This window comes from Paralimibaculum aggregatum, from assembly GCF_030270585.1.
Lineage (GTDB): Bacteria > Pseudomonadota > Alphaproteobacteria > Rhodobacterales > Rhodobacteraceae > Thermohalobaculum > Thermohalobaculum aggregatum.
Genome location: NZ_BSYI01000023.1, coordinates 1 through 56,159, shown reverse-complemented (window position 1 = coordinate 56,159; position 56,159 = coordinate 1). Strand labels below are relative to the sequence as shown.

Genomic DNA, 56,159 nt, shown 5'->3' with positions numbered 1-56,159 from the left:
AGCTGGCATGCTGAGGACATTCCAGATGGAAAACCGAATGTCGCTGGCGGTGCCGCTCATCGAGGACGCCTGGCCGCCGCCGATGTTCGGATTGTCGTAGTCAAACAGCTAGGCATTGGTCAGCGCCTCGTCGACCAGGGGCGACTGCGTGCGCACTGTCAGCCCGTCGGTGCTGCTGTCGATATCCGCACCGAACGCGCTGTCGGCGGCACGCCCGCGGGCCCGGCGGCAATGGCGGTTTTCAGCACGACCCGGCTCCCACTTTTCATGCTGAATGGCAATTTTTGAGGGTTTCTTATGTCAACCAGAATTGCCGCCCCCGGGATCAGCCCGGCCCGCGTGGCCAGAGCCGGAGCGCAACGCGGCCCATGGGCGTCTCGGGCGCATAGCGGGCCACCAGGAAGGCCATCGGCAGCCCGGTCAGCGTGACCAGGCAGAGCACCGAGGGCACGTCGAGCCCGAGCGCGAGGAACACCGCCACCGCCACCGCCGAGACCACCATGAAGGAGGCGTCCACCACGTTGGAGCAGGCGATGAACTGCGCCCGCCGGGCATCCGGGCTCTCGGCCTGCAGCACGGTGTTGAGCGGGGTGACATACATCCCCGCGAAGGCCGCGAGCAGCACGAAATCGGCCAGGATGCGCCAGCCCTGCGCGTCGGCGAAGAACTCCGCCCGCGAGAGCAGCGCCGCCCCCTCGGCCGGCGCCGCGGGGGTGGCGATGTAGAGCTCCAGCGCCATCGCCGCGAGGCCGAGCGCCCCGACCGGCGGCAGGCTGACGCCGACCCGGCCCCGGGTCAGCGCCTCGGTCGCCACGGCGCCGATCGCCACGCCCACCGAGAAGCCGGCGAGCAGCACCGTCAGCACGCCCTCGTCGACGCCCAGCGCCTCCTTGGCATAGGCCGGCAGCAGCGAGAGGAAGGTGGCGCCGAGGAACCAGAACCAGGAGATCGCGAGGATCGCCCGGAATGCCGGCGGATGCCCGCGGCAGAGCTTCACCAGGTGCCAGATCGCGCGGGGAAACACCCAGTCGATCGGCCGGCGCTCGGTCTCCGTCGGAGGCGCCGCCGGCGCGAAGAGGCTCGCCGCGAACCCCGCCACCGCCACCGCGATGACCACCGCCGAGACGATCTGCACGCCGTATTCGGTAAGGATCAGCTCGTTGCCGATGATCGTGCCGAAGATGATCGCGAGGAAGGTCGAGCCCTGCACCAGCCCGTTGCCGCCGACGAGCTCGGAGCGGTGGAGATATTGCGGCAGCACGGAATACTTGATCGGCGCGAACATCGCCGACTGCGCGCCCATCAGGAACAGCACGAAGTAGAGGAAGATCACGTTCTGGGTGTGATAGCCGATCACGGCGAGGCCCATCACCACGATCTCCCAGCCCTTCACCCAGCGCATCATCACCGCCTTGTCGAGCCGGTCGGCGATCTGGCCCGCGGTCGGCGTGACCACGGCGAAGGGCAGGATGAAGAGCCCCGAGGCGATCACCCCGAGCAGCGCGATCGGCATCTCGAGCTGGTCCGCCAGCCGGTAGGTGATCAACGCCACGAAGGCCTTCTGGTAGACCTGATCGTTGAAGGCCCCGAAGAACTGCACGAGGAAGAGCGGCAGGAAGCGCCGCCGCCCGAGCAGGGCAAACTGGTTCGGCGCCGAGCCGTCCGGGGACTGGGGTGGAGCGTCGCGCATCTGGTCTCCCGCGCTGTTTCGGGGGCCTTGCGACCCGGGCGCCGCCGGCCTCTCCGGCGGGCGGCAATGGCCTGCCCGGCCGGTTTCCCGTGCCGGGAGCGGCGCGTCTCAGCCGCCGGCGACCACCCGCTTCAGCAGCGCTTCGGTGACGTATCCGTCCGGCGTGAGCCCGGCCGCCGCCTGGAAGGCGCGCACCGCCTTCTGCGTGTTGGGGCCGATCCTGCCATCGACGCCCTGGGTGTCGAAGCCCTGGGCGGTGAGGCTGCGCTGCAGCAGCATCTTCTCGTCGCGGGTCAGCGGGCGGTCGCCGCGCGGCCAGTCGAGCCCGGCCACCCCCATGCCCTCGCCGGAGATCTCCTGCGCCAGCAGCGAGATGCCGAGCGCATAGGCGGTGGCGTTGTTGTAGCGCTTGATGACGCGGAAGTTCGGATAGGCGAGCCAGGCCGGCCCGGCCGCGCCGGCGGGCAGCAGCACCGCGACCTCCGCCGCCGCGGGCAGGGCGCTGCCGTCGGCAGCACGGATGCCCATCGCCTGCCACTCGGCCACCGGGCGGCGGACCGACTGGTCGGCCAGCCCGTAGTCGAACCCGGCCGGCAGCGTGATCCGGCGCACGGCCGGCTGGCCCAGCGTCCAGCCGAAGGATTTCAGGTAGTTCGCGGTGGAGCCCAGCGCGTCGCGCGGGTCCGCCCCCCAGATGTCGCGCCGCCCGTCGCCGGTGACATCGACGCCATAGCGCAGGTAGTTGCTCGGCAGCAGCTGGGTATGCCCCATCGCCCCGGCCCAGGAGCCGATCAGCCCGGCCGGAGCGATCTCCCGTGCCTCGAGGATGCGCAGCGCCGCCAGGAGCTCGATCTCGAAGAAGGCCCGGCGCCGCCCGTCATAGGCCAGCGTGGCGAGCCCGCGCATCACCGGCGTGCTGCCCTTGACCGCGCCATAGGCGCTCTCGAGCCCCCAGATCGCCACCACCGCTGCGCGATCGACGCCGTATTCCGCCTCGATCTCAGCCAGCGCCGCCGCCTGCTCGGCGGCCTTGCCGCGGCCGTTGGCGATGCGCGTCGGCGAGACCGCGCTGTCGAGATATTTCCAGATCCGCCGGGTGAACTCCGGCTGGTGCCGGTCGAGCCGCACGATGTCCGGGTCGATCTCCACCCCGGCGAAGGCGGCATCGAAGGTGGCGGCGGAGATGCCCTCGCCGAGCGCGCGCGCGCGGAAGCCGTCGCGCCAGGCCTCGAAGCCCGCGGGCGAGACCGGCGGCATCGGCACGGCCTCCCCGGCGCTGCCGGCCTCCGCGGTCATCGCGGCGACCTTCGCATCGGGGCGCGCCGGCGGGATCGGCGAGGTCTCCTGCGCGCCGGCGCAGCCCCCCGCCATCGCGACGAGCGCGACCGTCGCCGCCCCGCGCCATCCTGAATGCCGTTCTCTGCCCGCTCGTCGCATCTGCTGCTGCCCCGCTGCCGATCCGGCCTTGGCCGATCTGTCGTCTTGCCTCCCGATACACTAGTCCGGAGGGGCCTCCCCGTCGAGCCGGGCGATGCGGGTGACCGCCCCCGCGGGCGCCGCGGCGATGCGCCGGCGAGCGGCGGCAAGGGGCTCCGCGGCCACCGCCATGTGATGGATGTTGGCATGCAGCAGCCGGGTGCCGTTGAGCATGATGCCGACATGGCCCTTCCAGAAGACGAGGTCCCCGCGCGCCGGCTTCGCGCCGCGCGGCAGATCCGTGCCGAGCACCGCCGCCTGCTGGTCGCTGTCGCGCGGGCAGTCGCGTCCCGCCGCCTGCAGCGCGAGCTGCACGAGGCCGGAACAGTCGATCCCGAGCGCCGAGCGCCCGCCCCAGAGATAGGGCACGCCGACAAGCCGCTCCGCCTCGGCCACCCAGTCCGACGCCGGGGCCGCGAGCGGCGCCACATGGCTGAGCGGCACGAAGCCCCCCGAGGCCAGCGCCGCGAAATCCGCCTGGTTGCCGCGCACCGCCTCGGCCACCGCGAGCCGTGCGCCGAAGGAGAGCGCGCCGCCGGGGCGGCTCTTGAAGTCCGGCGCCGGATAGACATGGGTCGAGACCGCGGTCACCCGGTGGCTCGGCGCCGCCGCGCCCATCAGCTCCGGATCGTCGATGCAGTTGAGCGGCACATAGCCGACATAGCCGTCGAGCGCACCCTGCACCCAGGCCCAGTGCCCGTCCTCCTCGGCCACCAGCACGCGCTCGCCGAACAGCAGCTGCGTGGTCATCCCGGCGCCGCCATCCGGCGTCGCGGTGACCGGGGCGACCGGCATGCAGACCACCTTCTCGCGCAGCGCCACGTAGCGCTCGGCGGAAACCCGGCCCTCGAGCTCGGCCGCCGCCAGATCGGGCCGCGCCAGCGTCACCCGCGGATCGAGCCCGGCGTTCGCGGCGCCCTCCGCCCGGCTCATCGCCCGTACCGGCTCTCGAGCATGGCGAGACAGGCCCGCGCCGCCTGGCAGTCGCCGCCCTTGGGCCGCCCCGGGCGGTCGGCGTTCGACCAGCCATAGACGTCGAAATGCGCCCAGCTGCTTTCGCCGACGAAGCGCTTCAGGAACAGCGCCGCGGTGATCGCACCGGCCATGCCGCCGCTGGGGGCGTTGTCGAGATCGGCCACCTTCGGCTCGATCAGCCGCTCGTAGCCGGGCCAGAGCGGCAGCCGCCAGATCGGGTCGGTGCTCGCCGCCGCGCCATGCGCGAGATCCGCCGCCAGCGCCTCGTCGTCGGTGAACATCGCCGGCAGCTCGGGGCCGAGCGCCACCCGCGCCGCGCCGGTGAGGGTCGCCATGTCGAGGATCACCTCCGGGGCCTCCTCCGCCGCCAGCGTCAGCGCATCGGCCAGCACCAGCCGCCCCTCGGCATCGGTGTTGTTGACCTCGACGGTCAGCCCGCTGCGCGCCCGCAGCACGTCGCCCGGCCGCATCGCATTGCCCGAGACCGCGTTCTCCACCGCCGGGATCAGCACCCTGAGCCGCACCGGCAGGGCGAGGCCCATCACCATGTGCGCGAGGCCCAGCACCGTGGCGGCGCCGCCCATGTCCTTCTTCATCAGATGCATGCCGGCGGCGGATTTCAGGTCCAGCCCGCCGGTGTCGAAGCAGACGCCCTTGCCGACCAGCGTGACCCGCGGCGCGTCCTCCGGCCCCCAGGCAAGCTCGATCAGCCGCGGCGCCCGCGCCGAGGCGCGCCCGACCGTGTGGATCAGCGGCAGGTTCTCCTCGAGCAGCGCATCGCCGGTGATCGCCGAAACCGTGGCGCCGTGGCGCTCGCCGATCTTGCGCGCCGCGGTCTCGAGCGCCTCCGGCCCCATGTCGTTGGCCGGCGTGTTGATCAGGTCGCGGGTCACGTAGACCCCCTCGGCGACGATGCCGAGGCGCACGCCGTCGACCCCCTCCGGCGCCAGCAGATGCGCCTCATTCGCGGAGTCGGAGCGCTTGTAGCGGTCGAAGCGGTAGCGCGCGAGCAGCCAGCCGAGCGCCGCGGCATCCGCCTCGCGCGGGCCGAGCGCGGTCTCCAGCCGGTAGGTGCCGGCGGGCGCCGCCGCCGCGAAGCCGCCGAGCGGGAAGATCTCCCGGCGCCGCGCCGCCGCGTCGCCCCAGCCGACGAGGATCCGCTCGAAGACCCCGCCCGCGCCCGGCAGGCCGAGCCATTGCCCGAGCCGCCCGGTAAAGCCGTTGGTCCGCGCCCAGGCGGCGTGATCCGACGGCAGATCGCCGAGCGCGGCCTCGAGCCCGCCCTGCTCCACCAGGGTGAGCGGCACCGCCTCCCCGTTCTCCGCCTCGCCGACCGTCGTCTCCGTCTCGCCTGCCATGTTCGACCTCCGGCTGTTCCCAGCGCGCCAGCCTAGTCGCCGCGGCGGCCGGCGCAAGGGCGGGCGCCGCGAAACCGGCCATGCCCCGGCCATTATCCGCGGGGCGGGTCAGCATATGCCCTGTGCGGCCCGTCGCCCACAGTCGCGCGAAACCGTAACGTCGGGGAAGAATTGCGGGTGTACAACCGGTGGTAGACAGTCAAAAATGCGATCACGTTTCGCGTGTTCGCGGCACGACTGGCCAGTATGGTTGCTCTCCGATACTATCTAGACACGGGTGGAGGCAATGTTGGATCACAGCCAGAGGGGCCTTGGGATGATCGGCGCGCTCGCCGGCGGCGGGAGCGGCGCGTCCGCCGCAGCGGGGCCGCGGATCGGGCGCGAGGCCGCGGAGCACCGCGACGCGCTGCTGCAGCTCGCCGCGGACCTGCAGGCCGCGCTGCCCTCCGGGGCGGCCGCGCCGCTGGCCGCGGCGATCCGGGCGCTCGAGGCCCGCACCTATACCATCGCGGTCTGCGGGCGCACCGAGGCGCGGCTCGCACGCACCGCGCAGGCGCTCAGCCGGTCGCCGGGGCTCCTGCCCGACCTGCCGCCGGCAAAATCCGCCACCGTGATCGCGCTTCGCCACGGCGCCCCCGATGCGCCGCCGCATGCCGCGAGCATCCGGCATTTCTCCGCCGACGACTGGGCCGAGATGGCCGCCGCCGCGCCGCCCGCGCCGGCCGGCCCGGGGGATCGCGCCGGCCGCGCGTTTCGCCTGGCACGGCAGGTCGAGGAGATGCGCACGCGGGCCTATATGCGGCTCGGCCCGCAGTTCCGCACGGAGCTCGGCCGGGACCGGCAGCTCGCGGCGCCCGACGCGGCGGTGCTGGCCCGCCATCTCGGCTCGGACGGGCCCGGCGCCGCGAAGATCCCCGAGCGCGCCCGCTATGCCGACATCACCCGCGAGGTGGCGTTTCACTGCCCGCCCGGCCCCTTCGCGCTGCCGGTCGTCGTCGCGGTGACGCCGGGCGAGGACGAGAGCTTTCTCGTGCGCGGCCTGCGAAGCGCCGCCTGCCGCGACGCGGCGGATCTCTGCCTGCTGGTGATCCCGGCGGATGCGCCGCTCGGGCGTGCCGACCGCGACCTGCTCGATGCGATGCTGGCCGCGGAAGGGCGGCGGCTGGTCGTGTTTCTCGACCGCGGCGGCGCCGAGCCGGCGCCGGGGGCCGCGTGCCGCGTCGACCCGCAGATCCTCGCCGCGGCGGTGGCGCGGCGCTGTCGCGAGCGCTGCCCGGAGCTGGCGGTGCCGGTGGTCCTCGGCTCCGCCGACACGGCGCTGCAGGCGCTGGCGCTGGATGCGCCGCTTGCAGGCTCGGGGCTGCCGGCGCTCTCCGCGGCGATCGGCGAGCGGCTGTTCTGGTGCGCGGCACTCGATGTCCATGCCAGGGCGGCAGCGGAATTCGAGGCGATCGCCGGGGCCGCCGTCGCCGAGCTGGCGCGCGACATCCGGATCATCCGGGGCGCCGCCGAAGACGCCGGGGATGCCGGTCCGGAGGCGGTTCCGGGCGTGGCCCGTTTCGATGCTGCCGAGCGGGCGCTCGCGGCGGCGCGGGAGGCCGGGGCCGCCCGCATCGAGGCTGCGATGTCGGCGCTCTGGGCGCGGCTGCGCACCGAGACCGCGGCCTGCCTGCGCAAGCAGGCGGAGGCGCTGGTGACGGGCGCGGCGGAAGGCGCCGCCCCCGGTCTGCCCGCGCGGCTCGGCACGGCGCTCACCGCGCTTGCCGGTGGCCTGAGGGACGATCTCGCGGCACTGCTGGCCGGGATCCGTGCCGAGATGGCCGCGGCACTGTCCCGGGCCGGCGTGCGCCGGCCGCTCGCGGAGGTGCCCGAGGGGCTCGGGCCGCTCGATCTGGCGGAGGCGCTGGCCGCGCTCGAGGAGGTGCCTGCCGACACTGCCCGGCCGCAGCCCGCCGGGCCGCGGGCCGAGGAGGAGATGCGCCGGCTGATGGGCCCGGTGCTGCCCGCGCTCGAGACGGCGGTGGAGGCCACCACCCTCGCCCTCGGCAGCGCCGCACGACAGGCGCTCGAGGCGTTCGACATGGCCGGGCGGACGCGCCTCGCGCGGCACCGGGCGGCGCTGTCCCGCGCCGGGGCGCTCGCCGAGCTCGAGGCGGCACGTGCCGCGGGCGCCGAGGTGGCGGCGCGGATCGCCGCCTATCGCGCCGCCTCGCAGGCCGCCGGGCCGGTCCCCGCAATGGCGTCGCGAGCCAGATCGCCGGCGGGCTGAGGGCGGAAGAGAGCCCCCTCCGGCCGGCCGGCGCGCTCAGCCGCCCAGCGTCTCCATCAGCCGGCGCAGCAGCACCATGCGCGGCACCAGCGAGGAGACGAAGAGGTGCTCGTCCGGCGTATGCGCCGCGGCGCCGTCAACCCCGAGCCCATCCAGCGTCGGCACCCGGCCGGCGACGAAGCTGCCATCGCTGCCACCCCCGGTATGCAGATCCTCGAGCACCCAGCCGGCCTCCGCCGCCAGCCCCTTCGCATGCTCGAACAGCGCCGCGATCTCCGGCGTCTTGCGATAGGCCGGGCGGTTGGGGCCGCCGGTGAGGTTGAGCGTCACGTCCGGGTCCTCCGGCGCGAGCGCGCGCAGCCGGGCATCCATCTCGGTCAGCAGCTCGTTCGAATCGGCCCGCAGATCGACCCCTGCGGTGCAATGCTCGGGCACCGTGTTGTCGGAGGTGCCGCCATGGATCTGCCCGACATTCAGTGTCACGCCGCGGTCGTAGTCGGTCATCGCCTCGATCGCCAGCACCTGCCGCGCCATCTCGCGGATCGCGCTGCGCCCGGTGGCATGGTTGGTGCCGGAATGGGCCGGCCGGCCGCGGGTGGTCAGCCGATAGCGCCCGAGGCCGCGCCGCCCGGTCACGATCTTGCCGCCGCTGCGCGCCGGCTCGGTGACCAGCACATAGGCCGCCCGGTCGGCCGCCGCCTCGATCAGCGCGCGCGAGGTGGCGCTGCCGGTCTCCTCGTCGGAGGTCAGCAGGAAGCGCAGCGGCAGCGGCGTCGCCGCCCCCGCCTCCACCAGCGCCCGCGCCGCGCGGTAGGCGATGTAGACCCCGCCCTTCATGTCGGCGATGCCGGGGCCATAGGCCCGGTCGCCCTCCACGCGGAACGGCATGCTGGCGAGCGAGCCCACCGCATGCACCGTATCGAGATGGCAGAGCACCAGCAGCCCGGGGGTCTCCGCCGGGCCGGACCAGGGCAGCGCCACCGAGAGATGGTCCCCCTGCCCGTCGCGCCCGGGAATCCGCTCGATCTCCGCCCCGAGCGCCGCGAACTGGCCGGCGACCATGTCCATCAGCCGGTTGATCCCGGCGACGTACCCCGTCGGCGTCTCGATCTCCACCCAGTCCCGCAGCCCCGCGAGGATCTCCCGCTCGTCCGGCATCTGCATGATCGCCCCCTGTCCGCCTCTTGCCCGCGCGGCCCCGGCCGCTAGGCTGGCCAGCGAAGCAGATCGGCGGCCGGGGGTCCAGAGGGGGCAGTACGCATGGGAGACGATCCGAGGGGCTCCGCGGCCTGGGGCTGCGACCCCTGCCGCTATCTCGACGGCCGGCCGGCGGAGGCGGGCCGGGCGGCGCCGGTCTCACGCTATCTGGAGATGCGCGACGGGGTGCGGCTGGCGCTCGACATCCACCTGCCCGACCCGGCCCCCGGCCCGGTGCCGGCGGTGGTGATCTTCACGCCCTATTACCGCCGCTTCCGCCTCGCCCCCGGCAGCAGCGCCGAGCCGAGCCCCAACATCGCCGCCTATCGCGACATCTTCGTGCCGCGCGGCTATGCGCTGGTGGCGGTGGATGTGCGCGGCACCGGCGCCTCCTTCGGCAGCCGCGACAGCTTCCGCTCCCCCGCCGAGCGCGCCGATTATGCCGAGGTGGTGGACTGGATCGCGCGCCAGCCCTGGTGCGACGGGCGGCTGGGGGCCACCGGCATCTCCTATCTCGGCGCGGCGGCGGATTTCGCGGCGGCCTCCGGGCACCCGGCGCTGAAGGCGATCGCCCCGATCAGCGCGGTCTGGGACAGCTTTCGCGACCATTTCTACCCCGGCGGGCTGCGGCTCACCGACCTGATCGACGGCTATGCGGCGATCTGCGACGCGCTCGACCGCGACCGGCGCGCGGCGCTCCGGCGCTATGCCTATTTCGCCGATCCGTCGCTCGAGGGCCCGGCGCCGGTGGACGAGGACCCGGACGGCGCGCTGCTCGCCGCGGCGATCGCGGCCCATGACGCCAACGCGCAGATGCAGGACTTCCTGCGCGAGTTCCAGTTCCGCGACGACGGGCTGGCGCATGATCCCGGCTTCACGCCGGACAGCTTCAGCCCCCATGCCGCCGCGCCGGAGATGCGGGCGGATCTCGCGGTGCTCTCGATCTCCGGCTGGATGGACGGCGCCTATGCTGGCGGCGCGATCTCGCGGTTCCTGAGCACGCCCTGCGCCGAGAAGCGGCTGCTGATCGGCCCCTGGGACCACGGCGCACGGGTCAATGCCAGCCCGTTCCGCGCGCAGGAGACGCCCGAGTTCCCGGTGCTGGGCGAGGTGCTCCGCTTCTTCGACACCCATGTCGCGGGGCGGGAGACCGGGCTCGCGGCGGAGGCGCCGGTGCATCTCCACGTGATGGGGGCGGAGCGCTGGGAGGCGGCCGCGGCCTGGCCGCCCCATCGCCAGACGCGGGTGCTGCACCTCGCCGAGGGCGCGCTGGAGGAGACCCCGGGGCCGGCGGGCACGCTCTCCCACCGGGTCGATCCGGCGCAGACCACCGGCCTCGGCACCCGCTGGGGCCGGCTGCAGATCCGCGACGTGCGCACCTTCTACCCGGACTGGGAGGACCGCCGCGACACCGATCTCGCCTTCCGCTCCGCGCCGCTGGCCGAGGCGGCGACGCTGCTCGGCCATGCGGTGCTCGATCTCGTGCTGGCCTCGGAGGCGCCGGATGCCAGCCTCTTCGCCTATCTCGAGGACATCGCCCCGGACGGACGCCGGCGCTATGTCACCGAGGGGATGCTGCGCGCGCTCCACGGCGGCGAGGACGACAGCCCCACCTACAGGGCCACCTGGCCGCTGCCGAGCTTCCGCCGCGCCGATGCGGCGCCGCTGCCGGCCGGCCGGCAGGTCCGCCGGCGCATCGCCTTCCTGCCGACAGGGTGGGAATTCCGGCAGGGCCACCGCATCGGGCTCCGCATCGCCGGGACCGACCGGGACAACTTCACGATCTGGCCCTATGGCGGATCGGGCGGCTTCGAGCTCGCCACCGGGGCGGCGGGCTGCACGCTCTCGCTGCCGCTGCTCTGAGCCAGCCGCCGCTCGCGCCGGGCGGTGTAGAAGGCCGAGCCGAAGATGATCCCGGCGCCGATCCAGGTCCAGATGTCGATCAGCTCGCCGAACAGCAGCCAGCCGAACAGCACCGCGAAGGGCAGCCGGGCGAAGTCGATTCCCATCACCACCGAGGCATCGGCGGCGCGCAGCGCCCGCGCCAGGGTGATGTGCCCGAGCATCCCGAACAGCCCCATGCAGGCCATCACCAGCCAGAGCTCCGCGGTGAGCGGCTGCCAGACCCAGAGCCCCGGCAGCAGCATCACCACGGTCTGCATCAGCAGGGTGATGAGCACCACCGTGTCGGGATGGTCGCGATCGGCGAGCTGCTTGATCATCAGGCTCGCCGCCGCCATCGCCAGCGCCGAGAACACCGCGATCAGCGCCCCCGGCGAGGCCTCCGCGATCCCCGGCCGCAGGATCACCAGCGCGCCCAGGAACCCGACGACGATCGCCCCCCAGCGCCGCCAGCCCACGGTCTCGCCCAGGAACAGCGCCGCGCCCATCGTCGCCAGCAGGGGCATCAGGAAGGCGATCGCCGTGGCCTCGCCGATCGGCGCCAGCGAGATCGCGGCGAACCAGCTCGTCATCGCCACCAGCCCCATCGCCACCCGCAGCGTGTAGAGCCGGAGATGCGGCGTGCGCAGCATCCCGCGCCCGCGATGCGCCAGGATCGGCGCCATCGCCAGCACCGCGAAGGCGAGCCGCAGGAACACGATCTGCAGCAGCGGCACCCCCGCAAGCGCGGCATGACGGCCGAGCGCCGCGACGCCGGAGAGCAGCGCGCAGGAGATCAGCATCCAGAGGATGCCGTGGAGATCGGAGCGCGTCGCGCCGGTGGTTGCGGGGGCGCGCGGCAATGCGCGCGGATCGAGTGGATCGGGCATGGCCGCCATCCTAACGGTTGCGGTCCGAGATGCGAGCCCTCCGAGCGGCGCCGCGAAAATCGGGCACGCTCGACGCTTGCCCACAGCTTTCACGGGTGCCAGAGTGATCGCGCAAGGCCGGCGGAGAGACCGGCCGCACCGCAACGCATTGACAGGGTTCAACCGTTCCAACAGGAGGTATCGTGACCATGAGAGCCAGTGGATATGCCGCGCTCGGCGCCGCAACCGCGCTAGCCTGCGCGCTTGCCGGCCCGGCGCAGGCCGGCAAGGCCAACGACACGCTCGTCTGGTCGACCGACCGCGAGGTGGCCGTCGTCGACCCCTATTACAACAACACCCGCGAACTGGTGATCATGGGCCATCTCGGCTGGGATGCGCTCCTGTTCCGCAACCTCGAGACCGGCGAATACGAGCCGCTGCTGGCGACCGAGTGGGAATGGGTCGACAACATGACCATGGACATCACGTTGCGCGAGGGCGTGAGCTTCCATGACGGCACCAGCTTCGGGCCGGAGGACGTGGCCTACACGGTCAACCACGTCGTCGCCGAGGACAGCGGCGTGCTGACCATCAAGAACGTCAACTGGATGAAGAGCGCGGAGGTCACCGGCGACAACACGGTGCGCATCCATCTGAACGCGCCCTTCCCGGCGGCGCTGGCCTACATGGCGGGCGCGGTCTTCATCGTGCCGGAGGGCCACTACGACAGCGCCCCGGTCGGCGCCGACGGCAAGAAGGACTATGCCGCGGTCGCCCCGGTCGGCACCGGCCCCTACAAGGCGGTCGACGTGAAGGCCGGCGAATACGTGCACTGGGAGGCCAACCCGGACTATTTCGCGGGCGGGCCGAAGGGCAGCCCGGCGATCTCCAAGATCCATTTCCGCACGCTGAAGGAACCCAACACCCAGATCGCCGAGCTGCTCACCGGCGGCATCGACTGGATCTGGGACGTGCCGAAGGACCAGGCCGAGCGGCTCGAGGAGACCGGCCAGATCACGGTGGCCAACGCCAAGACCATGCGGATCTCCTACATGGCCTTCGACGTGGAGGGCACCTCCGGAACCGATGTCTTCACGAACCCCAAGGTGCGCCAGGCCGTGGCCCATGCGATCAACCGCGAGTCGATCACGCGCAACCTCGTCGGCCCGGCCTCGGTGGTGATCCATGCCGCCTGCCATCCGGACCAGTTCGGCTGCACCGACGACGTGCCGCAGTGGGAGTATGACCCGGAGAAGGCCAAGGCGCTGCTCGCCGAGGCGGGCTACCCGGACGGCTTCGAGTTCGACATCTATGCCTATCGCCAGCGCGAGTTCACCGAGGCGGTGATCGGCGATCTGGCGCGCGTCGGCATCAAGGCCAAGCTCACCTTCCTGCAGTATCGCGCGCTGCGCGACCTCGTCTGGGAGGGCAAGGCGCCGATCAACCACATGACCTGGGGCTCCAACTCGATCCCCGACATCTCGGCCAGCACCAGCCACTTCTTCTCCGGCGGGCGCGACGACCCGGCCAAGGACGAGGAGGTCATCGCGCTCCTGAAGGAGGGTGACACCACCACCGACCCGGCGGTCCGCAAGGAGGTCTACAAGAAGGCGCTCTCGAAGATCTCGGGCGAGCTCTACTGGCTGCCGATGTTCACCTATGCGAAATACTACGCCTTCTCGCAGGACCTGAACTTCGAGCCGACCTCCGACGAGATCCCGCGCTTCTACGCGGCCTCCTGGAAGTAAGACCGGCGTCCGAGCCAGTCCGCTCCCGGCGTCTGCGGGCGCCGGTGGCGGACTGGCCAGGATCAGCCAGGGCGGAGGGCCCCAGCCATGCTCGCCTATCTGCTGAGACGGCTCGGTGTCGCGGTACTTGTTGCACTCACCGTCTCGCTCATCACCTTCTCGATGATCTATCTCTCGGGCGATCCGGCGGTGGCGCTGGCCGGCGAATCCGCCACCGAGGAGGACATCGAGTCGATCCGGCGCTACTACGGCTATGACCGGCCGATCCTCGTGCAGTATCTCGACTGGCTCGGCCGCGCGCTGACCGGCGATTTCGGCCAGTCGCACTATCTGAAGGCGCCGGTCGCCGAAGTGATCTTCGAGCGGCTGCCGACGACGATGCTGCTCGGCGCCTGCGCGCTGACCTTCGCGCTGGTGCTGTCGATCCCGCTCGGCGTGCTGGCGGCGATCCGGCCCAACAGCCTGATCGACCGGCTGGCGCTGACCATCGCGGTGATCGGGCAGGCGATGCCCTCCTTCTGGTTCGCGCTGACCATGGTGCTCTGGTTCGGCATCACCTGGCGGCTGCTGCCGATCACCGGATCCGACAGCTGGGCGAATTTCGTGATGCCCTCGATCGCGCTCGGCTATTACGTGACGCCGGCGGTGATGCGGCTGACCCGGGCCGGCATGCTCGACGTGCTGGCGACCGACTATATCCGCACCGCCCGCGCCAAGGGCCTGCGCCCGCATACCGTGCTGTTCAAGCACGCGCTCAGGAACGCGATCATCCCGGTGGTCAGCCTCGCCGCGGTGCAGTTCGGCTTCATGCTCGGCGGCTCCATCGTGATCGAGACGATCTTCGCCATCAACGGGCTCGGCTATCTCGCCTGGGAGAGCATCCAGCGCGCCGATCTGCCGATGATGCAGGCCATCGTGCTGGTGCTTTCGGTGTTCTACATCCTGCTCACCTTCCTGGCCGACATGCTGAACGCCTGGCTCGACCCCCGTCTGAGGACCGCCTGACATGGCCGTGACCGACCCCGTGACCGGCGCGGCCGAGGCCGTGCTCGCCCCCTCCCCTGCCGCCCGGATGCGCGGCCGCGCCTTCGGCCATGCCGGCTTCGTGCTCGGCGCGGTGATCCTGATCGGGATCTTCGCCATGGCGCTGCTGGCGCCGATGGTCGCGCCGCACGACCCGTTCGACCAGGTGCTCGACCGCAAGCTGATCCCGCCGGTGTGGTTCGACAGCGCCAAGGCGACCTGGGAACATCCGCTCGGCACCGACCAGCTCGGGCGGGACTATCTCTCCCGGCTGCTCTACGGCGCGCGGATCTCGCTGCTGATCGGCTTCGCGGCGATGCTGATCTCCATGGTGATCGGCACCGCCATCGGCGTCGCCGGGGGCTATTTCGGCGGCCGGGTCGACATGGTGTGCAACTTCATCATCACCACCCGGCTCTCGCTGCCGGTGGTGCTGGTGGCGATCGCGGTGGTGAGCCTCGTCGGCTCCTCGCTCAGCGTGGTGATCTGGGTGCTCGGGCTCCTGATCTGGGACCGTTTCGCGGTGGTGATGCGGGCGGCGACGATGCAGCTCCGCGGGCGCGATTTCGTCACCGCGGCAGAGGCCATCGGCTGCTCGCGGGCGCGGATCATCCTCTCGGAGATCATGCCCAACGTGATGAACAGCCTGATCGTCGTCGCCACCGTCGAGATGGCCCATGCGATCCTGCTCGAGGCGGCGCTCTCCTTCCTCGGGCTCGGCGTGCAGCCGCCCGAGCCATCCTGGGGGCTGATGATCTCCGAGGCCAAGGGGCTGATGTTCTTCGACGGCTGGCTGATCGCCATCCCCGGCGCCGCGCTCTTCCTGCTGGTGCTCTCGATCAACCTGCTGGGCGACGGGCTGCGCGACGTCACCGCGCCCGAGAACCGGAGCTGAGCCATGGCAGAGCAGGTACTCGAGGTCGAGGGGCTGAGCGTCGATATCCCAGTCACGGGGGGGATGCTGCACCCGGTACAGGAGGTCTCTCTCACCGTCGCCCGCGGCGAGACGCTGGCCATCGTCGGCGAGTCGGGCTGCGGCAAGTCGCTGACCTCGCTCTCGCTGATGGGGCTGCTGCCCTCGCGGGCGGAGCGGCGGGCGCGGCGGCTCTCGCTGCTCGGCGAGGAGCTGGCGGGCAAGTCGGAGCGGGCGATGTCGGATATCCGCGGCAACCGGATGTCGATGATCTTCCAGGAGCCGATGACCTCGCTGAACCCGGCCTACACCATCGGCGACCAGCTCGCCGAGCCGCTCGAGCGGCACACCCGGCTCTCGCGCCGCGAGGTGCGCGAGCGCGCGGTGGAGATGCTGGAGCGGGTCGGCATCACCGCGGCGGCGAGCCGGCTCGGGCAGTATCCGCACCAGCTCTCGGGCGGGCTGCGCCAGCGGGTGATGATCGCCATGGCGCTGATCTGCAACCCCGATCTGCTGATCGCCGACGAGCCGACCACCGCGCTCGACGTCACCATCCAGGCGCAGATCCTGCACCTGATGGCCGAGCTGCAGCGCGAGTTCCACGCCGGCATGATCCTGATCACCCACGATCTCGGCGTGGTGGCCCGCGTCGCCGACCGGGTGGCGGTGATGTATGCCGGGCAGATCGTCGAGACCGGCACCGCGGCACAGATCTACGGCGCGCCGAGCCATCCCTACACGCGCGGGCTGCTGAGCTGCATCCCGATCCCCGGCCGCAGCCGCCCGGGCGAGCATCTGGGCGCGATCCCCGGCGTCGTGCCCTCGCTGATCGGGCGCATGGAGGGCTGCCATTTCGCCGATCGCTGCGCGCTGGTCGAGCCGCGCTGCCGCAAGGGCGACATCGCGCTGCGCGACGGCAGCGGCAGCGGGCACCGCTATCGCTGCGTGCTCGATCCCGAGACCCCCGCAACCCAAGAGGCGCCGGCATGAGCGAGACCGTGCTCGAGGCCCGCGGCGTGCGGCGAAGCTTCTCCGTCTCCGGCGGTTTCATGAAGCCCCGGCGCGCGCTGCATGCGGTGCGCGGGGTGGATTTCACCATCCGCCGCGGCGAGGTGGTCGGCCTGGTGGGCGAGAGCGGCTGCGGCAAGAGCACGCTGGCCAAGCTCCTCCTCGGGCTGATGCCGCCGAGCGAGGGCGAGATCCTGCTCGAGGGCGCGCCGATCTCGGGGCAGGACCGGCTGGAGACCGCACGCCGCATCCAGCCGATCTTCCAGGACCCCTATTCCTCGCTCAACCCGCGCAAGTCGATCGGCACCATCATCGGCCTGCCGCTCCGGGTGCAGACCGATCTCGGCGGCGCCGAGATCGCCAGGCGCGTGACCGAGACGATGGATCTCGTCGGCCTGCCCGCGCGGGTGGTCGACAGCTATCCCAACCAGCTCTCCGGCGGGCAGCGCCAGCGTGTCGCCATCGCCCGCGCGCTGATCAACCGGCCCTCGATCATCATCTGCGACGAGCCGACCTCGGCGCTCGACGTCTCGGTGCAGTCGCAGATCCTCAACCTCTTGCAGGACCTGCAGCGCGAATTCGGCCTGACCTACCTGCTGATTTCGCACGATCTCTCGGTGGTCGAGCACATGGCGAGCCGCGTCGCGGTGATGTATCTCGGCCGCATCGTCGAGGAGCGGCCCACCGCCGGGCTGTTCGCCGAGGCCCGCCACCCCTATGCGCGGGCGCTGCTCGATTCGGTGCTGACGCCGGACCCCTCCCTCGGCATCCCGGACACCCATCTCGGCGCCGCCTTCCCCAACCCGCTGGAGATCCCCGCCGGCTGCAGCTTCCACCCGCGCTGCCCGAAGGCGATGCCGCGCTGCTGCACCGTGGCGCCGGACCCGCTTCGCATCGGCGACGGCATGGTCGAATGCCTGCTGCACGCGCCTGACCAACATGACGAGCCCGAGGAGGAGACCACCCGATGAGCGCCCGTTCCGATGCCCTGGCCAGGGCAACGGCCTATGTCGACAATGGCGAGTTCGAGGCGGAGCTCGCCCGCCTCGTCGCGATCCCCTCCGAGAGCCAGGTGCCCGAGGGCCTGCCCCATTGCCGGCGCTATCTCTGCCAGGAGATCGTGCCGATGCTGGCCGATCTCGGCTTCGCCTGCGACATGCTGGAGAACCCCTTCGAGGGCTGCGGCCCGGTGCTGCTGGCCACCCGCCACGAGGGCGCGGAGCTGCCCACCGTGCTCGGCTATGGCCATGGCGACGTGATCCGCGGGCTCGACGACAAGTGGACCAAGGGCGCCGGCCCCTGGCAGCTCGCCCGCGACGGCGACCGGCTCTATGGCCGCGGCACCGCCGACAACAAGGGCCAGCACCTGATCGACATCCGCGCCATGGCGACCGTGCTCGAGGTCCGCGGGCATCTCGGCTTCAACGCCAAGATGCTGATCGAGATGGGCGAAGAGAACGGCTCGCGCGGCCTGCGCGAGGTGATCGCGGCGCACAAGGCGGATTTCGCGGCGGATGTCTTCATCGGCTCCGACGGGCCAAGGGTGCGCCCGGACCGGCCGACGATCTCCCTCGGCAACCGCGGCGCGGTGAATTTCGACCTGGTCTGCGACCTGCGCGAGGGCGGGCACCATTCCGGCAACTGGGGCGGCGCGCTGGCCGATCCGGCGACGATCCTGGCCCATGCCATCGCCACCATCGTCTCGCCGCGCGGCGAGATCCGGGTGCCGGAATGGCGGCCGGAGCCGATCCGCCCGCTGGTGCGCGAGTTGCTCGACGGTGTCGAGCTCGACGGCGGCGCCGGCGGGCCCGAGGTGGAGCCGGACTGGGGCGAGCCCGATCTCACCCCGGCCGAGCGGGTCTATGCCTGGAACTCGTTCGCGGTGCTCGCGATGCTCTCGGGCATCCCGGAGAGCCCGGTCAACGCCATCGCCCCCTGGGCGCGGGCGCATTGCCAGCTCCGCTTCATCAAGGGCACCGACGCCGGGGACGTGCTGCCGGCACTGCGCCGCCATCTCGAGCGGGAGGGCTTTCACGGCGCGGTGCGCGTCTCCGAGCCGCCGGCGGGCAATGCGGCGGGCTTTGCCGCGAGTCGGACCGAACCGGATGCGCCCTGGGCCGCCTGGGTGCGCGAGGCGATCCAGCGCCAGTCCGGCCAGGCGCCGGCGGTGCTGCCGCAGATGGGCGGCTCGATCTGCAACGACCTCTTCACCGACCTCCTGGGCCAGCCGGCGATCTGGGTGCCGCATTCCTATGCCGGCTGCTCGCAGCACGCGCCCGACGAGCATGTGCTGCTGCCGGTCTGCCGCGAGGCGATGGAGCTGATGACCGCGCTTTACTGGGATCTCGGCGAGAGCGGGGGCCCGGCATGACCGCGCCCTGCGACCTCTCCGCGGTGGCGGCGCGGCGCCTGATCGGGGCTCGCGCTCTCTCGCCGGTCGAGCTGATGCAGAGCTGCCTCGACCGCATCGCCGCGGTGGACCCGGCGCTGAACGCCATCGTCACGCTCGACCCCGACGCCGCGCTGGCCGATGCGCGCGCGGCCGAGGCCGCGGTGATGCGGGGCGATGCGCTGGGGCCGCTGCACGGGCTGCCGCTCGCCGCCAAGGACAACCGCGCGACCAGGGGGATGCGCACCACCCATGGCTCGCTGATCTTCAAGGATGCCGTGCCGGAGGAAGACGAACCCGGCATGGCGCGGCTGCGCGCGGCCGGCGCGGTGATCTTCGCCAAGACCAACCTGCCGGAATTCGGCGCCGGGGCGAACTCCACCAACCGGCTCTTCGGCCCCACCGGCAACCCCTTCGACCCGGCGCGCACCTGCGCCGGCTCCTCGGGTGGCTCGGCGGTGGCGCTGGCCACCGGCATGGCGCCGCTCGCCACCGGCTCGGACTATGGCGGCAGCGTGCGCACCCCGGCGGCGTTCTGCGGCATCGCCGGCTTCCGCCCCTCGCTCGGCGTCGCCCCCCTGCCCGGCGCCGCGGCGGTGCTCAGCCCCTTCGGCGTCAACGGCGCCATGGGCCGCGACATGGCGGACACCCATCTGCTCACCGCCGCCATGGCGGTGCATGACCCGCGCGACCCGTTCTCGCACCCCGGCGTCGCGGCGGTGGCGGACCCGATCCGGCCGGCCGATCTTTCGAGCCTGCGCGTCGCCGCCTCGGTGGATCTCGGCTGCGCCCCGATCGCGCAGGAGATCGCCGCGGTCTTCGAGGAGCGCCTCGCCGGCTTCGGCGGGCTCTTCGGCCGGCTCGAACGCGCGCATCCGGACATGGGCGAGGTGCACGACGTCTTCGAAGTCACCCGCGGGGTCGCCTTCGTCGCCGCCCATCGCGACCATCTCGACAACCGCCGCGAGCTGCTCGACCGCAACGTGATCGACAACTGCGAGCGGGGGCTGGAATACTCCCTCGGCGATGTCGCCCGGGCGCAGGCCGAGCAGGCCCGGATCTATCGCCGCTGGCACGCCTTCTTCGAGAAGCACGACGTGCTGATCGCCCCGGCGGCCAGCGTCTCGCCGTTCCCGCATTCCGAACTCTTCGTCTCCGAGATCGACGGCATGCCGATGCCCACCTACATGCGCTGGCTGGCGATCACCTATGCCCCGACCATGGCCTTCGCCACCGCCGCGGTGCTGCCCTGCGGGCTGGACGCGCAGGGCATGCCCTTCGGCATCCAGGTGCTCGGGCCGATGGGGGCCGACCGCAAGGTGCTCGCCGCCGCCATGGCACTGGAGCAGGCGCTCGCCGGCATCGAGGGCTGCGCCCGGCCGCTGCCCGATCTCGCCCGGCTCGCGGAGGCCGCCCGATGACCCCCGCAAGGGCGATGATCGCCGCCCCCCAGCCCGAGGCCGCCGAGGCCGGCGCCGACATTCTCCGCGATGGCGGCAACGCCGTGGATGCCGCGGTGGCCTGCGCCCTCGTGCAGACCGTGGTCGACCCGATCATGTGCGGGCTCGCCGGCTTCGGCTCGATGCAGATCCGCATGGAGGGCGGACCGCATCTGATGCTCGACTTCCACGGCCGCGCGCCGCAGGCAGTGCGGCCGGAGATGTGGCAGCACCTGATCCGCGGCGAGAGCGAGGACGGCTTCGGCTTCCTGCTCGAAGGCTCGGTGAACGAGATCGGCTACCAGTCGATCACCACGCCGATGACGCTGAAGGCGCTGTCGGAGGCGCTCGCCCGCTTCGGCACGAGGCCGCTCGAGGCGCTGCTCGCGCCGGCGATCGCCTATGCGCGGGAGGGCTTCGCCGTGCGCCCGCATGTCCGCGCCTTCTGGGACGAGGTGCCGAGCGGCGGGCGCGTGGCGCATCGCGAGTTCGTCACCCGCTATCCCGCCACGGCGAAGATCTACGCCCCCGGCGGCGAGGTGCCGCGGATCGGCGAGCGGCTGCGCAATCCGGACATGGCCCGCACGCTGGAGCGCATCGCCGAGCACGGGCCGGAGGATTTCTACACCGGCGCCATCGCGGCGGAGATCGCGGCCGACATGGAGCGCAACGGCGGGCTGCTCTCGGCGGCGGATCTCGCCGAGGTCGCCCCCACCGAGACCGAACCGCTCTGGTCGAGCTATCGCGGGCACCGGCTCTCCACCAACCGGCCACCCGGCGGCGGGCTGATGCTGGTGCTGATGCTCAACATCCTGGAAAACTTCGACCTGTCCGCGATGGGGCACAACTCGGCCGAGTACATCGCGACGGTCTCCGAGGCGATGAAGATCGCCACCGTGGAGAAGGACACCCGCATCGGCGACCCGCGCTTCTTCGACGTGCCGGTCGAGGAGCTGGCCTCCAAGGCGTTCGCCGCGGAGATGGCCGCGCGCATCCGCCGGGGCGAGAAGACCCATGTGCCGCGGCTCAACCTGGGGGGCGAGGAGTCGAAGGACACCACGCATATCTCGGTGGTGGACAGCGCCGGCAACGCGGTCGCACTCACCCATTCCATCGGCATGCCCTCGGGCGTCGTCACCGACGGGCTCGGCTTCATGTACAACGGCTGCATGGGGGTCTTCGACCCGCGCCCGGGCCGTGCCGGCTCGCTGGCGCCGGGCAAGTCGCGCTTCACCGCGATGTGCCCGACCATGCTCGTCGACAAGGCCGGGCCCTCATTCGTGATCGGCGCGCCGGGGGGCACCTTCATCACCATGGGGGTGCTGCAGGGGATCCTGAATGCGGTGGATTTCGACATGTCGGCGCTCGAGGCGGTGTCGGCGCCGCGCTTCTGCACCACCTCCGACACGATCGACCTGACCAACCGCGTGCTGCGCCGCACCGAGCGGGAGCTGCAGGCGATGGGCTACCCGACCCGGCGCTCGGCGATGTCCTATGGCTTCGCCGGGGTGCACGCGCTGCGCCGTACCGCGGCCGGCTGGGACGGCGGCGCCGATCCCGGCCGCGACGGAGTGGCGATCCCCGGCTGATCGCCCGGCGGGGACGCCCGGACCGGCCGTGGGTGGCTCCGATAGCGCCGCCTCCGGCCGCGCCTGATCGGCAGCGTTCGGAGGGTGAGCCTGGCGGTTCACGGCTAAGTTCCGGGGGAGCAGGTCGTCGGTGCGGGTGAGGACATCGTACAGCTAGGCCGCGAGGCCGTTGCGCTTGGCGGTCCCGTCGAGGGAGAGGGTGCCGGCACCCCGTTCGCCGGCCATGTCCGAGCCAGCGAAGAACCGGATCTTGCGGCCAAGGGTGACCGGCCGGATTGCCCGCTCGGCGCCATTGCCGACGATCTCGACGCCTCCTCCGCGGGGTATCGTTCGAGCACCGACCACCATGTGGGCGCGCAGCGAATTGCCTCAACGGTGGCCATCTTTCCCTGCAGCCTGGCCAGCTCGCCCCCGGGCCTGCCCGGAGTGCAGACGGGGCGGCCCCGCCCCCGCCTGGCGCGCCCTTCGTCGATCCGCGCGGGCTGTCCGCGGATACGCCTTTCGAGGTCGTGGAGAGCTCCAATGCGCTGGAGCGCCGCCTCCGCAATCGGAAACGGCCCGCTTGCCAATGGATCGGAGAACATGCGCCCAGCAGCCGGCTTCGGCATTTCGCGGCGCCACGCCCCGCGTAGTCGCGCGGCTGAGGTCGTTGAAGCCGTCATGGCCGTCGGCATGGTGCACGCCGCGGAATCCGGTGCGATATCCGCGCGGGTGCCCGCCCTTCCATTCAGAACTGCAGAGGTTGCGAGCGGCGGGGGGCGCGGCGTAACCCCGGGCCAGGCGGCATGCACATGGCTCCTCGACCGCCCCGTGTCCCTTTGCCCTGGTCCCGGCCCGACACGGGCAGCAGTCCTTCGTCTCCAATCAGTCGGCCAGAGGCGAGTACATGGGACCGCAAAGCCTCGATCAGCGATCCACCTACGCGGCCAGGCGGCCCGTCTAGGCGGATCTCCATTCTCCGGGTCTCCCAAAGCGCATACCCTGATCGAAGCGTTGTCTTCTGAGCCAATATGAGATGCATGTCGCGCGCTCGGACGGGGAACTCCATCATGACAGGCGCCAAGCAATCCCCTTCCAGAACATCGCGAGCTGCGCCGGCGTGTGCCGCACCGTGGCAGCTGCCGGCGACGGCCACGGGAAGCGGCCGAGGTCGAGGATTCTGGATTTGAGGCAGAGGCCGCGCAGCTCTAGCCGGCAGCCACACCGACCCCTGTGCGTAGCCACCGACTCGGGCAGGGGGCTGCTTCAGCGCCTCTTGCCCATCGCGAGCCCGCCGATCCCTGTGCGTATTTCGGTTGGGCCGCGGGCGAGAAAGACCCGCACGCCGGGCCGAGCTCGATCACACCTCCTCCAGTGTGCATACTAGGCGCTGCAGGATGTCCGGATCGATGTCTGGGGCGATGCGGATCGTCCAGCCATAGGCACGCGCCACATCGACGAGCTTCGGTCGCCCCGGCGGCCATCCCCGCCGGAGCGGCTCGGGCTGCGCATGCTCGACGGTGAGGAAAGCGGGCTGATCCGCATCCGCCGAGGCGACACGACCGGCTCGGCCAGCTCCTTGCACCCGTGCTGGAGCTGCTGCGGGCAGCAGTCGTGCTGCGCAGCTAGGGCCATGCTGCCCCCCGCGCCGGCTACTCCGACAGATTGCTCGACATCTCTCCGGCCGGCGGCGCCCGCCGCCCCTCCTGCCCGTGACAATCCCGGCCCGACCGATGGCGCAATCGATCCGGATGCAGATGCACTGCGACAGGCGAGACCTGGACCGGAACCAGAAGGGCACGAAGCCAGCTCACCGGCCGCTGGCGCTGATCGCGCCTCGCCGGGAGGGCTCCCCACCGAGCGTTCGTCGCAGCGCCGTGCGGGCCGCTGCCGCGTGCTGCCTTCCGGCTCAGCCCACGAGGGGCGTCACCGGTGCGTCACCGGTCAGCACCTCGGCGCCGGTCTCCCCGATCAGCACGCAGTCGGAGATGAAGAAGTCCGCGAGCCCGGTGCCCTCTCCCATGCCGGTGAACCAGGAATGCGCATGCACCGCCATGCCCGCCTCGAGCACCAGCTCCGAGCCCGGCGCCAGCCCGGTGACGCCGGCGCCGCCGGTCCAGCTCGGCGGGAAGCCGAGCCCCACCAGATAGCCGCAATGATGCCGGTGATAGCGATCGAGCCCGGCCGCCGCCGCCACCGCGTGCCAGGCGGCATAGACCGCGCCGGCCGTCGCGCCGGGACGCAGCGCCGCCACGATCGCCGCCATCCCCTCCGCCGCCAGCGCCGCCGAGCGGTCCAGCCCCGGCGGGCCCTCGCCGAGATAGACCAGCCGGCCCATCGGCGCCTGGTAGCGCGCGACCGACCCCGCCACCTCGAGGAACACCGCATCGCCGCGCCGGAAGCGCTCGCCACGCCAGGTGGTGTGCTCCTCGCCGAGCCGCGCCGATGGCCGGATGAAGGGGCCGAAGCCCGGATACTCGCTGCCCGCCAGGATCATCGCGCGGTGGCATTCGGCGGCGGCCTCGCGGTCGGAGCCGCCGACCCGCAGCGCCGCGATGGCCGCCGCGGTGCCGGCAGCGGCCGCCCGCGCCGCGGCACGGGTATGGGCCTGCTCGGCCGGCGACTGCACCCGGCGCAGCCGCTCGATCATGCCCGATGCATCCGCCCAGGCCGCCCGCGGCAGACGCGCCCGCAGGCTGTCGGCGATGCGCGGCGTGAGGAAGAGACTGGCGAGCTCGATCCCGAGCCGCGCCTCCGCCAGCCCCAGTTCGGTCAGCCCCTCGGCGGCGTGCAGCGCCGGATCCTCGCCGTCGGCATGGCCGCGGAAGCCGGCATTCAGCACCTGCGCGGCGACGGTGATCCGCTCCATGGCGCGGGCCACCAGCAGCATCTCGCCCTCGCGCGGGACCAGCAGCATGTGGCAGGCGAAGAAGCCCCAGTGGTCGAGCCCGGTGAGCCAGCAGATGTTCTCCGGCACCGCCACCACCAGGGCGTCGAGCCCCGCCGCCGCCATCGCGGCACGCAGGCGGGCGAGCCTGTCGGCATAGTCCTCGGGCGGGAAGGCGGGAACGGGCGGCGCGTCGGGCATCGGGGCCTCCGGGACAGGATCCCCGAGTGAACGCCCTGCCGCACCTCGGGTCAACGCCCACGCGCGGCGGCACGGCCCCGCGGAACGCCCCCGCCCTTCGCTCCCTCAGCCGTCGGCCGCCTCGCCCGGACGCGGTGCGCCGGCGGCCAGCTCCGGCGCCGCCCCCACGAGGCCCGCCGCGCGCAGCTCCGCGAGCCCCGGCAGGTCCTTCGCGCTCTCCAGCCCGAAATGGTCGAGAAACGCGCGCGTGGTGACGAAGGTGGCCGGCCGCCCCGGGCTCTCGCGCCGCGGGCCGAGCTTGATCCAGTCAAGCTCCAGCAGCAGGTCGAGCGTGCCGCGCGAGACCGCGACGCCGCGGATCTCCTCGATCTCGGCCCGCGTCACCGGCTGGTGATAGGCGATGATCGCCAGCGTCTCCACCGCGGCGCGGGAGAGCTTGCGCGTCTCCACCGCCTCGCGCGCCATCAGGAAGCCGAGATCGGGGGCCGTGCGGAAGGCCCAGGCATCGCCGATGCGCATCAGCTGCACCCCGCGCGGGGCATAGTGCTCGGCGAGCCGCGCCAGCGCCGCCGGCACGTCGGAACCATGCGGCAGGCGCTCGGCGATCTCCTTCACCGTCAGCGGATCGGCGCTGGCGAAGAGCACCGCCTCGACCATGCGGGCCTGCTCGGCCTCGGGCGGCGCGGCGAAGAGCGCATCCATCGGCCGCGCCGGGTCGGCCTCGGTCTGGGCGGGCTGCGGCGCCGGGCGCGGCGCCCCGGCTGCGTCGTCCTCGATCACGAGCCGCCCTCCCCGGCCGGCTCCGGCCGCCGCGCGCGCAGCAGGATCGGCGCGAAGCTTCGCTCCTGGTGGATCTCGGCCGCGCCCTCGCGCACCAGCTCCAGCGCCGCGACGAAGCTCGAGGCGATCGCCGAGCGGCGTCGCTCCGGGCTGGCGCTCCAGGTGCCCGGCAGCCAGGCCGAGAGCTCGCGCCAGTCCGGCGTGCTGCCGAGCCCGCGCCGGAGCCGCGCCAGCGCCGCGTCGATCGCCACCACATCCGGCCGGGCCAGCGCCAGCGGGCGGTAATCGTCCCGCGCCTTGACCCGGGAATAGGCGCGCAGCAGGTCGGCCAGCCCGGCCTGCCAGAGGATCTTCTTGCGCAGCGAGAGCACCTCGGTCTGGCCGCGCACGAAGCGATCCTGCCCCAGCAGGTCGCGCGCCATCAGCTGCGCCGCCGCCTTGCGCATGGCATCGAGCCGCTCGAGCCGGGCCGCGAGCCGCGCGGCCAGCTCCTCGCCCGAGGGCTCCTCGCCGCCCGGCTCCGGCGGCAGCAGCAGGCGTGATTTCAGATAGGCGAGCCAGGCCGCCATCACGAGATAGTCGGCCGCGAGCTCGATCCGGCGCAGCCGCGCGCCCTCGACGAAGGCGAGATACTGCTCCGCCAGCCGCAGCACCGAGATCCGCCGCAGATCGACCTTCTGCACCCGCGCCAGCGCCAGCAGCATGTCGAGCGGGCCCTCGAAGCCCTCGACATCGACCACCATGGCATCCGGGCCGGGGGCGGTCTCGGCCGGCGCCTCGGGCGCCGCCTCGGCCGCGGCGTTCCGTTCGTCGAAGGGGGTCATGCCGCGGCCCCCCGGATCGCCTCGCCGAGCGCGGCATGGCGGGCCTCGGCGGCGGCGATGTCGAAGGGTTCGGGCGCGCGCCGCGCCGCCTCCGCCGCCTGCACCCGCGCCAGCGCTTCGCCGGAGAGCCGCGGCACCGCCGCCGCGACCGCCCGCATCTCGTCCATCTCGCCGCTGCAGTGGAGCACCAGGTCGCAGCCCGCGGCCAGCGCCGCCGCAGCCCGCTCGCCCATCGCCCCGGAAAGCGCCGCCATGCCGATATCGTCGGACATCAGCGCGCCGGCGAAGCCGATCTCCTCGCGGATCAGCCGGATGCAGGCGGGCGAGAGGGTCGCCGGCAGCGCCGGGTCGATGGCGGTGTAGACCACATGCGCCGTCATCGCGAGCGGCAGCCCGGCAAGCGCGCGGAAGGGGGCGAAATCCGCCTCCAGCGCGGCGCGGGGCGCCGCCACCACCGGCAGCTCGGCATGGCTGTCGGCCCGCGCCCGGCCGTGGCCGGGGATATGCTTGATCACCGGCAGCACGCCGCCGGCCAGCAGCGCCTCCGCCACGATCAGCCCGCGCGCCGCGATCTCCTCCGGGCTGTCGGCCAGCACGCGGGAGCTGACGATCTCGTGCGCCCCCGGCGCGGCGAGATCCAGCATCGGCGCGCAGTTGCCGTCGATCCCGAGGGCCGCGAGCTCCGCCGCGATCAGCCGCATGCGCAGCCCGAGCCGCTCGCGCCCGGCCGGGCCGGGGCCCTCCGCCGCCGGCGGGCCCCAGGCGCGCCAGTGCGGCGGGCGCAGCCGCGCGACGCGCCCGCCCTCCTGATCGATGAAGACCGGGACATGGCGCCCGCAGGCGGCACGCGCCTCCGCCAGCAGCGCGCGCACCTGGTCCGGCGCCGCGACATTCCGGGCGAAGAGGATCAGCCCCCAGGGCTGCGCCGCCGCGAGGAAGGCGCGTTCGGCATCGGTCAGCCGGAGGCCCGAGAGCCCGTAGATCGCCGCCGAAGCGGCCCCCTGCGCGCCCATCTCAGCGGTTTTCCGCGGGGATGCAGGCCTGGTCGCGCGCGCGGAGCGCCTCGCAGATGCTCGCCGCCTCGGTCAGGCTGGCGAAGGGCCCGACGCGGAGGCGATACCATGTCCGCCCGCCGGAGCGGGTGGTCTGCACCGCCAGCGCGCGGTTGTTCAGCAGGTCGGTGTTGGCGGAGGCGATGCGGCGCCAGTCGCTCTTCACCTCGTCCTCGCTCTTATAGGCGCCGAGCTGGATCTGGAACGGCGAGCGTGCCGCCTCGTCGCGCAGCGAGGCGACATCCTCGATCGCCTGGCGCTGCGCCGCCGCCACCCGCTCGGGCAGGTTGTTCGGACGCGGGCGGGCCATCGGGCTCACCGTGGGGGCCGGGGCGCCGGTATCCTCGAGCGCCGGCTCGGGCGCAGGCTCGGGCACCGCGCGGGCCGAGGGCGCCGGCTCCGGGATCGGCACGGCACGGCTGCGCAGCGCGCTCTCGGTCTCGTCGGAGCGGCGGGCGATCTCCGCACCGGCGCTGCCCGGGCGCGGCGCCGGGGCCTCGGTGCCGTCCGGCGCGATCAGCGGCACGGCCGGCGCCGGGGCGGGCGCCGGCGCGAAGCCGAGCGCATCGCTGGCGCTGGCGGAACTCGGGGTCGGCACGCCGAGGATGTCCTCGAGGTCGCGCAGCGAGATGTCCTCCTCGGTCAGCGGCCCGGGCGTCGGCGCGAAGCCGGTGGTGGCATCGCTGCCGGTGTCCTCGCCGGTATCCGCCTCGGCAAGGTCGAAGCTGTCGATGTCGCGATGGCGCACCTTACTGCCCTCGGCCTCCGGCACGCTCTTGATCGGGCCGGCCGCCGCCGCCACCACCGGAATCTCCGCGGTCTCGCGCGTGCCGAGATCGTAGAGCCAGTAGCCCAGCCCGCCCAGCACCGCGACCGCGAGTCCCGCACCTATCCACATGGACGCCATGCGACGCGGCCGCGACGGCACCATCTCGGCTTCCGTCGCGAACCCCGCGCCTGCGAACTCATCGTTCTCGTCGCGCATCGGGCCACCACCTGTGTTGACCCCTTATCTTGGGGCTCGTCCTGCTCGAACCCCGTCATCTGCGCATTCGCGCTTATGTCAGCTCGGTCATCGGGGTCACGCCTAGGATACCAAGACCGGCAGAAATCACAACGGCCACGGCGCGTGCCAGCGCCAGCCGGGCGCGGGTCAGCTCGGGCGCGTCCTCGCGCAGCATGCGCAGCTCCGGCCGGTCCTGCCCGCGGTTCCAGTGGGCATGGAATTCGGACGCGAGGTCATAGAGATAGAACGCCACCCGGTGCGGCTCATGGGCCAGCGCCGCGGCCTCGACCATGCGCGGAAACTCGCCGAGCTTGCGCGCCAGGGCGAGCTCGGAGGGGTCCTCCAGCAGCGCGAGATCGGGCGAATCACCCTCCGCGATGCCGGCCTCGGCCGCCCGCGCCGCCACCGAATGCACCCGGGCATGGGCATACTGCACGTACCAGACCGGGTTTTCGCGCGACTGTTCCAGCGCCTTGGCGAAATCGAAATCTAGCGCCGCGTCGTTCTTGCGCGTCAGCATGACGAAGCGCACCACGTCCGCGCCGACCTCGTCGATCAGGTCGCGCAGCGTCACGAAGGTGCCGGCCCGCTTCGACATCTTGTAGGGCTCACCATCCTTGAACAGCTTGACCAGCTGGATCAGCTTGATGTCGAGCGGCACGGTGCCGCCCGAGAGCGCCGCCACCGCCGCCTTGAGCCGCTTGACATAGCCGCCGTGGTCGGCGCCGAAGACGTTGATGAGCTGGCCGTAGCCGCGGCTCACCTTGTCGTAGTGATAGGCGATGTCCGGGGCGAAATAGGTCCAGCTGCCGTCGGACTTCTTCAGCGGCCGGTCGGTATCGTCGCCGAACTCGGTGGCCTTGAAGAGGGTCTGCGGCCGCGCCTCCCAGTCCTCCGGCGCGCGGCCCTTGGGCGGCTCGAGCTGGCCGACATAGATCAGCCCCTTCTCCTCCAGCGCCGCCAGCGCCGCCTCGATCCGGCCGGTGTTGTAGAGCGCGCGCTCGGAGAAGAAGCGGTCCATCTCGACGCCGAGCGCGGCAAGGTCCGCGCGGATCGTCTCCATCATCGCCCCGATGGCGAACTCGCGCACCTCCGGCAGCCAGCGCTCCTCCGGCAGGCCCATCAGGCTGTCGCCATGGCGCGCCTTCAGCTTCTCGCCGACCGCGATCAGGTAATGGCCGGGATAGAGCCCGTCGGGGATGTCCACCGCCTCGCCATTGGCCTGGCAATAGCGCAGATAGGCCGAGCGGGCGAGCACGTCGACCTGCGCGCCGCCGTCGTTGATGTAGTATTCCTTCGTGACATCGTAGCCGGCGAAGGCCAGCAGCCGCGCCAGCGCATCGCCGAACACCGCGCCGCGGGTGTGCCCGACATGCAGCGGCCCGGTGGGGTTGGCCGAGACATACTCCACGTTGACCGTCTCGCCCTGCCCCATGCCGGAACGCCCGAACCCCTCCGGATCGGCCAGCGCCGCGGCCAGCACCCCCTGCCAGGCGGACGCCGCGAGGCGCAGGTTGATGAAGCCCGGCCCGGCCACGCTGGCCTCGGCGACCCGCGGATCGGCGGCGAGGCGGTCGGCCAGCGGCTCGGCGATGGCGCGCGGCTTCAGCCCCGCCGGCTTGGCCAGCACCATCGCGGCATTGGTCGCCATGTCGCCATGCGCGGGGTCGCGCGGCGGCTCGACGGCGACATTGGCAAGCTCGAGCCCCGCCGGCAGCACGCCCTCGGCGGCCAGCGCGGACAGGCTCTCCTCCACGAGGATCTTCATCTCGGCAAACAGGTTCATCTCGGCCCTCCGGGTTCCGGCTCGCCCCTAGCACGCCCCCCGGCGGCGGAAAAGACCGCCCGGCCGCGTGACGCGCATCACAGGTAGCAGGGCCGAACAATGTCATTGTGCCACGGTGGCAGTTCGTTCCACAGTGGACGATCGGGGCATTGCGAGCGAGGTGAATGCGATGGGCGCCCTCATGGAAGGCAACAAGGGACCGAAGGTCAAGGCACTGCAGGAGACGCTCAACAAGGCGGGCGGGCGGCTCAAGATCCAGAAGCCGGCGGTCTTCGACGCCGACACCAAGGCCTTCGTGACGAAGCTGCAGAAGCAGTGGGGCCAGCCCGCGGTCGGCATCGCCACCGACCATTTCCAGATGGCGCTCGATATCGCCGTCAACAACAAGGCGAAGATGAAGTCGAACGCGCCGGACTACAAGCAGGCGCTCTCTCATGCCTTCAAGCTCCAGGGCAGCACCAACAAGCAGCTCACCGGGTTCCGCACGCAATGGCCGAAGGACTACGAGGCCTGCCTGAAGAAGTTCCGCATGGCGCTGAGCGCCAAAGTGCACCCGCTGACCGAGGCCGTCGACAGCGTGCGGAACACCCGCAAGACGGTGGAGGACAGCTTCGAGAAGATGGCGCGCGAGATCATCAAGATGCAGGGCGCGCACCAGTCGCTGAAGGACCCGCTGCTGAAGGCCAACCTCGCCACCGAGATCGACGCGCAGCACAAGAAATGCGACGTGCTCCGCCGTGCGATGATGGACACCGACGACGCGCTGTCCAAGGCGATCCGCGATACCGAGGCCAAGCTCAAGACGATCTTCGCCGCCGCCGTCAAGTGACGGTGGGCGGGCGGGCCGCCGCAGGGTGCCGCGCCCCCCGCCTCCCTCGGGTGGGCCGCGATGCCCGCGAAGCCGCCGCGACGCCGCAGGGGTGGGGGAGGCGGGGGGCGCGGTGCCGGGTGCGCCTCAGGCCCGGGTCGCGGGATCGGTCAGCACCCGGTGCTCCTTGAGCGCGAAGCGGTCGGTCATGCCGGCGATGTAGTCCGCCACCACCCGCGCGCGCCCCGCCTCGCTGCCCTGCGCGAGGCAGGCGGCCGACCAGTCCTCCGGCATCAGCCCGGGCTCGGAGGTGAAGATGTCGAAGAGCTCGGCCACCACACGCGCCGCCTTGGCGCGCATCCGCTTGACCCGCCAGTGCCGGTACATCCGCGCGAACAGGAAGCGCTTGATCGCCGCGATCTGCCCCGCCATCTCGGCCGAGAAGCAGAACAGCGGCCCGCTCGCCGCGATCACTTCGGCGGCCGAGCCCGGCGCCAGCGCCGCGACCCGCCGCGCGCTCTCGGCGATCGCGTCGTCCACCATGGCGCCGAAGACCCGCCGCAGCGCCTCGTGCCGGCGGCGCCCGGCGGCAAGCCCGGGATAGAGATCGTCGACCACCGCGAAGCAGCCGCCCAGCACCGGCAGCCCCTCCGCCTCCTGCTCGGAGAACAGCCCGGCGCGCAGCCCGTCATGGATGTCGTGGTTCACATAGGCGATGTCGTCGGCCAGGGCGGCGATCTGCGCCTCGGCGCTGGCCTGGGCATGCAGGCCGAGATCGAGCCCTTCCAGCGCCTCGACGAACGGCGCGGGCAGCGTCTCCTTCGGCACCTCCGGCCCGGCCAGCAGCGGCCCGTTGTGCTTGGCGATGCCCTCCAGCGTCTCGTGGGTCAGGTTGAGCCCGTCGAACTCGGCATAGTGGCATTCGAGCCGGGTGACGATGCGCAGCGCCTGGGCGTTGTGGTCGAAGCCGCCATAGGGCGCCATCGCCTCCGACAACGCGTCCTCGCCGGTGTGCCCGAAGGGGGTATGGCCAAGATCATGGGCCAGCGCCACCGCCTCGGCCAGGTCCTCGTTCAGCCGGAAATGCCGGGCGATGGTGCGCGCGATCTGCGCCACCTCGATGGAATGGGTGAGGCGAGTGCGGTAATAGTCCCCCTCGTGCTCGACGAAGACCTGGGTCTTGTGCTTGAGGCGGCGAAAGGCCGAGGCGTGGATGATCCGGTCGCGGTCGCGCTGGAACGGCGAGCGGTGTGCGCTCACCGGCTCGGGGTGGCGGCGGCCGCGGCTCTCGCTCGGGCGGGTGGCATAGGGGGCGAGCAGGCGTTCGTCCATCGCGTGCACCTCCGGTCCCGGCCCCCGGGCAACACCGCCGGGCGGCGGCGGGCGGGCCTCTTGTCTCGCGCGCGGCGATCGATACATGCTGTGTGGAATGGGTCAAGCCGAGGAGAGCCCGATGGATCTCAACCTGCCGGTCACCGTGAGCCCGCGCGCCTTCGCGCGGCTGGCCGAGATCGCCGCCGCCGAGGGCAGCGGCCCGAAGGCGCTGCGCGTCGCGGTGCTGGGCGGCGGCTGCTCGGGCTTCCAGTACGAGTTCGCGCTGGAGGACGGGCCCGCCGAGGGCGATCTGGTGCTGGAGGGCGAGGGCCAGAAGGTGCTGATCGACCCCGAGAGCCTGCCCTTCCTCGAGGGCTCGGTGATCGACTTCAAGGACGAGCTGATCGGCGCGCGCTTCGCGATCGAGAACCCCAACGCCACCTCGACCTGCGGCTGCGGCACCTCGTTCTCGCTCTGAGGCGCGGCCGGCGATGCGCTAGTCCCAGGGCGCGGGCCCGGTTTCGCCGATCTGGCCGAAGACGTTCTCGCGATGCCAGCGCAGGTTTTCCCGGTGCGGCGCGTCGCGCGGGTCGAGCGGCTTCAGCAGCCGGCGCTCGGGGGAAAGCAGCCGGTCCACCACATCGCCCGGCACCTTGTTGCCGGAGACCAGGATGGTCTCGCCATCCTCCGCCACCGAGATCAGGCCCCGGTCGAACATCCAGTGCAGCGTGCCGGAAAGCGCGAGGCCGTTCCGCACCGAGTCGCTGCCATCGCTGGCGACCGGCCGGATATGCGCCGCCTGCACCTCCGGCCGCCCGCCGCCATTGCGCAGACGCAGGCCCGACATCGCGCAGCGGTAGTCATAGGCCTCGCGCACCTTTCTGCGGAAGGCGACGTCGCGATAGGCCCGGCGCGTCAGCCGCTCCAGCACCGGCCGCTCGAAGGCCAGCGGCTCCTCCGCAAGCCCCTGCCCCGGCGCATCGTAGCGGGTCGCCTCGATCCGCTCGAGATCCTGCGGCAGGCCGAGATCGAGGATGCGCGCAAATTCGGCATCGGGCAGGCGGCGGACCGCGCTCTGCGTGGCCCCGCCCCGCTTCGGCGTCCCGTCGGCCTCCGTCAGGAGCGATTCCAGCGGGCGACCGTTCACGAGGCGCGGCACGTCGCTGACAAAGCGCAGATAGCTCCCCGGCGCGATCCGGGCGAGAAAGCGCCCCTCGATCCGGGGATGCTCGTCCACCCTGGCGATCCGGGCCACGGCGAAATAGCCCCGCGGCCCGGCCTTGACCGGCTCGTAGTAGACGATCCAGTCGCCGACGGCGTCCCGGACCGGCTTCAGATAGGCCCTGGGGAAATCGTAGACGGCATCCAGCTCGTCCTCATAGATCGAGTCGGCCTTGTGCATGAGAACCAGCTTCACCATGCGCTCCAGGAAACCGGTTGCAAGGCGGGATGCAAGCCGTTTCATGCGCCGGCTGTCGCGCGGGCGCCCCGGGCGTCAAGGCTTCACGGGAGTTTTATGCAAACTTGATCCGGATCGGCTAGGCTCGCGGGATTGCATGCAAGCAGAAGGAGCCAGCCCATGCGCGCCGCCCTCATCGCCGCCCTCGCCGCCCTGCCCCTCGCATTTCCGGTTGCCGCCGGTGCCGATGCGATCGACGATGCGATCAAGGCTAGGCAGGCCTTCTTCACCCTGCTCGGGGCCAATACCGGCGCCCTCGCCGCCATGGCCAAGGGCGAGGTCGAATACAACGCCGACGCGGCCGTGCTCCATGCCGGCAATCTCGGGCTGCTGCAGGGCTATCAGCTGCTGCCGCATTTCCCGGAGGGCTCCTCCAAGGAGGACCGCAAGGGCAAGACCCGCGCCCTGCCCGAGATCTGGACGGACCTCGCGGGCTTCGAGGAGAAATTCGAGGTGTTCCAGGCCGCCGTCGCGGTGATGGAGGTCGAGGCCGGCAAGGGCCGGGCCGAACTCGGCGGCGCGCTGCAGCGCCTCGGCGGCAGCTGCAAGGGCTGCCACGACGACTACCGCGCCAAGGATTTCTGAGCATGAACGAACGGGCGGGCAGCCCGGTGGTCGAAACCCGGCTCTGGGACCTGCCCACCCGGCTCTTCCACTGGGCGCTGGTGGTGCTGGTCGCCACCTCCTGGGGCCTCGGCGAGTTCGGCCCCGACATCATGACGCTGCATTTCTGGTCGGGCTACGCGATCTGCGGCCTGCTGGCCTTCCGGCTGGTCTGGGGGCTGGTGGGGCCGCGGCCGGCGCGCTTCGCCAGCTTCCTCTACGGCCCGCGCAAGGTGCTCGCCTATGCCGCGGGGCTGAGCCGGCGCCAGCCGAGCCGCTGGCCGGGGCACAACCCGCTCGGCGGCTGGGCGGTGGCGGCGCTGCTGCTGCTGCTGGTCGCGCAGGTGGCCACCGGGCTGGTCGCGGACCCCGAGGACTTCGTGAATGTCGGGCCCTTCGCGAGCGCCGTGGGGGCGGATCTCTCGCGCACCGCCACCGCGCTGCACGAGACCCTGTCCAGCCTGATCCTGCTGATGGTGGCGCTGCATGTGGGGGTGATCCTGTTCTACCGCCACTGGAAGCGCGAGGACCTGATCGGCCCGATGATCCATGGCCGCAAGGCGGTCGATCCGTCGGCCGAGGAGGCGCTCAGCCGGTCCGCTCCGCCACGGTGAAGAGCGCGGCCCGGCGCTTCGGCAGCCAGCGCTGGCGGATGGTGAAGCCGGCGCCCTCGAGGCTGGCCGCGAGCTGGTCGGCCGAGAACACCCGCACCAGCGGCAGCCGGCCGATGGCATGGCCGAGCGGCAGGACATAGCGCAGCCAGGGCATGGAATCGCCGATGCAGGCGGTGCTGGCGATCAGCAGCCCGCCGGGCTTCACCAGCATGCGGATGCGGTCCAGCGCGGCGTCGCGGTCCTCCACGAGGTGCAGCAGGCTGTGCGCGAGCACCACATCGAAGCTGTCGGCGTGAAACGACAACTCGTCGAGGGCGGCGCGCTCGAAGCGAAGCTGGCCCGGCGCGCCCTGCTTGGCGCGGGCGATTCCGATCATCGCTTCGGAGATGTCGGTGGCCAGGTAGGAGCGGACGCCGGACGCGAGCGCGAGCGCCGTGGTGCCGGTGCCGCAGCCGATCTCCAGGACATCCATGTCCGGGCCGAGCAGGCGGCGCTGGATTTCCAGCTTCTCGGCATAGGTGGCGGCGTCGGAGACCGGCCGGGCGGCATATTTCGCCGCGATCCGGTCCCAGAAGCGCGCGGCGCGCGGGGTGTCGGCGGGGGGAACGGCGGCAAGCGCGGGCGGCGCATAGGCGGTCGGGGCGGGGCTGAGGGGTGCGGGCATCGGGGCCGTCTCCGGGGCGTATGGTTTCGGTATAATTTCGGTGTGGGTTCGGTGTGAGTTCCGGCTACGTAACCGCCTGCCATCCCCTTGTGAATTGACGAAATCGGCTTGCGTGATATGCAGAATCGCATGGATTGGCGTTCGGTCAGGTTCGACTGGAACCGTGCGCGGGCGTTCCTCGTCACCGCCGAGGAGGGCTCGCTCTCGGCAGCGGCGCGGGCGCTCGGCATGGCCCAGCCGACCCTCGGGCGGCAGGTCGCGGCGCTGGAGACCGAACTTGGCGTCGCGCTCTTCGAGCGGGTCGGGCGCGGGCTGGTGCTGACCCCGAGCGGGCTCGAGCTGATGGAGCATGTGCGGGCAATGGGGGAGGCGGCCAGCCGGGTCTCGCTGGCGGCCTCGGGGCAGTCGCAATCGGTCGAGGGCACGGTGTCGATCACCGCCAGCGAGGTCGCCTCGGCGCATGTGCTGCCGCCCATCGTCGCGGCGCTGCGCCGGGCCGAGCCCGGCATCGCGGTGGAGATCGTCGCGACCAATGCGGTGCGCGACCTGCGCCGGCGCGAGGCCGACATCGCGCTCCGTAGCCCCCGCCCCACCGATCCGGAGCTGATCGCCCGGCAGGTCTCGGCGGGCGCCGCGACGCTCTATGCGACGCCGGCCTGCCTCGCCCGCTTCGGCCCGCTGGAGCGACCGGAGGACATGGCCCGCGCCGAGTTCATCGGCTTCGAGGAGAACGCGCCGCTGCTCGAGGGGCTCAACCGGCGCGGCCTCGGCCTCACGGCGCGCAACTTCCCGGTGCGCACCGCCAATCATCTGGTGCAGTGGGAGCTGGTCAAGCGGGGCGTCGGCATCGGCGTGATGCTGACCGATGTGGGCGACGGCGAGCCGGCGGTGCGCCGCGCGGCGCCCTGGCTGGCGCCCTTCGGCTTCCCGGTCTGGCTGGTGGCGCATCGCGAGCTGAGCACCAGCCGGCGGGTGCGGGTGGTGTTCGACTTCCTCGCCGATGCGCTCTCGACACGCCGGCCGCCCGGCCCTCCCGAGAGTTGATATCCGGCGCCGCGGGCCGCAGTATCGCGCGGGCCGGCCGGGCCGGTTCGCACCGCCGGGCCGCCCCCAGGGGAAACGAGACATCCGGGAGACAGAGATGAGAGGCTTCACGATCGCGGCGCTGGCCGCAACGGCGATTGGCTCGGGCGCGGCGCTGGCCGACGACCACGAGGTGAAGATCGGCGTGCTCCTCGGCTTCACCGGGCCGATCGAGTCGCTGACCCCGGCGATGGCCGCGGGCGCCGAGATGGCGATGAAGGAGGTCACCGACAGCGCCATGCTGCTCGGCGGCAAGGCGCTGGTCCCGGTGCGGGCCGACAGCACCTGCGTCGACAGCGCCGCCGCCTCGGCCGCGGCGGAGCGGCTGGTCACCGCCGAGGGCGTGGCCGCGATCATGGGCGCCGACTGCTCGGGCGTGACCACCGCGGTGCTGCAGAACGTGGCGGTGCCGAACGGCATCGTGATGATCTCGCCCTCGGCCACCTCGCCGGCGCTCTCGGCGATCGAGGACGGCGGGCTGTTCTTCCGCACGGCGCCCTCGGATGCCCGCCAGGGTGCGATCGCGGCGGAGATCCTGCGCGAGAAGGGCGTCGAGGAGATCGCGCTCACCTACACCAACAACGACTACGGCAAGGGCCTCGCCGAGGCGATCGCGCAGAATTTCGAGGCGCTCGGCGGCACCGTGACGATCAACACCCCGCACGAGGACGGCAAGGCCGACTATTCGGCCGAGGTCGGTTCGCTGGCCGCCGCCGGCGGCGACGTGCTGGTGGTGGCCGGCTATCTCGACCAGGGCGGCCGCGGCATCGTGCAGGGCGCCATCGACACCGGGGCCTTCGACGTCTTCTACCTGCCCGACGGCATGGTCGGCGACAGCCTGCCGGCGGCGATCGGTTCGGCGCTCGACGGCTCCTATGGCGCGGCGCCCGGCTCCACCGGCGAGAATGCGACCACCTTCGAGGGGCTCGCGGTCTCGGCCGGCTTCGAGGCCGGGCCCTATGCCGGCGAGAGCTATGACGCGGCGGCGCTGATCGCGCTGGCGATGCAGAAGGCAGGCTCCACCAAGGCGAGCGACTTCGCCGCGGCGGTGCTCGACGTCGCCAACGCCCCGGGCGAGCCGATCGGCCCGGGCGAGCTGAAGCGGGCGCTCGAGATCATCGGCGCCGGCGGCGAGGTGGACTACCAGGGCGCCACCAATGTCGAGCTGATCGGCCCCGGCGAGAGCGCCGGCAGCTATCGCCAGATCGAGATCCGCGACGGCGCCATCGCCACCGTCGGCTATCGCTGACACGGGGTCCCGGCGGGACAGCTTGCTGGTCGCGCAGCCCGGAGGACGCCCCTCCGGGCTGCGTGCGAGGGGGGATGATGGTCATCCGCGTCGATGATCTGCACATGCATTTCGGCGGGCTGCGCGCGGTCGACGGCGCGACGCTGGAGATTGCCGAGGGCTCGATCACCGGGCTGATCGGGCCGAACGGGGCGGGCAAGACCACGCTCTTCAACGTGATCGCCGGGCATTCCCGGCCGACCTCCGGCCGCGTGACCCTCGACGGCGCCGACATCACCGGGCTGAAGCCGCACGAGCTCTTCGCCCGCGGCGTGCTGCGCACCTTCCAGATCGCGCACGAGTTCGCCACCCTCAGCGTGCGCGAGAACCTGATGATGGTCCCGGGCGGGCAGTCCGGCGAGCGGCTGCTCGATGCCTGGTTCCGGCCCGGCAGGGTTCGCGCCGAGGAGGCGGCGATCCGCGCCAGGGCCGACGAGGTGATCGCCTTCCTCGGGCTCGGGCATCTCGCCGAGGCCCCGGCCGGGCAGCTCTCCGGCGGGCAGAAGAAGCTGCTCGAGCTCGGCCGCACGATGATGGTGGATGCGCGGATCGTCTTCCTCGACGAGGTCGGCGCGGGCGTCAACCGGACGCTGCTCAACACCATCGGCGACGCCATCCTGCGGCTGAACCGCGAGCGCGGCTACACCTTCTGCATGATCGAGCACGACATGGATTTCATCGCCCGGCTCTGCGACCCGGTGATCGTGATGGCCGAGGGGCGGGTGCTGACCGAGGGCAGCGTGGCGGCGGTGCGCGCCGACGAGCGGGTGATCGAGGCCTATCTCGGCCGCGGCGGCGCCCGCAAGCGGGCCGCAGCGAAGGAGGCGGGCGCGTGAGTTTCCTTTCGGCCGAGGCCATGACCGGCGGCTATGGCGGCGCCGACATCCTCTGCGGCTGCGCGCTGGCGGTGGAACGCGGCGAGATCGCGGTGATCGTCGGGCCGAACGGCGCCGGCAAGTCGACCGCGATGAAGGCGGTGTTCGGGATGCTGGCGCTGCGCGAGGGCCGCGTCACCCTCGACGGCGACGACATCACCCGGCTCAAGCCGCAGGAGCGGGTGGCCCGCGGCATGGGCTTCGTGCCGCAGACCCGCAACGTCTTCACCGGCATGACGGTGGAGGAGAACCTCGAGATGGGCGCCTATCTGCGCGACGACGACCCGGCCGAGACCATGGCGCAGGTCTTCGCGCTGTTCCCGGTGCTGGCCGAGAAGCGCGGGCAGCGGGCCGGCGAGCTCTCCGGCGGGCAGCGCCAGCAGGTCGCCGTCGGCCGCGCGCTGATGACCCGGCCCTCGCTGCTGATGCTCGACGAGCCCACCGCCGGCGTCTCGCCGAAGGTGATGGACGAGCTCTTCGACCGCATCCTCGAGATCCGCGCCACCGGCATCGCGGTGCTGATGGTCGAGCAGAACGCCCGGCAGGCGCTGGAGATCGCCGACCGGGGCTATGTCCTCGTGCAGGGCACCAACCGGCACACCGACACCGGCGCGGCGCTGCTCGCCGATCCGGACGTGCGCCGCAGTTTCCTCGGGGGCTGAGCCTTGGCCGACATCCTCAACGCGCTCGCCGTCTTCGGCAACTTCGTCGCGGTGCCCGGCATCGCCTACGGCTCGCAGCTCGCCCTCGGCGCGCTCGGCATAACGCTGATCTATGCCGTGCTGCGCTTTGCCAACTTCGCGCATGGCGACACCATGGCCTTCGGCACCATGGCCGCGATCCTCGGCACCTGGGGGCTGCAGGCCGCCGGCATCGGGCTCGGGCCGCTGCCGACCGCGCTGCTGGCGCTGCCGCTCGGCATCGCCGCCACCGCCGGGCTGGTGCTGCTGACCGACCGCTACATCTACCGCTATCACCGGGCGCGCCGCAGCACGCCGGTGACCTTCGTGATCCTCTCGATCGGCGTGATGTTCGTGCTGAACGGGCTGGTGCGCTTCGTCATCGGGCCGGACGACCAGCGCTTTGCCGATGGCGAGCGCTTCATCATCCGGGCGCGCGACTTCGAGGCGCTGACCGGGCTCGAGGAGGGGCTGACGATCCGCACCACGCAGCTCCTGACGCTGGTGGTCGCGGTGGCGGTGGTGGCGGCACTGTTCTGGTTCCTGCGCCGCACCCGCACCGGCAAGGCGATGCGCGCCTTCTCCGACAACGAGGACCTCGCCCTGCTCTCCGGCGTCGACCCGGACCGGGTGGTGCGCGTGACCTGGCTGATCGCGGCGGCGCTGGCGACCGTGGCCGGGGTGCTCTACGGGCTCGACAAGAGCTTCAAGCCCTTCACCTATTTCCAGCTCCTGCTGCCGATGTTCGCGGCCGCCATCGTCGGCGGCATCGGGCATCCGGTGGGTGCCATCGCCGGGGGCTTCGTGATCGCCTTCTCCGAGCTCGGGCTGACCTATGCCTACAAGCGCGTCGCCGGCTACCTGCTGCCGGAGCCCTGGGCGCCCGAGGGGCTGATGCAGCTCCTCGGCACCGACTACAAGTTCGCGATCTCCTTCATCATCCTGGTCGTGGTGCTGCTGGTGCGCCCGACCGGGCTCTTCCGGGGACAGGTGATATGAGCCTCCGCGCGCCGCTTCTCTATCTCGGCATGGCCGCGGTGCTGCTGCTGATTGGCTGGCTGCAGAGCTGGTCGGTGGCGCTCTCCATCGTCAATCTCTGCCTGATCTCGGCGGTGATGGCGCTCGGGGTGAACATGCAGTGGGGCTATGCCGGGCTGTTCAATGTCGGGATCATGGGCTTCGCGGCGCTCGGCGGGGTGGCGGCGGTGCTGGTCTCGATGCCCCCGGTGGCGGCGGCATGGGCGGCCGGCGCGGGCGGGATCGGCCTCGCCGCGCTGGCGGTGGCGCTGACCGCGGTGGCCGCGACGGCGCTGCGCCGGCGGCTCGCGCCCGGGCGCTGGCGGGTGCTGGCGGTGACCCTGGTGGTGCTGCTCGGCTATGCGCTGGCGCGGCGGGCCTTCGACCCCGGCGCGGAGGCGATCGAGGCGGTGGACCCGGCGCTCACCGGCTATCTCGGCGGGCTCGGGCTGCCGATCCTGCTGGCCTGGCTGGTCGGCGGGCTGTTCGCCGCCGGCGCCGCCTGGCTGGTGGGCAAGACCGCGCTCGGCCTGCGCTCGGACTATCTCGCCATCGCCACCCTGGGGATCTCGGAGATCATCCTCTCGGTTCTCAAGAACGAGGACTGGCTGACCCGCGGCGTCAAGAACGTCACCGGCCTGCCCCGCCCGGTGCCCTACGAGATCGACCTGCAGGCGGCGCCCTGGTTCGTCGCGCGGGCCGAGGCCTGGGGCATCGACCCGGTGGAGGCCAGCTCGATCGCGGTGAAGCTCGCCTATGCCGGGCTGTTCCTGGCGGTGCTGGTGGTGCTGATGTGGCTCGCCGAGCGCGCGCTCAACGCCCCCTGGGGCCGGATGATGCGCGCGATCCGCGACAACGAGACCGCCGCCGAGGCCATGGGCAAGGACGTCACCGGCCGGCATCTCGAGATCTTCGTGCTCGGCTCCGCGGTGGTGGGGATCGCCGGGGCGATGCTGACCACGCTCGACGGGCAGTTCACGCCGGGCAGCTACAACCCGCTGCGCTTCACCTTCCTGATCTGGGTGATGGTGATCGTCGGCGGCTCGGGCAACAACTGGGGCGCGGTGTTCGGCGCCTTCCTGGTGTGGCTGGTCTGGGTCGAGGCCGAGCCCGCGGGGCGCTGGCTGATGGGCGCGATCACCGCCGGGCTCGGCGAGGAGCACTGGCTGCGGCTCCACCTGATCGCCGGCGCGCCGCATATGCGCATGGTGCTGATGGGGGCGATCCTGATCCTGGCGCTGCGCTTCAGCCCGAAGGGGCTGATCCCGGAGCGCCCGCGCACCCGGCCGGCGCGGGCGCCGGACTGCTGACGCGGAAACGGCCCCGCGCGGGGGCCGTTCCGGTGGCTCATCGGTGGGCTTTCGGTGGCATCCGGGCCTCGGGCCCTGCCCCTCAGCCCTTCGCCTGATCCAGCGTCTTGCGGATCTTGTCGACGATCTCGTCGATATGCGCCCGCTCGGCGACGAAGGCCGGCGCGACGATCGCGGTGTCGCCGGTGAACTTCACGTGGCAGCCGTTCCAGAAGAGCGTCTTCTGCATCTCCTGCCCGCGGCGGCCGGGCACGCCGTCATGCGCCACCTCGAGGCCGGACATCATGCCGATGGTGCGGATGTCGGTGACCAGGTCGTGGTCGCGCAGGCTCATCATCGCGTCCTTGAAATAGGGCGCGAGCTCGGCGGCGCGGTCGAACAGCGCCTCGGAGCGGTAGATCTCCAGCGCCGCATTGCCCGCCGCGCAGGCCGCCGGATGCGCCGAATAGGTGTAGCCGTGGAAGAACTCGATGGCGTTCTCCGGGCTCGCATCGGTGACGGTCTCGTAGATCTCGTCGCGCACCGCCACGGCGCCCATCGGGATCGAGCCGTTGGTCAGCGCCTTGGCCATGGTGCAGATATCCGGCGTCACGCCGAAGAGCTGGCTGGCGAAGGGCGCGCCGAGGCGGCCGAAGCCGGTGATCACCTCGTCGAACACCAGCAGGATGCCATGCGCGTCGCAGATCTCGCGGATCCGCTCGAGATAGCCGACCGGCGGCACCAGGGTGCCGGTGGAGCCGGCCACCGGCTCGACGAAGACCGCCGCGATGGTGCTGCCGCCATAGGTCTGGCAGTGCCGCTCGAGATCGTTGGCGAGCTCGACGCCGTCCTGCTGGGGCTGGCCGTCGCAGAACAGCTCCTTGCCGGTGAAGGTGTGCCGCATGGTGACGACATTGGGCATGGTCACCGGGAAGGTCTCGCGGTTCTTCACCATGCCGGCCAGCGAGACGCCGCCGATGTTCACGCCGTGATAGGCACGCTCGCGCGAGACGAAGCGCAGCCGCTGCGCCTGCCCGTTGGCGCGGTGATAGGCCATGGCGATCTTCAGCGCGGTGTCGATCGACTCCGAGCCCGAGTTGACGAAGAACACGTGGTTGAGCGGCTCCGGCAGCAGCCCGGCGACCCGGCGCGCCAGCTCGAAGCTGCCGGGATGGCCGAGCTGGAACGGCGGGGTGTAGCTGTTCTCGCGCAGCTGCGCCGACACCGCATCGGCGATCTCGGGGCGGGCGTGACCGGCGGGCGAGCAGAACAGCGCCGAGGAGCCGTCGATCACCCGGCCGCCCTTGTGATCGGTGTAGTACATGCCCTCGCCCTTGACGACGAGGCGGGGGTTGATCTTGAAGTCACGGTTGCCGGTGAACGGCATCCAGTGCTCTTCGAGCGAATTGGCGCGGGTGGCACCGCCCACATCGAGGTCGTGCATGGACCGGGTTCCTTTGCTGGCTTGATTGTCGCGAGCCTACTGCCATAGGCTGGATCTTCTATAGATCCAGTTTCGGAGCCCGTCTGAGGCCAAATGCGCGACGCCCTCTATCATCTCGACCGCAGCCTGCCCGCCACGCTGCAGGCGCAGATCCGCGAGATCCTGGTCTCGGCGATCGGCGCGGGGCAGTTGCGCCCGGCCGAGCCGGTGCCCTCGACGCGGGCCATGGCACACCGGCTCGGGGTCTCGCGCAACACCGTGACGCTGGCCTACCAGGCGCTGGTCTCGGAGGGTTTCCTGCAGGCGCGCGAGCGCTCGGGCTTCTATGTCGATCCCGCCGCCATCGAGGGGCTGAACACGGTGCCGCAGGCGCCCGGCAGCGACACCCCCGCCACCGGCGCCATCGACTGGGCGGCGCGCACCCGGATGCAGATGGAGGACCTGCGCTTCCTGCGGCGGCCGACCGACTGGTCGCGCTACCGCTTCCCTTTCATCTACGGGCAGGTCGATCACACCGTCTTCCCGATCGCCGAGTGGCGCGACAGCATGCGCCAGGCCATGGGCAAGCGCTGGCTCGATGCCTGGACGGTGGACCAGTATGCCCATGACGACCCGCTGCTGCTCGACGAGATCGTGCGCCGCATCCTGCCGCGCCGCGGCATCCAGGCGGGGCCGGACCAGGTGCTGGTGACGCTGGGCGCGCAGAACGCGCTCTATCTCGTGGCGGAGTACCTCTCCGAGCGCGGCACCGCCGCGGCGATGGAGGACCCCGGCTACCCCGACCTGCGCAACATGCTGCGCTGCCGGGGGGTGGATCTGCGCGCCGTGCCGGTCGACGACGAGGGGCTGGTGGTGGACGAGCGGCTCGACCCGGCGAGCCTGATCTTCGTCACCCCCTCGCATCACTATCCCAGCACGGTGACCATGAGCCTCGAGCGGCGCCAGGCGCTGCTGGCCGCGGCGGCAGAGCGCGACGCGGTGATCGTCGAGGACGATTACGAGTTCGAGACCAACTACATGGGCTCGCCGCTGCCGGCGCTGAAATCACTCGATCGCGAGGGGCGGGTGGTCTATGTCGGCTCGTTCTCGAAATCGGTGATGCCGGGGCTGCGGCTCGGCTTCATCGTGGCAGAACGGGCGCTGGTGACACGGCTGCGCGACCTGCGCCGGCTGATGCTGCGCCACCCGCCGGGCAACAACCAGCGCGCGGCGGCGCTGTTCATGACCAATGGGCACTACGAGGTGCTGGTGCGGCGCATCCACCGCGTCTATCGCGGGCGCTGGCTGGCGATGCAGGAGGCGCTGGAGACGCATCTGCCGGGCTGGGCGCAGGCGCCGGGCTTCGGCGGCTCGGCCTTCTGGCTGACCGGGCCGGCCGGGTTCGACAGCGCCGGCTTTGCCGAGCGCGCGCTCGCCGAGGGGGTGCTGGTGGAGCCGGGCGGCGCCTTCTTCGCGCGCGAGGCGGCGGGGGCGCGGCATCTGCGGCTCGGCTTCTCCTCGATCCCGGCGGAGCGGATTCCCGAGGGCATCGGCCGGATCGCCCGGCTCTGGGGCGGGCTCGCGGCAGCGGGCTGAGCGCCGGCGTCCCCGAGGCGGTCGCCGCGTTGCCGCGCCTCCACGGCGCGAGCGGGCCACGGGGCGCCTCAGGCGACGCGGGCGTGGCGGGCCTCGCGGCGCCGGTCGAGCCAGATCAGCAGGCCGGGCAGCATCAGGAAATCGGCCAGCAGCGCCACGGTGATGGTGAGGCCCGAGAGCAGCGCCATGTCGCCGTTCACCGCGAAGCCCGACTGCGCCAGCACGGCGAAGCCCGCCGCCAGCCCCGCCGTGGTGACCGCGAGCGCCATGCCGACCGCGCGGAAGGCGCCGCGCACCGCATCCTCCGGCGCCAGCCCGCGCCGCCGCCCGCGCGCATAGGCGGCGAGGAAATGCACCGTGTCGTCAACCACGATGCCGAGCGTCGAGGCCGCCACCACCGAGACCGCCAGCGTCACCGCCCCCGTGGCATAGCCCCAGATCCCGAAGGCGACGAGCGCCGGCACCAGGTTGGGCACGAGGCTGAGCACCCCGATCCGCAGGTTGCGGAAGGCCAGCCCGATGATCCCGGAGATCAGCAGGATCGCCAGCCCGGTGCCGAGCAGCATCTCGCGGGCGTCGCGCTGCGATATCAGCATGAAGACGTGGGAGACCCCGGTCGGCCGGGTTTCGATGCCGGGGGCATTCGCCGCCAGCCAGCGCGCGGCGCGGTCCTCGAGATCGCGGATCCCGGCGGTGGTGATCTCCGGCAGCGAGGCGGTGACGCGGATCGCCGAGCGCGAGACGTTGATCTGGTCCGAGAGATCCATGCCGTAGCCGAGGGAGAGCTCGTAGAGGAACAGCGCCTGCGCCGTCGCCTCGGCATCCTCCGGCAGCCGGTGGAGGGCCGGGTCGTCGCCATGCAGATGCATGTTGAGCCGCTTCAGCGTGTCGGTGACGCTGCGCACGCCGCGCACCTCGGGCTGCGCGCGCAGCCAGTCGACGAAGCCCGCCGCCTGGGCGAGGAAGGCGGGGTCGTTGATCCCCCCTGCCCGGCCGCTCTCGAGCGGGTATTCGAGCATGTTGAGCCCGACCAGCCGGTCCTCGATATGGTCGATGTCGCGGCGGATCTGGAAGCTCTCGTCGAAATAGCGCAGGAAATCGTCCTCGAAGCGGATCTGCGAGATCCCGGTGGCGGCCAGCAGCGCCAGCCCGGCCAGACCCGGGAACAGCCAGCGCCGGCCGCGGATCACCCGCTCGGCCAGCGGCTCCATCAGCGCCCGCGCGGTGGCCGGCTCGGCATGGCGGCGAAGCGGCAGCAGCGTGACCAGCGCCGGCAGCAGCGTCAGCGTCAGCGCCAGCGCCGCCAGCACGCCGATCGCGACGATGGTGCCGAACTCGCGGAACGGCGGGGAGATCGAGAAGTTGAGCGTGAGGAACCCCACCGCGGTGGTGACGCAGGCGATGGTGATCGGCCCCATGTGCCGCGCCAGCGCCAGCCGCGCCCAGTCCCGCCGGTCCGGGCTCTCGACCATCGCCTGGCGCACGCCGGCGAAGATGTGCACCGCCGAGCCGACCGAGAGCGTCGCGATGTAGAGCGGCGCCAGCACCGTGATCGAGTTGAGCGGCCGGCCCCAGAGCCCGAGCGCGCCGAGCCCGGCGAGCGCCGCCAGCACGATCACCAGCACCACGCCGAACACCGCGAGCACGGAGCGCAGCGCCAGCCCGATCACCAGCAGCAGCACGCCCAGCATCGGCCCGAGCAGGCGTTTCGCATCGGCCATGCCGGCGGTGGCGAAGGCGTTGTCGATGGCCACCGATCCCGAGATGCTCATGCGCAGGCCCGGGCTCTCCGCGGCGACGGCGGCACGCAGCGCCTCGACCTCGGCCATCAGCTGGGGGATCTCCTCCTGCGGGCGGATCCGCGGCACGCGCAGCAGGATGTGGATGGCGCTGTAGCGGCCCTCCGGATCGACCAGCTTGTCCACGAGATCGGGCCGTCCGAGCGAGGCGGCGCGCGCTGCCGCGGCCGCCTCGGGCGAGGCCGCCGCAGGGTCCGGCACCATGTCGCGCACCCGGATATCGTCCCCCGCCGCCTCGATATGCGGGATGTTGGTGAGCGATATCACCCGGCGGACAAAGGGCAGTTGCCAGGCGCGTTCGGTGATGTCGCCGATCAGCGCCAGCACCGCCGGCGCAAACACGTCGCCGCCTGGCGGCTCCAGCATGATCACCACGTTGTCGTCGCGGGCGAACTGCCCCTCGAAGGCGTCGAGCGCCACCCGGTCCGGGTTGTCCTCGGCGAAGAAGATCCGCGCATCCGGCTGCAGCCAGAGCCCCGAGGCGCTCCAGCCCGCGCCCAGCGCCAGCAGCAGCGCCAGCGCCACCCAGAGCCAGCGATGCGCGAGGATGCGCGCCGCGAGCCGCCCGGCTCGCGCCTCCGCCCCCGCCGATGCCGCCAGCCCCATGGCCCGCCTCCCTGCCGCTCGCGCCAGCCTATAGGGCCCGGCCCCGCAGGCAAGGCTTTCGCACCGGCGCCCTTAACGCCTTCTTAGCCATCGCCGGGGAGACTGGCCGCGACATGCAGGGGAGGCGCCCGAATGGCGATGGAGAGTGCTGCGATCCGCTGCGGGGAAGCGCCCGCCCCCACCTTCGTGCTCGGCCTCGGCGCGCAGAAGGCCGGCACCACCTGGCTGCACGACTATCTCGGCGGCATGGGCTGCGCGAATTTCGGCTTCGCCAAGGAGTATCACATCCTCGATGCGCTGCACCTGCCGGAGTGCCGGAGCTTCCACCGCCAGCGGATCGAGCGCGCGCGCGCCATGCTCGCCGAAGGCGGGCGCCGCTTCGGCGCCACCCCCACGCTCTGGCGCGAGATCGCCTTCGAGGCCGACATCGCCCAGTATCACGACTATTTCACGGGGCTCGCGCGGCACCGGCCGGGCGTGTGCCTGACCGGCGACATCACGCCCTCCTATGCCGGCCTGCCGGCGCGCGTGCTGGCCGAGACCCGCGCCGCCTTCGCCGCGCGCGGGGTGCGCACGGTGGCGGTGTTCCTGATGCGCGACCCGGTGGAGCGCTGCTGGTCGGCGGTGCGGATGGCGCGGAGGCGGCGCCGGGCCGACGATCCGGCGGCGGCGGAGCGGCTGACCGAGGCGGAGGCGCTGCGCCGCTATGCCGGCTCGCGCCTCGCCGAGTTCCGCACCCGCTATGACCTCACCGTGATGGCGATCGAGGCGGCCTTTCCGCCGGAGGACATCTTCCTCGGCTTCTACGAGACGCTGTTCGAGGAGGCCGAGCTCGCCCGGCTCTGCCGGGTTCTCGGGGTGCCCTTCCGCACGCCGGATACCGGGCGCCGGCTCAATGCCTCGGCCAAGGGCGCGCCGCTCGATCCGGCGGTGTGCCGGCAGGTGGCGGAGCGCTTCGCCCCGGTCTACCGCTTCGCCGCGGCGCGCTACGGGGCGGAGCGGATCGCCCGGCTCTGGCCCGGCGCCCGGCTGCTCCCGGCCGAAGCCGGCCGGCAGGTGCCCGCGGCCTGACCCTCCGCAGCCGCGGGGCCTTGGCGATTGCGCCGGCCTCCCCCCGGCGCTATTGCGGGCGGACAGGTCTCGGAGGACGGTCCGATGCGGCTCTTGCGCGCCTATCTCGATCTCGTCTCGCGCTGGCAGTGGAGCCTGCTGCTGGTGCTGCTGCTCGCCACCCTGCTGTTCGAGGCTGCGACCGGCAACGGGCCGGTCTCGACGCCGGCGGTCATGGTGCTGCATCTGCTGATCTTCATCGGCGCGGTCTGGACCTGCACGATCCCCCGGCGGCTGGCACGGGTCGGGCTCGTCTTCATCGCGCTCTGGGGGCTGCTGCGCCTCGCGCATCACCTGACCGGGGAGACGGCGCTGCTCGGCCCGCTCTTCCTGCTCAGCATCACCCTCCTGATCGGCACCCTAGGCGTGACGCTGGTGCAGCTGCTGACCCGGAGCGAGAGCCTCGACGCGCTCTTCGGCGCCGTCTTCTGCTATTTCCTGATGGGGCTGACCTGGGCGCTGTTCTTCCAGCGGGTCGAGCTCTGGGCCCCCGGATCCTTCGCGATCGGCGACACGGAGCCGACGCTGGCGGAGTTCACCTATTTCAGCCTCGTCACCCTGACCACGCTCGGCTATGGCGACATCGCGCCGCTCAGCCCGGTGGCGCGCGTCGCGGCGGGGCTCGAGGCGGCCTTCGGCACGCTCTATGTCGCGATCTTCATCGGCCGGGTGGTGGGCCGGTTCTCCGGCCGCGGCGGCAAACGGCGGGATCCCGCCGCATGATCGACTTCCGCGACATGGAGCTGCTGGCGGCGCTGGCGCATCATGGCCATTTCGCGCGAGCGGCAGAGGATTGCGGCATCTCCCAGCCGGCCTTCTCGTCGCGCATCCGCAACATCGAGCTCGAGCTCGGCGTGCCGGTGGTCAAGCGCGGCAACCGTTTCCTCGGCTTCACGCGCGAGGGCGAGATCGCACTGGCCTGGGCGCGCCGGATGCTGCTCGACCGCGAGGGGCTGAACCAGGAGATCGCCGAGGCCAAGGGTGCGGTCGCCGGGCGCATCCGGATCGGCGCGGTGCCGACGGCGCTCTCGGCGGTGGCGCGGGCGCCGCGCTATCTGCGCAGCCGGCATCCCAAGCTCACCATCGAGATCATCTCGGCCACCTCGTCGGAGATCCGCGCCGGGCTCGAGGACTTCTCGCTCGACGCCGCCGTGACCTATCTCGACGTGCCGCTGCCCGCCTCCTGCCGCTCGGAGCTGCTCTACCAGGAGCGCTACGTGCTGCTGCTGCCGCCGGCGCTGGCGCCGCGCGCCAAGGGCGCGATCTGCTGGGCCGACGCCGCGCGGCTGCCGCTCTGCCTGCTCACCGGCAACATGCGCAACCGGCGGATCGTCGACGAGGCCTTCGCCGCGGTCGGTGCGGTGCCGAAGCCGGTGATGGAGAGCAACAGCGTCACCGCGGCGCTGCTGCAGGTGATCGCCGGCACCGCGGTGACCATCGCGCCGGAGCTGCTGGCCGGGAGCCTGCCGCTCGGCGGCGAGATCGTGGCGCTGGAACTGATCGAGCCGCGGGTGGAGAAGCCGATGGGGCTCGTGATCTCCGACCGCGAGCCGATGCTGCCCGCGGTCAGGGGCTTCGCCGAGGCGATGCGCCGGGCGAAGCTCTGAGCCTCAGGCGCCTTCGGCCGGCGCGGCGGGGGCGTCTTCCGCGGGCCGCTGCAGGCGCACGTTGAAGGCGATGGAGATCCGCTCCCCGCTGCCCTTGAAGGGCAGCACATGGTGGCGCAGCCAGCTCGGGAACAGCACCATCAGGCCCGGCTCCGGGGTCACCATGTGGCGTTCGTCGAAAGTGCCTGCATGCAGCGGCACCATGCCGGTGGCGACCCGCGGGTCGAGCAGTTCGAGCCGGCCGTTGAAGCGCTCCGAGGCATCCGGCGTGCCGACCGAGGCATAGTAGACCCCCGACCAGTGCGAGCCCGGATGGTCGTGCACCAGGTGATACTGCCCGGACCGCGCGACATTGGCCCAGGCCTCGATCGCGAAGGCGAAGCGCGCGCCCTTGCCGCCGCGCAGCGTCGCCGAGGTGAGATCGGCGGTCATGCGCAGGATGCGCCGGTGCAGCACCTTCACCGCGGGGATGTCCCAGGCCAGCAGGTCGTGGTCGGAATGCCAGCCGCCGACATTGGACCGAGCGACCCCCTCGCCCGCGGCGGCCTCGCGCTTCAGCGCCTCGGCGGCGAGCTCGGCGTTCAGCGCCTCGCTCTCCGGCCAGAGAAAGGCCGCGATGGGCGTGGCGAAGGCCTGCAGTGTGCGGCCCTCGACGATGTTGATCGGCTTCTGTGCGTCTGACATGCGCGGCTCCCTGACCCATGCCGTCTCCGGCAATTCGGGGCGCGAGACTGCGCCAGCGGCCGCCCCGTGGCAAGGGCCGCGACCCGGGTCGATGCGCACGCTGCACCGCACCATAAGCGCAGCCTCGCGCGCCATAGGCTCTTTCGATTTGCAAGCCGTGGGTGCAGGCGCGAAGCTGGAGGCTGCATCCAGAGACCGGAGTTGCCCAATGAGCCCGCTAGATACCAAGTCCGGCGTATGGAAAGAGGGTCGCGGACGCGGCCGCCATACGCCGAAAGGTCGCCAGCTCGAGGACGCCGCGCTTGCGGAGGTCCGCCGCCTGCTGGGCGATCGTCCGCGCCGCCGCGACCTGCTGATCGAGTTCCTGCACCTGATCCAGGACGAACACGGCCATCTCTCGGCGGCGCATCTCGGCGCCCTCGCCGAGGAGATGCGGCTGGCGCAGACCGAGGTCTACGAAGTGGCGACCTTCTACGCGCATTTCGACGTGGTCAAGGAAGGCGAGACCCCGCCGCCGGCGCTGACCATCCGGGTCTGCGACAGCCTCTCCTGCGAGCTCGCGGGGGCACAGCAGCTCCTCGAGGCGCTGAATGCCGGGCATGACCCCAAGGATGTTCGCGTGCTGCGCGCGCCCTGCATGGGCCGCTGCGACACCGCGCCGGTGCTCGAACTCGGCCATGCGCATATCGACCACGCGACGCCGGAGAAGGTGGCCGAGGCCATCGCCGCCGGCCACACCCATGCGGTGATCCCCGACTACGAGACCTACGAGACCTATGCCGCCGCGGGCGGCTATACCCGGCTGCGCGAGCTGCGCGCCGGCGGCGACCCGGAGGGCGTGCAGGAGGCGGTGCTCGCCTCGGGCCTGCGCGGCCTTGGCGGCGCCGGCTTCCCCTCGGGCAGGAAATGGTCCTTCGTGCGGGCCGAGCCGGGGCCGCGCTATCTCGCGGTGAACGGCGACGAGGGCGAGCCCGGCACCTTCAAGGACCGCTACTACCTCGAGCGCACGCCGCATCTCTTCCTCGAGGGGATGCTGATCGCGGCCTGGGCGGTGGAGGCGGAGACCTGCTTCATCTACATGCGCGACGAGTATCCGGCGGTGCTGGAGATCCTGCGCCGCGAGATCGCCGCGCTCGAGGAGGCGGGCATCGTCGAGCCCGGCTACATCGACCTGCGGCGCGGCGCCGGCGCCTATATCTGCGGCGAAGAGAGTGCGATGATCGAATCGATCGAGGGCAAGCGCGGCCTGCCGCGGCACCGGCCGCCCTATGTCGCGCAGGTCGGCATCTTCGACCGGCCGACGCTGGTGCACAATGTCGAGACGCTTTATTGGATCACCAAGATCTGCCGCGAGGGGCCGGAGATTCTCGCCTCCACCGAGAAGAACGGCCGCAAGGGGCTGCGTTCCTACTCGGTCTCGGGGCGGGTGAAGAACCCGGGCGTGCACCTGCTGCCGGCGGGCTCGACGATCACCGACATCATCGAGGCCTGCGGGGGAATGCTCGACGGCCACGCCTTCAAGGCCTATCAGCCCGGCGGTCCGTCCTCCGGCCTGCTGCCGGCGAGCATGGCCGATATCCCGCTCGACTTCGACACGCTGCAGCCGCACGACACCTTCATCGGCTCGGCGGCGGTGGTGGTGCTCTCCGACAGGGACAGCGCCCGCGAGGCGGCGCTCAACATGCTCCGCTTCTTCGAGGACGAGAGCTGCGGGCAGTGCACCCCCTGCCGCGCCGGCTGCGAGAAGGCGGTGAAGCTGATGGAGGCCGACAAGTGGGATACCGGGCTCCTCGAGGAGCTCAGCCAGGTCATGGCCGATGCCTCGATCTGCGGTCTCGGCCAGGCCGCGCCGAACCCGATCCGCCTCACGATCAAGCACTTCCCGGAGGAGATCTCCTGATGCCCGACGGTAACAAGCCCGCCACCATCACCTTCACCCTCGACGGGCGCGAGGTCACCGCCAATCTCGGCGAGACGATCTGGGAGGTCGCCAAGCGCCAGGGCACGAAGATCCCGCATCTCTGCCACAAGGACGCCAAGGGCTACCGGCCGGACGGCAACTGCCGCGCCTGCATGGTGGAGATCGACGGCGAGCGCACGCTGGCCGCCTCCTGCATCCGCCAGCCGCGCGACGGCATGGTGGTCAACACCGCCTCCGAGCGCGCCGAGAAATCGCGCAAGCTGGTGATGGAGCTCCTGGTCGCCGACCAGCCGGCCCGCACCGAGGCCCATGACCGCGACAGCCATCTCTGGGAGATGGCCGAGATGCAGGACGTCGTGACCTCGCGCTTCCCGGCCAAGCAGCCGGAGCGGGTGCCGCTGCTCGACGACAGCCACCTCGCCATGCGCGTCAATCTCGATGCCTGCATCAACTGCAATCTCTGCGTGCGGGCCTGCCGCGAGGTGCAGGTGAACGACGTCATCGGCATGGCGCTGCGCGGGGCGGATTCGAAGATCGTCTTCGACATGGACGACCCGATGGGCGCCTCCACCTGCGTCGCCTGCGGCGAATGCGTGCAGGCCTGCCCGACCGGCGCGCTGATGCCGGCGACCCTCGTCGATGCCGAGCAGAAGGGCACCTCGAAGGCGGCGCACCGCTCGGTCGACAGCGTCTGCCCCTATTGCGGCGTCGGCTGCCAGCTCAAGTTCCAGATTGGCCGCGACGAGGCCGGCGAGGAGAAGATCGTCGCCGTCGAGGGCAGCCCCGGACCGGCCAACGAGAACCGGCTCTGCGTCAAGGGCCGCTTCGGCTTCGACTATGTGAAGCACCCGCACCGGCTCACCAAGCCGCTGATCCGCAAGCCCGGCGCGCCGGCCAAGGGGCTCAATGTCGACCCCGCCAACTGGCAGACGCATTTCCGCGAGGCGACCTGGGACGAGGCGCTCGACGCCGCCGCCGGCGGGCTCGCCAAGCTGCGCGGCTTCTATGGCGGGCGCTCGATCTCCGGCCTCGGCTCGGCGAAATGCTCCAACGAGGAGGCCTATCTCTTCCAGAAGCTGATCCGCCAGGGCTTCGGGCACAACAACGTGGACCACTGCACCCGGCTCTGCCACGCCTCCTCGGTCGCGGCGCTGATGGAGAATGTCGGCTCCGGCGCGGTGACCGCGACCTTCAACGAGATCGAGAACGCCGACATCGCCATCGCCATCGGCTGCAACCCGACCGAGAACCACCCCGTCGCGGCGACCTATTTCAAGCAGTTCACCAAGCGCGGCGGCGAGCTGATCGTGATGGACCCGCGCGGCCAGGGCCTGAAGCGCCACGCGACCCACATGCTGCAGTTCCGCCCGGGCACCGATGTCGCGATGCTCAACGCGATCATGAACGTGATCGTCGAGGAGAAGCTCTACGACCGCAACTATGTCGAGGGCTTCACCGAGGGCTTCTTCCAGCTCCGCGAGCATCTCAAGGGCTTCCCGCCGGAGAAGATGGCCGAGGTCTGCGGCATCGATGCCGAGACGCTGCGCACCGTGGCCCGCAAGTTCGCCACCGCCAAGGCGGGGATGATCTTCTGGGGCATGGGCGTCTCCCAGCACATCCACGGCACCGACAACTCGCGCTGCCTGATCAGCCTCGCGCTGCTCTGCGGCCAGGTCGGGCGGCCGGGCACCGGGCTGCACCCGCTGCGCGGGCAGAACAACGTGCAGGGTGCCTCCGATGCCGGCCTGATCCCGATGGTGCTGCCGGACTACCAGCCGGTGAAGGACGAGAGCGTGCGCGAGCTCTTCCGCTCGATCTGGGACGGCACCGAGATCGACCCGACGCCGGGGCTCACCACGGTCGAGATGATCGACGCGATCTATCGCGGGCAGATCCGCGGCATGTACATCCTCGGCGAGAACCCGGCGATGTCGGACCCGGATGTCGACCATGCCCGCGACGCGCTGGCCAAGCTCGACCACCTCGTGGTGCAGGACATCTTCCTGACCGAGACCGCGAACTTCGCCGACGTGATCCTGCCCGCCTCGGCCTGGCCGGAGAAGACCGGCACGGTGACCAACACCAACCGCCAGGTGCAGATGGGCCGCAAGGCGCTCGAGGCCCCCGGCGAGGCGAAGGAGGACTGGTGGATCACCGTGCAGCTCGCCAGGCGGCTCGGGCTGAACTGGGGCTACCAGCACCCCTCCGAGGTGTTCGGCGAGATGAAGATGAGCATGAACTCGCTCAAGAACATCACCTGGGGCCGGCTCGAGGCCGAGGGCGCGGTGACCTATCCCTCGCTCACGCCCGACGATCCGGGCCAGGCGGTGGTGTTCGGCGACGGCTTCCCGCGCCCCGGCGGCCGGGCCAAGTTCACCCCGGCCAAGGTGACGCCGCCGGCCGAGGTGCCGGATCACGAATACCCGATGATCCTGACCACCGGGCGCCAGCTCGAGCACTGGCACACCGGCTCGATGACCCGGCGCGCCAGCGTGCTCGACTGGGCCGAGCCCGAGGCGCATGCCTCGCTGCACCCGAAGACGCTGCGCCGGCTCGGCGTGGCCCCGGGCGAGCGGGTCGAGGTACGCACCCGCCGCGGCGCCATCTCGATCGCGGCGCGGGCCGACCGGGCGGTGGCCGAGGACATGGTGTTCATCCCGTTCGCCTATGTCGAGGCGGCGGCGAACATCCTGACCAACCCGCAGCTCGACCCCTACGGCAAGATCCCGGAGTTCAAGTTCTCCGCCTGTGCCGTGGCCCCGGCGAGCGACGCCGAGATCGCCGCCGAATGATCGCATAGGTCACTCCTGCGGGGATCCCTGCCCCGCAGGACCGGCTGCGGCCCGCTCCTCGCGGGCCGCCCTTTTCGTTCCGGTCGCCCGATCTCCCCGCGCGCCGGGCGGACCGCCCCCATGGCGCCCCGGCCCGCCTCGCCCTCCGGGCATCGCGCCACCACCGTGCCGGCGATTGCCCCCGCCGCCGCCATGCACGCCTTGCGCCGGGATTTGGCGGCAGTCGCACCGGCGGGACTGTCGCGCTCTCCCATGGGTCCGGCCGGACACCGCTCAGGGCGCAGGGTGAGACTATTGCGCGGCTGCGGCGGAGGCACAGGGAAGTCCCGCAGGAAACAGGGCGATCTGCGCCTGTCCACGGCCCCGAGCCCGCGCGGAAGACATCGGCGACTGCCAGCAGGGTTCCGATCCACACCTGCCGAACCCGAGCCGTGGTCAGGCAGCCCCGGCGCTGAATGATCCACTCACCGTGACGGTAGGTCGGGGGCCTGACGCCGTTCCTCAATGGTGTCGAAGCATCGCCCCTGAAGGAGCTTCTCCGTCATGCTCCGAGCAAAGCGCTCGGCGCAGCCGTCGCCTTCGGGCCCC

47 protein-coding genes (1 of these 47 running past the window's edge) are annotated in these 56,159 nt (G+C 71.8%); 26 read left to right on the top strand and 21 right to left on the bottom strand.

Going from position 1 to position 56,159, the window contains the following annotated elements:
- The 5 genes from QSJ97_RS14645 to QSJ97_RS14625 all read right to left on the bottom strand — a co-directional run.
- Positions 1 to 9, bottom strand: the start of a protein-coding gene (locus QSJ97_RS14645; RefSeq protein WP_285672528.1) for a hypothetical protein. 153 nt of this gene lie to the left of the window's left edge; 9 of the gene's 162 nt are visible here — the first part of the coding sequence; the start codon lies at positions 7 to 9; the stop codon falls past the left edge of the window.
- A 316-nt stretch (positions 10 to 325) separates the two neighbouring features.
- Positions 326 to 1,690 carry an MFS transporter gene (locus QSJ97_RS14640; RefSeq protein WP_285672526.1) on the bottom strand — a complete coding sequence of 455 codons (1,365 nt, stop codon included), beginning with the start codon at positions 1,688 to 1,690 and terminating at the stop codon, positions 326 to 328.
- Between the two features lie 108 nt (positions 1,691 to 1,798).
- Entirely contained in the window at positions 1,799 to 3,127 is a 1,329-nt protein-coding gene (locus QSJ97_RS14635) for a lytic murein transglycosylase (RefSeq protein WP_285672525.1), read from the bottom strand.
- A gap of 60 nt (positions 3,128 to 3,187) precedes the next feature.
- Positions 3,188 to 4,099 (bottom strand): C40 family peptidase, encoded by a 912-nt coding sequence (locus tag QSJ97_RS14630; RefSeq protein ID WP_285672523.1) that lies wholly within the window; start codon positions 4,097 to 4,099, stop codon positions 3,188 to 3,190.
- Positions 4,096 to 5,499, bottom strand: a complete 1,404-nt coding sequence (locus QSJ97_RS14625; protein WP_285672522.1) for a leucyl aminopeptidase family protein — start codon at positions 5,497 to 5,499, stop codon at positions 4,096 to 4,098. Before QSJ97_RS14625 ends, QSJ97_RS14630 begins: the two co-directional genes overlap by 4 nt.
- Before the next feature lie 316 nt (positions 5,500 to 5,815).
- Between QSJ97_RS14625 and QSJ97_RS14620 the strand changes: the two genes are divergently transcribed.
- A complete protein-coding gene (locus QSJ97_RS14620; protein WP_285672521.1) occupies positions 5,816 to 7,768 on the top strand; it encodes a hypothetical protein in 1,953 nt (650 codons plus the stop codon).
- A 36-nt stretch (positions 7,769 to 7,804) separates the two neighbouring features.
- Here the strand turns inward: QSJ97_RS14620 and QSJ97_RS14615 are convergent, their stop codons facing one another.
- Complete coding sequence (locus tag QSJ97_RS14615; RefSeq protein WP_285672520.1) at positions 7,805 to 8,932, bottom strand: M20 family metallopeptidase; 1,128 nt, start codon at positions 8,930 to 8,932, stop codon at positions 7,805 to 7,807.
- Positions 8,933 to 9,028: 96 nt separating this feature from the next.
- Between QSJ97_RS14615 and QSJ97_RS14610 the strand changes: the two genes are divergently transcribed.
- A complete protein-coding gene (locus tag QSJ97_RS14610) occupies positions 9,029 to 10,828 on the top strand; it encodes a CocE/NonD family hydrolase (protein WP_285672519.1) in 1,800 nt (599 codons plus the stop codon).
- Here the strand turns inward: QSJ97_RS14610 and QSJ97_RS14605 are convergent.
- A complete protein-coding gene (locus QSJ97_RS14605) occupies positions 10,756 to 11,736 on the bottom strand; it encodes a DMT family transporter (RefSeq protein WP_285672517.1) in 981 nt (326 codons plus the stop codon). The two genes, QSJ97_RS14610 and QSJ97_RS14605, sit on opposite strands and share 73 nt — an antisense overlap.
- Positions 11,737 to 11,924: 188 nt before the next feature.
- Between QSJ97_RS14605 and QSJ97_RS14600 the strand changes: the two genes are divergently transcribed.
- The 8 genes from QSJ97_RS14600 (at position 11,925) to ggt (ending at position 21,824) form a co-directional block, all read left to right on the top strand.
- On the top strand, positions 11,925 to 13,463 hold the full coding sequence (locus QSJ97_RS14600) for an ABC transporter substrate-binding protein (protein ID WP_285672516.1): 1,539 nt from the start codon (positions 11,925 to 11,927) through the stop codon (positions 13,461 to 13,463).
- Between the two features lie 87 nt (positions 13,464 to 13,550).
- Positions 13,551 to 14,468 carry an ABC transporter permease gene (locus tag QSJ97_RS14595; RefSeq protein ID WP_285672515.1) on the top strand — a complete coding sequence of 306 codons (918 nt, stop codon included), beginning with the start codon at positions 13,551 to 13,553 and terminating at the stop codon, positions 14,466 to 14,468.
- Between the two features lies 1 nt (position 14,469).
- The gene (locus QSJ97_RS14590; RefSeq protein WP_285672513.1) at positions 14,470 to 15,381 is read left to right on the top strand and encodes an ABC transporter permease; all 912 of its coding nucleotides are present in this window, start codon (positions 14,470 to 14,472) and stop codon (positions 15,379 to 15,381) included.
- A 3-nt stretch (positions 15,382 to 15,384) separates the two neighbouring features.
- A complete protein-coding gene (locus tag QSJ97_RS14585; RefSeq protein WP_285672512.1) occupies positions 15,385 to 16,389 on the top strand; it encodes an ABC transporter ATP-binding protein in 1,005 nt (334 codons plus the stop codon).
- Positions 16,386 to 17,378 carry an ABC transporter ATP-binding protein gene (locus tag QSJ97_RS14580; protein WP_285672511.1) on the top strand — a complete coding sequence of 331 codons (993 nt, stop codon included), beginning with the start codon at positions 16,386 to 16,388 and terminating at the stop codon, positions 17,376 to 17,378. Before QSJ97_RS14585 ends, QSJ97_RS14580 begins: the two co-directional genes overlap by 4 nt.
- On the top strand, positions 17,375 to 18,778 hold the full coding sequence (locus tag QSJ97_RS14575) for a M20 family metallopeptidase (protein ID WP_285672510.1): 1,404 nt from the start codon (positions 17,375 to 17,377) through the stop codon (positions 18,776 to 18,778). The genes QSJ97_RS14580 and QSJ97_RS14575 overlap by 4 nt, the downstream gene beginning before the upstream one ends.
- Entirely contained in the window at positions 18,775 to 20,217 is a 1,443-nt protein-coding gene (locus QSJ97_RS14570) for an amidase (protein WP_285672509.1), read from the top strand. Before QSJ97_RS14575 ends, QSJ97_RS14570 begins: the two co-directional genes overlap by 4 nt.
- Positions 20,214 to 21,824: a gamma-glutamyltransferase gene (gene ggt, locus QSJ97_RS14565; RefSeq protein ID WP_285672508.1), complete on the top strand. Its 1,611-nt coding sequence runs from the start codon at positions 20,214 to 20,216 to the stop codon at positions 21,822 to 21,824. Before QSJ97_RS14570 ends, ggt begins: the two co-directional genes overlap by 4 nt.
- A 153-nt stretch (positions 21,825 to 21,977) precedes the next feature.
- On the opposite strand, the gene QSJ97_RS25015 is transcribed toward ggt, so the two are convergent.
- The 8 genes from QSJ97_RS25015 to argS all read right to left on the bottom strand — a co-directional run bounded on the left by QSJ97_RS25015 (position 21,978) and on the right by argS (position 30,339).
- Positions 21,978 to 22,172, bottom strand: coding sequence for an IS66 family transposase (locus tag QSJ97_RS25015; RefSeq protein ID WP_352231095.1), 195 nt, complete (start codon positions 22,170 to 22,172; stop codon positions 21,978 to 21,980).
- 21 nt (positions 22,173 to 22,193) lie between these two features.
- Positions 22,194 to 22,688, bottom strand: coding sequence for an IS66 family transposase (locus QSJ97_RS25010; RefSeq protein ID WP_352231094.1), 495 nt, complete (start codon positions 22,686 to 22,688; stop codon positions 22,194 to 22,196).
- 1,024 nt (positions 22,689 to 23,712) lie between these two features.
- Positions 23,713 to 24,891, bottom strand: a complete 1,179-nt coding sequence (locus QSJ97_RS14560) for a M24 family metallopeptidase (RefSeq protein ID WP_285672507.1) — start codon at positions 24,889 to 24,891, stop codon at positions 23,713 to 23,715.
- Between the two features lie 105 nt (positions 24,892 to 24,996).
- On the bottom strand, positions 24,997 to 25,593 hold the full coding sequence (scpB, locus tag QSJ97_RS14555) for an SMC-Scp complex subunit ScpB (protein ID WP_285672550.1): 597 nt from the start codon (positions 25,591 to 25,593) through the stop codon (positions 24,997 to 24,999).
- A 74-nt stretch (positions 25,594 to 25,667) separates the two neighbouring features.
- On the bottom strand, positions 25,668 to 26,495 hold the full coding sequence (locus tag QSJ97_RS14550; protein ID WP_285672506.1) for a segregation and condensation protein A: 828 nt from the start codon (positions 26,493 to 26,495) through the stop codon (positions 25,668 to 25,670).
- Entirely contained in the window at positions 26,492 to 27,508 is a 1,017-nt protein-coding gene (locus QSJ97_RS14545; RefSeq protein WP_285672505.1) for a glycoside hydrolase family 3 N-terminal domain-containing protein, read from the bottom strand. The genes QSJ97_RS14550 and QSJ97_RS14545 overlap by 4 nt, the downstream gene beginning before the upstream one ends.
- A gap of 1 nt (position 27,509) precedes the next feature.
- Positions 27,510 to 28,445, bottom strand: a complete 936-nt coding sequence (locus tag QSJ97_RS14540; protein ID WP_285672504.1) for an SPOR domain-containing protein — start codon at positions 28,443 to 28,445, stop codon at positions 27,510 to 27,512.
- 160 nt (positions 28,446 to 28,605) lie between these two features.
- Positions 28,606 to 30,339: an arginine--tRNA ligase gene (gene argS, locus QSJ97_RS14535; protein WP_285672503.1), complete on the bottom strand. Its 1,734-nt coding sequence runs from the start codon at positions 30,337 to 30,339 to the stop codon at positions 28,606 to 28,608.
- A gap of 169 nt (positions 30,340 to 30,508) precedes the next feature.
- Here argS and QSJ97_RS14530 point away from each other — a divergent pair, with 169 nt between their 5' ends.
- Positions 30,509 to 31,168 (top strand): peptidoglycan-binding domain-containing protein, encoded by a 660-nt coding sequence (locus tag QSJ97_RS14530; RefSeq protein ID WP_285672502.1) that lies wholly within the window; start codon positions 30,509 to 30,511, stop codon positions 31,166 to 31,168.
- 126 nt (positions 31,169 to 31,294) lie between these two features.
- On the opposite strand, the gene QSJ97_RS14525 is transcribed toward QSJ97_RS14530, so the two are convergent.
- Positions 31,295 to 32,467 (bottom strand): deoxyguanosinetriphosphate triphosphohydrolase, encoded by a 1,173-nt coding sequence (locus QSJ97_RS14525; protein WP_285672549.1) that lies wholly within the window; start codon positions 32,465 to 32,467, stop codon positions 31,295 to 31,297.
- Between the two features lie 133 nt (positions 32,468 to 32,600).
- Between QSJ97_RS14525 and QSJ97_RS14520 the strand changes: the two genes are divergently transcribed.
- Positions 32,601 to 32,939 carry a HesB/IscA family protein gene (locus tag QSJ97_RS14520; protein ID WP_285672501.1) on the top strand — a complete coding sequence of 113 codons (339 nt, stop codon included), beginning with the start codon at positions 32,601 to 32,603 and terminating at the stop codon, positions 32,937 to 32,939.
- An 18-nt stretch (positions 32,940 to 32,957) separates the two neighbouring features.
- Here QSJ97_RS14520 and QSJ97_RS14515 read toward each other — a convergent pair whose 3' ends face one another.
- Positions 32,958 to 33,926 carry an HNH endonuclease gene (locus tag QSJ97_RS14515; protein WP_285672500.1) on the bottom strand — a complete coding sequence of 323 codons (969 nt, stop codon included), beginning with the start codon at positions 33,924 to 33,926 and terminating at the stop codon, positions 32,958 to 32,960.
- A 114-nt stretch (positions 33,927 to 34,040) separates the two neighbouring features.
- On the opposite strand from QSJ97_RS14515, the gene QSJ97_RS14510 reads away from it, so the two are divergent.
- On the top strand, positions 34,041 to 34,505 hold the full coding sequence (locus tag QSJ97_RS14510) for a c-type cytochrome (protein WP_285672499.1): 465 nt from the start codon (positions 34,041 to 34,043) through the stop codon (positions 34,503 to 34,505).
- A gap of 2 nt (positions 34,506 to 34,507) precedes the next feature.
- Entirely contained in the window at positions 34,508 to 35,137 is a 630-nt protein-coding gene (locus tag QSJ97_RS14505; protein WP_285672498.1) for a cytochrome b/b6 domain-containing protein, read from the top strand.
- Here QSJ97_RS14505 and QSJ97_RS14500 read toward each other — a convergent pair.
- Entirely contained in the window at positions 35,112 to 35,801 is a 690-nt protein-coding gene (locus QSJ97_RS14500) for a class I SAM-dependent methyltransferase (protein ID WP_285672497.1), read from the bottom strand. The two genes, QSJ97_RS14505 and QSJ97_RS14500, sit on opposite strands and share 26 nt — an antisense overlap.
- Positions 35,802 to 35,930: 129 nt before the next feature.
- On the opposite strand from QSJ97_RS14500, the gene QSJ97_RS14495 reads away from it, so the two are divergent.
- The 6 genes from QSJ97_RS14495 to QSJ97_RS14470 all read left to right on the top strand — a co-directional run bounded on the left by QSJ97_RS14495 (position 35,931) and on the right by QSJ97_RS14470 (position 42,054).
- Positions 35,931 to 36,845 carry a LysR family transcriptional regulator gene (locus QSJ97_RS14495; protein ID WP_285672496.1) on the top strand — a complete coding sequence of 305 codons (915 nt, stop codon included), beginning with the start codon at positions 35,931 to 35,933 and terminating at the stop codon, positions 36,843 to 36,845.
- A 97-nt stretch (positions 36,846 to 36,942) separates the two neighbouring features.
- Complete coding sequence (locus QSJ97_RS14490) at positions 36,943 to 38,133, top strand: ABC transporter substrate-binding protein (protein WP_285672495.1); 1,191 nt, start codon at positions 36,943 to 36,945, stop codon at positions 38,131 to 38,133.
- A 74-nt stretch (positions 38,134 to 38,207) separates the two neighbouring features.
- Positions 38,208 to 39,008, top strand: coding sequence for an ABC transporter ATP-binding protein (locus QSJ97_RS14485; protein ID WP_285672494.1), 801 nt, complete (start codon positions 38,208 to 38,210; stop codon positions 39,006 to 39,008).
- 20 nt (positions 39,009 to 39,028) lie between these two features.
- Positions 39,029 to 39,709 (top strand): ABC transporter ATP-binding protein, encoded by a 681-nt coding sequence (locus tag QSJ97_RS14480; protein WP_285672548.1) that lies wholly within the window; start codon positions 39,029 to 39,031, stop codon positions 39,707 to 39,709.
- A 3-nt stretch (positions 39,710 to 39,712) separates the two neighbouring features.
- Positions 39,713 to 40,726, top strand: coding sequence for a branched-chain amino acid ABC transporter permease (locus QSJ97_RS14475; protein WP_285672493.1), 1,014 nt, complete (start codon positions 39,713 to 39,715; stop codon positions 40,724 to 40,726).
- The gene (locus tag QSJ97_RS14470) at positions 40,723 to 42,054 is read left to right on the top strand and encodes a branched-chain amino acid ABC transporter permease (protein ID WP_285672492.1); all 1,332 of its coding nucleotides are present in this window, start codon (positions 40,723 to 40,725) and stop codon (positions 42,052 to 42,054) included. Before QSJ97_RS14475 ends, QSJ97_RS14470 begins: the two co-directional genes overlap by 4 nt.
- An 82-nt stretch (positions 42,055 to 42,136) precedes the next feature.
- Here the strand turns inward: QSJ97_RS14470 and aptA are convergent, their stop codons facing one another.
- Positions 42,137 to 43,477 (bottom strand): omega-aminotransferase AptA, encoded by a 1,341-nt coding sequence (gene aptA / locus QSJ97_RS14465; RefSeq protein WP_285672491.1) that lies wholly within the window; start codon positions 43,475 to 43,477, stop codon positions 42,137 to 42,139.
- Positions 43,478 to 43,570: 93 nt separating this feature from the next.
- On the opposite strand from aptA, the gene pdxR reads away from it, so the two are divergent.
- Positions 43,571 to 45,052, top strand: coding sequence for a MocR-like pyridoxine biosynthesis transcription factor PdxR (gene pdxR / locus QSJ97_RS14460; protein WP_285672490.1), 1,482 nt, complete (start codon positions 43,571 to 43,573; stop codon positions 45,050 to 45,052).
- Positions 45,053 to 45,120: 68 nt separating this feature from the next.
- On the opposite strand, the gene QSJ97_RS14455 is transcribed toward pdxR, so the two are convergent.
- Positions 45,121 to 47,457, bottom strand: coding sequence for an efflux RND transporter permease subunit (locus QSJ97_RS14455; protein WP_285672489.1), 2,337 nt, complete (start codon positions 47,455 to 47,457; stop codon positions 45,121 to 45,123).
- A gap of 132 nt (positions 47,458 to 47,589) precedes the next feature.
- Between QSJ97_RS14455 and QSJ97_RS14450 the strand changes: the two genes are divergently transcribed.
- The 3 genes from QSJ97_RS14450 (at position 47,590) to QSJ97_RS14440 (ending at position 50,174) form a co-directional block, all read left to right on the top strand.
- Complete coding sequence (locus QSJ97_RS14450; protein ID WP_285672488.1) at positions 47,590 to 48,528, top strand: sulfotransferase; 939 nt, start codon at positions 47,590 to 47,592, stop codon at positions 48,526 to 48,528.
- Between the two features lie 84 nt (positions 48,529 to 48,612).
- A complete protein-coding gene (locus tag QSJ97_RS14445) occupies positions 48,613 to 49,290 on the top strand; it encodes a potassium channel family protein (protein ID WP_285672487.1) in 678 nt (225 codons plus the stop codon).
- Entirely contained in the window at positions 49,287 to 50,174 is an 888-nt protein-coding gene (locus QSJ97_RS14440) for a LysR family transcriptional regulator (RefSeq protein WP_285672486.1), read from the top strand. The genes QSJ97_RS14445 and QSJ97_RS14440 overlap by 4 nt, the downstream gene beginning before the upstream one ends.
- Before the next feature lie 3 nt (positions 50,175 to 50,177).
- On the opposite strand, the gene QSJ97_RS14435 is transcribed toward QSJ97_RS14440, so the two are convergent.
- Entirely contained in the window at positions 50,178 to 50,858 is a 681-nt protein-coding gene (locus tag QSJ97_RS14435) for a 2OG-Fe(II) oxygenase family protein (protein WP_285672485.1), read from the bottom strand.
- Positions 50,859 to 51,066: 208 nt separating this feature from the next.
- Here QSJ97_RS14435 and QSJ97_RS14430 point away from each other — a divergent pair, with 208 nt between their 5' ends.
- The gene (locus QSJ97_RS14430; RefSeq protein WP_285672484.1) at positions 51,067 to 52,758 is read left to right on the top strand and encodes an NAD(P)H-dependent oxidoreductase subunit E; all 1,692 of its coding nucleotides are present in this window, start codon (positions 51,067 to 51,069) and stop codon (positions 52,756 to 52,758) included.
- Entirely contained in the window at positions 52,758 to 55,571 is a 2,814-nt protein-coding gene (fdhF, locus tag QSJ97_RS14425) for a formate dehydrogenase subunit alpha (RefSeq protein ID WP_285672483.1), read from the top strand. The genes QSJ97_RS14430 and fdhF overlap by 1 nt, the downstream gene beginning before the upstream one ends.
- Positions 55,572 to 56,159: the final 588 nt, after the last annotated feature.

Coding starts and splice junctions, on each gene's coding strand:
- QSJ97_RS14520 (WP_285672501.1), top strand. CDS start 32,601: ATGGATCTCAACCTGCCGGTCACCGTGAGCCCGCGCGCCTTCGCGCGG.
- QSJ97_RS14490 (WP_285672495.1), top strand. CDS start 36,943: ATGAGAGGCTTCACGATCGCGGCGCTGGCCGCAACGGCGATTGGCTCG.
- QSJ97_RS14605 (WP_285672517.1), bottom strand. CDS start 11,736: ATGCCCGATCCACTCGATCCGCGCGCATTGCCGCGCGCCCCCGCAACC.
- QSJ97_RS14450 (WP_285672488.1), top strand. CDS start 47,590: ATGGCGATGGAGAGTGCTGCGATCCGCTGCGGGGAAGCGCCCGCCCCC.
- QSJ97_RS14515 (WP_285672500.1), bottom strand. CDS start 33,926: ATGAAACGGCTTGCATCCCGCCTTGCAACCGGTTTCCTGGAGCGCATG.
- QSJ97_RS14540 (WP_285672504.1), bottom strand. CDS start 28,445: ATGTGGATAGGTGCGGGACTCGCGGTCGCGGTGCTGGGCGGGCTGGGC.
- aptA (WP_285672491.1), bottom strand. CDS start 43,477: ATGCACGACCTCGATGTGGGCGGTGCCACCCGCGCCAATTCGCTCGAA.
- QSJ97_RS14590 (WP_285672513.1), top strand. CDS start 14,470: ATGGCCGTGACCGACCCCGTGACCGGCGCGGCCGAGGCCGTGCTCGCC.
- QSJ97_RS14435 (WP_285672485.1), bottom strand. CDS start 50,858: ATGTCAGACGCACAGAAGCCGATCAACATCGTCGAGGGCCGCACACTG.
- QSJ97_RS14470 (WP_285672492.1), top strand. CDS start 40,723: ATGAGCCTCCGCGCGCCGCTTCTCTATCTCGGCATGGCCGCGGTGCTG.
- QSJ97_RS14600 (WP_285672516.1), top strand. CDS start 11,925: ATGAGAGCCAGTGGATATGCCGCGCTCGGCGCCGCAACCGCGCTAGCC.
- scpB (WP_285672550.1), bottom strand. CDS start 25,593: ATGGATGCGCTCTTCGCCGCGCCGCCCGAGGCCGAGCAGGCCCGCATG.
- QSJ97_RS14610 (WP_285672519.1), top strand. CDS start 9,029: ATGGGAGACGATCCGAGGGGCTCCGCGGCCTGGGGCTGCGACCCCTGC.
- QSJ97_RS14570 (WP_285672509.1), top strand. CDS start 18,775: ATGACCGCGCCCTGCGACCTCTCCGCGGTGGCGGCGCGGCGCCTGATC.
- QSJ97_RS14625 (WP_285672522.1), bottom strand. CDS start 5,499: ATGGCAGGCGAGACGGAGACGACGGTCGGCGAGGCGGAGAACGGGGAG.
- QSJ97_RS14640 (WP_285672526.1), bottom strand. CDS start 1,690: ATGCGCGACGCTCCACCCCAGTCCCCGGACGGCTCGGCGCCGAACCAG.
- QSJ97_RS14585 (WP_285672512.1), top strand. CDS start 15,385: ATGGCAGAGCAGGTACTCGAGGTCGAGGGGCTGAGCGTCGATATCCCA.
- QSJ97_RS14500 (WP_285672497.1), bottom strand. CDS start 35,801: ATGCCCGCACCCCTCAGCCCCGCCCCGACCGCCTATGCGCCGCCCGCG.
- fdhF (WP_285672483.1), top strand. CDS start 52,758: ATGCCCGACGGTAACAAGCCCGCCACCATCACCTTCACCCTCGACGGG.
- QSJ97_RS14510 (WP_285672499.1), top strand. CDS start 34,041: ATGCGCGCCGCCCTCATCGCCGCCCTCGCCGCCCTGCCCCTCGCATTT.
- QSJ97_RS14580 (WP_285672511.1), top strand. CDS start 16,386: ATGAGCGAGACCGTGCTCGAGGCCCGCGGCGTGCGGCGAAGCTTCTCC.
- QSJ97_RS14445 (WP_285672487.1), top strand. CDS start 48,613: ATGCGGCTCTTGCGCGCCTATCTCGATCTCGTCTCGCGCTGGCAGTGG.
- QSJ97_RS14530 (WP_285672502.1), top strand. CDS start 30,509: ATGGGCGCCCTCATGGAAGGCAACAAGGGACCGAAGGTCAAGGCACTG.
- ggt (WP_285672508.1), top strand. CDS start 20,214: ATGACCCCCGCAAGGGCGATGATCGCCGCCCCCCAGCCCGAGGCCGCC.
- QSJ97_RS14545 (WP_285672505.1), bottom strand. CDS start 27,508: ATGGGCGCGCAGGGGGCCGCTTCGGCGGCGATCTACGGGCTCTCGGGC.
- QSJ97_RS14430 (WP_285672484.1), top strand. CDS start 51,067: ATGAGCCCGCTAGATACCAAGTCCGGCGTATGGAAAGAGGGTCGCGGA.
- QSJ97_RS14560 (WP_285672507.1), bottom strand. CDS start 24,891: ATGCCCGACGCGCCGCCCGTTCCCGCCTTCCCGCCCGAGGACTATGCC.
- QSJ97_RS14440 (WP_285672486.1), top strand. CDS start 49,287: ATGATCGACTTCCGCGACATGGAGCTGCTGGCGGCGCTGGCGCATCAT.
- QSJ97_RS25015 (WP_352231095.1), bottom strand. CDS start 22,172: ATGGTGGTCGGTGCTCGAACGATACCCCGCGGAGGAGGCGTCGAGATC.
- QSJ97_RS14635 (WP_285672525.1), bottom strand. CDS start 3,127: ATGCGACGAGCGGGCAGAGAACGGCATTCAGGATGGCGCGGGGCGGCG.
- pdxR (WP_285672490.1), top strand. CDS start 43,571: ATGCGCGACGCCCTCTATCATCTCGACCGCAGCCTGCCCGCCACGCTG.
- QSJ97_RS14575 (WP_285672510.1), top strand. CDS start 17,375: ATGAGCGCCCGTTCCGATGCCCTGGCCAGGGCAACGGCCTATGTCGAC.
- QSJ97_RS14615 (WP_285672520.1), bottom strand. CDS start 8,932: ATGCAGATGCCGGACGAGCGGGAGATCCTCGCGGGGCTGCGGGACTGG.
- QSJ97_RS14620 (WP_285672521.1), top strand. CDS start 5,816: ATGATCGGCGCGCTCGCCGGCGGCGGGAGCGGCGCGTCCGCCGCAGCG.
- QSJ97_RS14495 (WP_285672496.1), top strand. CDS start 35,931: ATGGATTGGCGTTCGGTCAGGTTCGACTGGAACCGTGCGCGGGCGTTC.
- QSJ97_RS14455 (WP_285672489.1), bottom strand. CDS start 47,457: ATGGGGCTGGCGGCATCGGCGGGGGCGGAGGCGCGAGCCGGGCGGCTC.
- QSJ97_RS14550 (WP_285672506.1), bottom strand. CDS start 26,495: ATGACCCCCTTCGACGAACGGAACGCCGCGGCCGAGGCGGCGCCCGAG.
- argS (WP_285672503.1), bottom strand. CDS start 30,339: ATGAACCTGTTTGCCGAGATGAAGATCCTCGTGGAGGAGAGCCTGTCC.
- QSJ97_RS14595 (WP_285672515.1), top strand. CDS start 13,551: ATGCTCGCCTATCTGCTGAGACGGCTCGGTGTCGCGGTACTTGTTGCA.
- QSJ97_RS14485 (WP_285672494.1), top strand. CDS start 38,208: ATGATGGTCATCCGCGTCGATGATCTGCACATGCATTTCGGCGGGCTG.
- QSJ97_RS14630 (WP_285672523.1), bottom strand. CDS start 4,099: ATGAGCCGGGCGGAGGGCGCCGCGAACGCCGGGCTCGATCCGCGGGTG.
- QSJ97_RS14480 (WP_285672548.1), top strand. CDS start 39,029: ATGACCGGCGGCTATGGCGGCGCCGACATCCTCTGCGGCTGCGCGCTG.
- QSJ97_RS14505 (WP_285672498.1), top strand. CDS start 34,508: ATGAACGAACGGGCGGGCAGCCCGGTGGTCGAAACCCGGCTCTGGGAC.